Genomic DNA, 55,637 nt, shown 5'->3' with positions numbered 1-55,637 from the left:
GCAGATCGGTGGTTATGATGATGAGCTCTGGGGGGCGATCCAATCGGAGGAGGCCCGGCAGGAAGAGCACATTGAGCTGATCGCCTCGGAAAACTACACCAGCCCACGGGTGATGCAGGCTCAGGGTAGTGTACTGACCAATAAATACGCCGAAGGCTATCCCGGTAAACGCTACTACGGCGGTTGTGAATTCGTCGATATCGCCGAGCAGCTGGCCATTGATCGCGCCAAGGCGCTGTTTGGTGCCGACTACGCCAACGTACAGCCCCACTCCGGTTCCCAGGCCAATGCCGCCGTCTATATGGCACTGTGCCAGCCGGGCGACACCGTACTGGGCATGAGCCTGGCCCACGGCGGCCACTTGACCCACGGCGCCAAACCTAACTTCTCCGGCAAGATCTACAACGCCATCCAGTACGGCCTCGACCCGGCCACCGGTGAAATCGATTATGCCGAGGTGGAGCGTCTGGCGCGCGAACATAAACCGAAGATGATCGTGGCCGGTTTTTCCGCCTACTCCCGGGTGATCGACTGGCAGCGCTTCCGTGCCATTGCCGATGAGGTGGGCGCTTACTTTTTTGTCGATATGGCCCATGTGGCCGGACTGGTCGCGGCCGGTCTCTATCCGAGTCCGGTACAGATCGCCGACGTCACCACCACCACCACCCACAAAACCCTGCGCGGTCCCCGCGGTGGACTGATCCTGGCGAAAGCCAATCCGGAAGTCGAGAAGAAATTGAATTCATTAGTGTTCCCCGGTACCCAGGGTGGCCCGCTGATGCATATCATTGCCGCCAAGGCGGTCGCTTTCAAAGAGGCGATGGAGCCGGAGTTCAAGGCCTATCAGGCACAGGTCATCAAGAATGCTCAGGCCATGGCCAGTGTGTTCATCGAACGTGGTTACGATGTGGTTTCCGGTGGTACCGACGATCATCTGTTCCTGGTCAGCTTTATCGAGGCGGGCCTCACCGGCAAGGATGTGGATGCCTGGCTGGGTGCGGCGAATATCACCGTCAACATGAATGCGGTGCCGAACGATCCCCAATCCCCCTTTATCACCAGCGGCATCCGGGTCGGTACGCCGGCCCTGACTACCCGTGGTGTGGGTGAAGACGAGGCCAAGGAGCTGGCGGGCTGGATGTGCGACGTGATCGATGCCCGTGGTGATCAGGCCGCGATCGATCGGGTCAAGGCGCTGGCGCTGGATCTCTGCAAGCGCCACCCCGTGTACAAGTAATCCTCCTGTCGGGGCCGGTTTTTATACCGGCCCCCACTATCCGGGTTAAAAATCATGCGTTGCCCTTTCTGCGGTGCACAGGATACCAAGGTGGTGGATTCCCGGTTGTTCGGGGACGGCGACCAGGTGCGCCGGCGGCGCGAGTGTGCCATCTGTAAGGAGCGTTTCACCACTTACGAGTCGGCGGAGCTGACCCTGCCGCTGTTGATCAAGCAGGACGGCAGCCGGGTGCCGTTCGACGGCCGTAAGTTGGCCTCCGGCATGTCCCGTGCGCTGGAAAAGCGTCCGGTCAGTGCCGAGCAGGTGGATGAGGCGATCAGCCATATCCGCCGCAAACTGCTCGCCTACGGCGAGCGTGAAGTGCCCTCAAGACAGATCGGCGAATGGGTCATGGAAGAGTTGCGCGCCCTGGATCAGGTGGCCTATGTGCGTTTCGCCTCGGTCTATCGCAGCTTCGAGGACGTGAACGCTTTCCGCGAAGAGATCGAACGCCTGGAAAAACAGTTGCCTCCGGATGTGCGCCGCCATCAGCTGGATCTGCTTAATGGCGACAAAGACGATGAAGGCTGACGACTACGCATTCATGAGCCGGGCCATTCAACTGGCCGAACAGGGGCTCTACACCACCCACCCCAATCCCCGCGTCGGCTGCGTGCTGGTACGTGACGGAGAGATCGTCGGCGAGGGTTTTCACCGCCGTGCCGGCGAACCCCATGCCGAACGCAACGCCTTGGCCGAGGCCGGGGAGCGGGCGCGGGGCGCCACCGCCTATGTGACGCTGGAGCCCTGCTGTCATCACGGTAAAACCCCGCCTTGCAGCGATGGCTTGATCGAGGCCGGCGTGGCGCGGGTGGTGGTGGCGATGACCGATCCCAATCCGCTGGTCGCCGGTCAGGGGATCGCCCAACTGGAGGCGGCCGGTATCCGGGTCGACCAGGGTGTGATGGCGGCCCAGGCGATGGCCCTTAACCCCGGTTTTATCGCCCGCATGACCCGGGGCCGACCCTTTGTGCGCTGCAAGTTGGCGATGAGCCTGGACGGGCGTACCGCCATGGCCAGTGGCGAGAGCAAATGGATTACCAGTGATGCCGCACGGCGCGATGTGCAACGCCTGCGTGCCCGTAGCGACGCCATTGTCACCGGTATCGGCACTGTGCAGGCGGATGACCCCTCGATGAATGTGCGACTCGAGGCGGCCGATCTGCCGGGCGTGGCGTCGGATGCGTATCGGCTGCAGCCGCTACGGGTGGTGCTGGATCCTGAACTGGCGATCTCGCCCGATGCCAGACTGATCGGTCTGCCGGGCAAGACCTTGCTGGTCTGTGCGGTCGATGACGACGGCCGTCGCCGAGCGCTGGAAGCGGCGGGTGCCGAGGTGCTCCAACTGCCGCGCCAGGGGCAGGGTATCGATCTGGATCGGTTGCTGGAGACGCTGGCCGCACGCGGAATCAATGAGGTGCTGATCGAATCCGGACCCACGCTGGCCGGGGCGGCGGTGTCGGCGGGCGTGGTGGATGAGCTGGTGATCTATGCGGCGCCGATCCTGATGGGTAGCGATGCCCGCGGTTTGCTCAACCTGCCGGCCCTGACCGAGATGAAAGACCGCATTGCGCTGGAGATCCTGGACCTGCGCCAGATCGGTCCCGATCTGCGCATCCGGGTCAAACCGACACGACCCGTCGAGGCGGATAGCTGATATGTTCACAGGTATTATTCAAGCCGTCGGCCGCATTGCCGGACGCGAACTGCGCGGTGGTGATCTGCGCCTGGCGATTCGCAGTGAAACGCTCCCGTTAGCCAATGTGCAGTTAGGTGACAGCATCGCCACCAACGGCGTCTGCCTGACCGTGATTGAATTGACCGGCGACGGCTATGTGGCCGATGTCTCGCGTGAGACGTTGGCGTTGAGCACCCTGTCCGACCTGGCGGTAGGCAGCCGCGTTAATCTGGAGAAGGCGCTCACCTTGAGCACCCCCCTGGGCGGCCACCTGGTCAGCGGTCACGTGGATGGCGTAGGAACTATCCTGGAACGGCGTGAAGAGGCGCGTTCGATCCGTTTTCTGGTGGAGGCGCCAAAGGCGTTGGCGCGTTATATCGCCCACAAGGGCTCGATCTGTGTGGACGGCGCCAGCCTCACGGTCAATGCGGTGGACGGTCACCGCTTCGATCTGAACATCGTCCCCCACACCCAGCAGGAGACCATCACCGCCGATTACCGCCCCGGCAGCCGGGTCAATCTGGAAGTGGATTTGCTGGCGCGCTACCTGGAGCGGCTGTTGCTCGGTGAACAGGCGGCGGAGCCGGCCAAACCGGCCGCCGGGGTGACGCTGGCACTGCTGGCGGAGCGAGGGTTTCTACGCTGACCTGTTTGGGGCGCTCGACGTTGAACCCGGGCAGGCACAGGGGCCTGCCCCTACAGTTCCCTCGTTCCCACCGTTTGACGGTTATCCCTCGTTCCCACGCTCCGCGTGGGAATGCATACCCACCGTTTACCGGTCGTGGATGGATTGGGTTACAGGAGGCCGATCGCCGCGCGTACACGGACCCGGGGTGGCATAAACGCGGCCCATCCGCCCATCAACATTTAATGTCTTGGGTGTTTCCCCCGGCTTTGTTACACTTTTCTGCTATTTTTCGGTGCTTCGAGGCACGGTAGTTGTTATGGCTTTCAATACGACAGAAGAAATTATTGACGATCTCCGCCAGGGCAAGATGGTCATCATTATGGATGACGAGGATCGCGAGAACGAAGGCGATCTGCTGATGGCGGCCGAGGCGGTGACGCCCGAGGCGATCAACTTCATGGCCCGCTACGGGCGCGGACTGATCTGCCTGACCCTCACCAAAGAGCGTTGCCAGCAGTTGCGGCTGCCACTGATGGTCGGGGTTAACGAATCCCAGCATGCTACTAATTTTACCGTCTCCATTGAGGCGGCAGACGGGGTAACCACCGGCATTTCCGCCGCCGATCGTGCCACCACGGTGCTGGCGGCGGTGAAAGAGGATGCGATGCCGCAGGATCTGGTGCAGCCAGGACACATCTTCCCGCTGATGGCCCAGCCGGGCGGTGTATTGGTCCGCGCCGGTCATACCGAGGCCGGTTGCGATCTGGCCCGGTTGGCCGGTTTCAGTCCGGCGGCGGCGATTGTGGAGATCCTCAATGAAGATGGCAGCATGGCCCGCCGGCCCGATCTGGAGAAGTTTGCCGCAGAACATAACCTGAAGATCGGCACCATTGCCGACCTGATCCACTACCGGGTCAGTAATGAAAAGACCATCGAGCGGGTCAGCGAATGTACGCTACCGACCGAGTATGGTGATTTCCGCCTGGTGGCCTATCAGGATTGCGTCGATCCCGAGTTGCACCTGGCCCTGGTGATCGGTGAGGTGGATGCCAAGAAGCCGGTATTGGTGCGGGTGCATATGCAAAACACCCTGTGTGACCTGTTCTCGACCAACCACGCCAGTTGCAGTTGGCCGCTGAAAAATGCCATGCGCCAGATCGCCAAAGAGGGTGCCGGAATCATTGTGGTGCTGCGCAACCACGACACCACCCGGGACATGATCCAGCGTATGCGGGATTTCCAGTACCATGACAAGGACCAGAATGTGCCGCCCCGGGACGCCCAGCGTCACTTGCGGACCTACGGTATCGGTGCACAGATCTTGTGCGATCTGGGCGTACAAAAGATGCGCGTGTTGAGTGCGCCGAAGAGCCTGCACGCCATCTCCGGTTTCGATCTGGAGATTGTCGAGTACGTGGCCTGTGAATAGGGGCAGGCGTCCCGCCGCCCTGCTAAATAATCCAATCGGGAATTTTCCCGCAATATAAGGTTGTATGAAGAGATGGCTATAAAAACCATAGAGGGTTCACTAACGGTACAAAGCGCGCGTTTCTGCCTGGTGGTGGCACGCTTCAACAGCTTTGTCGTGGAGAGTTTGCTGGATGGGGCGATCGATGCCCTGAAACGACACGGTGCCAATGAGGCCGATATCACCATCGTGCGGGTGCCCGGCGCTTTCGAGATGCCACTGGTGCTGGAGAAGCTGGCCGCCAAGGGCGGCTACGATGCCATCGTTGCCCTGGGTGCGGTGATCCGGGGCGGAACCCCCCATTTTGATTTCGTCGCCGGCGAGTGCGTCAAGGGCATGGCCCAGGTCACCCTTAAGCACCAAGTACCGATTGCTTTCGGCGTGTTGACCGTGGACACTATCGAACAGGCGATCGAACGGGCCGGTACCAAGGCCGGCAACAAAGGGGCGGAAGCAGCCATGTCCGCTATCGAGATGGTCAATGTTCTGCGCCAGATCGACTGAACGAGCATCGACTGAATGAGCAAAAAACGAAGCCAAGCCAGGCACCATGCGGTACAGGCCATCTACCAGTGGCAGGTCGCCGGGCAGGATATCAAGGATATCCGTAACCAATTTGTGGCGGATCAGAAGGCGGACAGCTTTGAGCTGGCCTACTTTGAAGCCCTGCTGCACGGGGTGCCGGCCCATCTGGATGAACTGGATGAACTGCTGGGCCCCTTTCTAGACCGGTCCATCGAGAGCGTCGATCCGGTCGAGCGGGCGATCCTGCGCCTCGGTGCTTTTGAACTGCGCTACCAGTTGGATGTACCCTACAAGGTAATCATCAACGAATCGATTGAACTGTCCAAGGTATTTGGTGCCGAGCAGGGACACAAATACGTCAACGGTGTATTGGATAAGCTGGCCCGCCAGCTGCGTGCGGGCGAGCTGAAGAAGTAGCGGTGGGCACGGTCCGCCTGATGAGGTGCTCTGTTTTTAACCACGAAAATCGCGAAAAACACAAAAGTTCCTGAGCACCTGGTAGGGTGGGCACAAACAACGTGTGCACCCTACACGCTATAGATGAGCGACATGCGGGGGATTTTTGCGTTTTTCGTGTTTTTCGCGGTTCGATAGTGTTTTTCATTCCCTTGATAGCTGGGCGCCGGCTATTACCAGGAAATCATGCCGACCTCCGAATTCCAATTGATCGACCTCTACTTTTCCCGCCTCGGTGCGGTACGTGCCGATGTGCTGTTGGGGGTGGGGGACGACTGCGCCTTGTTGCAGGTGCCGGTGGGTAAGCAGTTGGCAGTCAGTATCGATACCCTGGTGGAGGGCACCCATTTTTTTCCGGGAGTCGATGCGGAATCGCTGGGGCATAAGTCGCTGGCGGTCAATCTTAGCGATCTGGCGGCGATGGGGGCCGAGCCGGCCTGGGTGACGCTGGCGTTGACACTTCCTCGCGTGGACGAGGTGTGGATCGAGGCCTTTTGCCGCGGTTTTGCCGGATTGGCCACCCGCTACCAGATCCAGTTGGTAGGCGGGGACACAACGCGTGGTCCGCTGAGTATTTCGGTCCAGGTGCACGGCTTCGTTGATCCAGACAAGGCGTTACGGCGGGATCGGGCGAAAGCGGGCGACCTGGTCTATGTGACCGGTACCCTGGGTGACGCCGGGTTGGCCCTGCTGACCGCCCAAAGCGGTTATAACCCGGGGAATCAATCGGTGTTCCTGCAGCAGCGCCTGGACCGGCCGGAGCCTCGCGTGGCGGTTGCACAGGCGCTGTGCGGTTTGGCTACCGGCGCTATCGATATCTCTGATGGCCTGCTCTCCGACCTGGGGCATATCTGCGATAAAAGCCGGGTGGGCACCGTGCTCCAACAGGCCGCCATTCCCCTCTCCGATCCGGTGACAGACTATCTTCGGGCGACTGGGGATTGGTCGATTCCGCTCGCCGCCGGGGATGACTACGAACTCTGTCTGATCGTACCGGCCGATCGACGACAACAGCTGGAAGCGGTGGCGCAAACGTTGGATGTCCCGTTGAGTCTGATCGGGGAGATCGAGGCCGGTAACGGCATCCGTTGTCTGGATGACGCGGGTCACCCCGTTGCCGTCGCCCGGGAGGGATATGACCATTTCCGCAAACCCTAAACCCCGGCCTAACTGGCGCAACCCGATCCATCTGCTGGCCTTCGGCCTCGGTTCCGGTGCGGCCCCCAAGGCGCCCGGCACCTTTGGCACCCTGGCGGCCGTACCCCTCTATCTGCTGCTTCAGCCCCTGGCCAATCTGCCTTATCTGGCACTGCTGGTGCTGCTGTTCCTGCTGGGCATCTGGCTGTGTGGCCGTACTTCCCGGGATCTGGGGGTGCATGATCACGGCGGCATCGTCTGGGATGAGTGGGTCGGTTTCCTGATCACCATGTGGATGGCGCCTCAGGGATGGCAGTGGCTGCTGGCCGGTTTTTGCGTGTTTCGCTTTTTCGATATCCTGAAACCCTGGCCGATCGGATTATTGGATCGGAAAGTCTCCGGCGGATTGGGCATTATGCTGGATGACGTATTGGCAGGAGTCTATGGTTTCGTTCTCATCCAGCTGGCGGTTCATCTGCTAATCTAATCCTCAACACCGGGTGTCGGGCCGACAAGGAGCACTATGAACCATTTTCAATCTTCCAGCCGACTTCCGCTGCACGTTTTTCTGTTGGTGTGTCTCGTTTCAACATCGGCAACGGCGGTGGAAAAGATCCAGGTCATGGCCCTGTTTGCCAACAAGGCGATGTTGCAAATCGATGGCAAACAGCGGTTGTTGCGGGCCGGACAGAGGAGCCCGGAAGGGGTGCTGCTGGTCTCGGCCGACGCCAACGGCGCCGTGATCGAGGTGGATGGCAAGCGCGATCGCTACGGATTGGGGTCACAGGTTGGCGGTACATTTACCCAGCGGCGCATGGCCGAGGTACAGATTTGGGCCGATGCCAAGGGTTCCTACAATACCGTCGGCAGCATCAACGGCCGCATGGTCGATATGCTGGTGGATACTGGCGCGACCAGCGTCGCCATGAGTGAGGTGGAGGCGAGGCGCCTGGGCATCCCCTATCGGGTGAGGGGAGAGAAGACCGGTGTACGCACTGCCTCGGGGTTCGCCCGTGCCTACTCTGTCACGCTGGATGAGGTGCAGGTGGGTGAGCTGGCGCTGCAGAATGTGGAGGCGGTCGTGGTCGAGGGAAACAGCCCGCACCGGGTACTGCTCGGCATGAGTTTCCTCAGCCGGGTAAAAATGGAGCACAAAGGTGCCCTGATGGTTTTGCAGAGTAAATTCTGACAATAAAAACCAGCGCACGTGGGACTATGTGGTGTTTGATTGAATCCATGTCTGTTAAAAAGGCGGACTTTTTTCAAATTGATGATTTGGTCGGATCTGTCTGTTGCGTGCCTTCAGTGCTCTGTTATTACCAATGCTTTCTGCTGAGTCGCCGCTGATATGAAACGCCTGTTCCTGGCTTTGACATTCACCGATCCGGTCAAAGAGGCTTTGGTATCTATCCAGCCGAAAGCGGGTGCGGGCCTGCGTCCGATCAGTTGGCAGGGATTGCACTTGACGCTCTGTTTTATCGGCAAGGCGGAGATGGAGTCGGTGCATCAGGCGCTGTCACCTTTACAGGCTCAGCCGTTTTCGCTCCTCTTTAAAGGGGTCGGCCAGCATCGGTTCTCCGGGAGAAGTGTATTGTGGGCGGGTGTGGCACCTTGTGACGGGTTGATGGTGTTACGACAACGGCTGGTGGCCGTATTGGAGCAGGCGGGGCTCCCGCACGATACCAAGCGCTTTCGTCCCCACGTTACCTTGGCACGTTGTAAACAGGGCGTTCCCCAATCGCGGATTGCCCGATTTCTAAAACAGCATGAAGCGTTTCTGTTGGGGCCAATCCGTTTTGATGCCTTTGTGCTCTATTCCAGTGATACCCGGCCGGAAGGTGCTGTGTACCAATGTGAGCAAATCTATCCTCTGACCGATACTGATAGCCCTATTTTGCCTGATTCCCGGACATAGCGTCCCGCCCTATGTGGCGTGACAGGGGTATCGCGCTCACCGTTTCTGCGTGTTTTTATGTAATGGTCATCAGTGTGACGCCATCTCAGTCCTAACGACTATTCGAGATTGGCTATGTAAGAGGCGACAGCCTGCATCTGCTGTTCACTCAGTTTGAAGGCGACGGCCGTCATCCAGGGATTGCTGCGTCGGCCGGTGCGGTCGCGAAACTCTTTCAGCATCTTTACGACATAATCGGTGCGCTGACCGGCCAGGCGCGCATAGCCCTTCTGTCCATGCCCGTCCTTGCCGTGGCATTCGCTACAGATGGTGGTGAAGAGTTTCTCCCCCTCGGGGATGAGTGCGGGATCCCCGTCGTGCGATGCCTGCGGCTTCAACGTGGAATAGAACAGCGCTATTTTGATTTTGTCTTCATCACTAAAGCTTTTGGCCAGTCCGCTCATCAGGTAGTCATAGCGGCGACCGTCGCCAAACCGCTGGAATTGATCCACGATATAAACCGGGTTTTGGCCGGCGAGATTGGGTACCATCTCCTTGACCGCAATACCCTCTTTTCCGTGGCAGGTGCGGCAGAGTATAGTTCTGCTTCTTCCCTCATCAATCATCTGAGCGAGCTGTTTGGGGTCGCTTTTCAGTGCGTCGATGCGTGGTTCCAGTTCGTGAATGATGCTCTGCTGTGTAGCGAGGTCCGGTGCAGGCGATTGCGCATAGGCCATTCCAACAGTGAAACCCAACAACAGGAGTGCCGGTATCCGGCGAAGCGTTTCTATCGATAAAGTCATAATCATGATTGAGTCATCTGCGGAGCGACGGGATTGTTAGCGGTTTATCGCGCGTTACCATCAATAGGGAAATATGGCATCGCCTTTCAAAGGCGATGATTTCACCATCCATACTAACTTTACACAATTGATATATATCAAGGAAATCCGAATAATAGAAATAGTCACTTCTTTCGGATTCGAAAACAGGCTGTCTGGGCCACCCTTTTACACACGGCATAACTCCAGCCGGAACCGGTTTGTCGCTATCCCTGTCCAGCCAGGCGTGCTTAGGTTGAGGTTTCGATAGCGTTTGTAATCGATCCTCTCCGAAAGGGCCTGGCCGACGCATACCAAGTCAAATACCCGCTGCCTGGTGTCTCTTCAGGTAACCAAGTCATAGCGATGGCGCGACCGGAAAATGGCAGGTGTCACGGTGCCCGGCAACCAGATGGAGCGGTCCGTGGTCGGTGTGCCGATTCAATCCGCCATCCCTTGCCAGAGCATTTTATAACCCAGTTCGTAGGTGTCAGAACAGTACTCGGTCAGTTGCCTGAATTTTTCTTTAAATGCATGGTCGGCGTGGGAACGTTCATGTTGTTCGAAAGAATGCCAATAGGTGATGATCACAAGATGCTCCTCCGACTTCCGGTCAGGATCGAATGATCCCTCTGCGGAGACAAAGCCGGTGTATTCGAATACTTGGCCGCCGATGAAGCCGCCTGTTTTATTGCCATAGGTATTCTTGACGGTGTTGCACATTTCACCGAGTGCCAGTTCCACATCATCGTTTTGAATGCCCTCTTTAAGCTTGACTACATTGAATAACATGACGACGCCATAGGGGATGGTGATCGGATCAAACATCGTTAATCCCCCTGTTCAAACGGGTAGTGCATTCGCATGAAGGCGGGGCCCACAACGAGAGCGATAGGTGCTGCGAATGATGTATAAATTATAGATTGGAAATAGCGGCGGATTGGTACGATCGGTTACGCGGTTGTGAGCACTCGCTGTCGGCGCACTAACTGTATCGACAGGATGTATTCGTCATGTCTTATCAAATCTTTTAATGATATGACGCCCCGACACCTAAAAAATTGGCTCACCTTATCTGCGAACAATCCATACCTCGTTAAGGCTTCCCTGCCAAATAGCTAAGGTAATAGGGACGCGTGTATCAGCGGGTAAATCCACCTAGCCAGCCGAGGTAAGCGGCTCCGAGGCCATCCAGTGCCGATCGTGCCTCATCGCTAGGTTGGCCATAGACTGATAGTGAGGTTGGGGCAAAGCATGCCAGAAAACGCTCCGCAAAATTTGCTCCAAAATTACCGAGATGTACCATGACCGCATCGGAGTCAGTGTAGCGTTCGTTGATATGGCAGGTGGTGCCGTCCGCACTCAAAAACCATTCATAGCCTTCAGCACCCGATTCCTCCCGGGTAGCCGCGACCATTTCACTCATCAGTTGACGGGCCTCTTCTAAACGTCCTTCCCGAACCGATAGTTGTAGATTCCAAGAAATTGTGTTGGACATAATGGTTGCCTCCATTGGTGATATTCTTGCGGTGAAATGGATAATCTAGACGCCCGTAACCAGGGTCCCTGGGAGACGTCTCCAGCGCAGTTCGACTTTTTGATGGCGACGACTGCCTTACCGGAACCGTTGCAGTCCGTAGCGAATTCAGTGAGTAATCCTGTATTAAAAAGGTTGAGTAAAGTCCCTTTGCCTACTTCTTAACACGCTTCGATCCCGGGTATGTTTAAAGAGTATAGGTAGGATATTAAGGACTGCCTGAAAAAATTCGGATAGCCGATTGCCGCCATTTTTTGCGACATGTAGAGGCTAAGTGAAGCGGCTACTTGTTTGCATTTGTCAGCGGACTGCTTCCGGATCCCCTGTCTCTACATATTGGCTTTTTCTCAAATCTTGGTGTCGGGGACAGATAAACGGGTCGATACCTTTTCGTGTCTTTGGTGCATGTTACAATCTGGTACGGTGAAAACGCGGGCAATTTGCCCATATCCTGGCAGTCATCAGTCCTACGGCAGGCAAGTCTCCGGACTGGCACCATGTCAAATGTGGCAATAATCGTCTGGAGCCAAGATCATGCCTCTCTCATACCGAACCATTATCGGCTTCAAGGCCGTTCAAGAGCGCTTCGGTCGTGTCTTTTCCTAGCCATTTCACTGCACCGGATGGAATATGACGGCAATGACGGAACAATCGCGCGTTGCCACTCCCGGCTTTGATCTCAAGCGTCATCTGATTGTGCGGGTAACGCTTTTCGCCTGTCTGATCTGCGTATTGGCCAGTGCCATGACCTTTTACCAGGCGGCCCAGCGCATTCACCAACATGTCACGCGCAGTGGTGCCATCATTGAACAGCTCATATCACAGCAACTGGATGATGAGCGCCGCGGTTTCGAACGCCATATCGAAAGCCTGCAACTGGATATGCTCAAGGAGCTGGGTCTGCTGCTCAAGCTGTGTATCAGCGTGCAGGACATCTACGGCAGCAAGACAATACAGCAATGCTTCGGGACCGGCTCCGCCCACTCGCCCGACTGGGTACGTGCGCTGCTATCCCGGTGGATCGCACCCGAAGCACGCTTTAGCGGACAGGTTCGGCTCTATCCCGGCATTAAGCTGGGTGACTTTATGCTTACCCCCGATGTGGACAGCGAAGCCGCGGAGTTGTGGTCGCAGCTTAGGCTGGTACTGGCGATTACCGTCGGCGTACTGCTGTTGAACCTGCTTGTCTACCTGCCGGTGCGACGCGCCCTAAGCCCAGCCGACCGTATCCTCGATACCATCACTCGGCTCGAGGCCGGCGACCTATCGGTACGTATGCCGCAACCACGGTTGATTGAGTTACGACGTATCGCCACCGGCTTCGACCATCTGGCCGAGCGTCTGCAGCGCACGGACCGGCGCCAGCGCCAGCTCGCCCAGCACTTGCTTTCCGTGCGCGAGGAAGAGCGGCGGCGCCTCGCCCGTGAGCTGCACGATGAATTCGGCCAATGCCTGACCTCCATCCGGGCTGAAGCCAACGTGGCGGCAGAGGATGCCGGTGACCGGTTTCCTGAACTGCAAACCTCGCTCTCCGCCATCGGCCGGATTGCCGCCGAAATGATGGAGAATCTGCAGCGCATACTGCATCAGCTCAGACCGGTAGCGCTGGATGAATTCGGTCTGCTTGCGAGTATCGAACAGCTTATGGAGAGCGCCCGGCGTACCCGGCCGGGCTGTCTGTTCGAATTGTCGGTGGTGGGCGAGGTGGACGCGTTACCTGATGACCTGACCGTGAGTCTGTATCGCATCATCCAGGAGGGGCTGAACAACGCGCTACGCCATGCCCGGCCGGCACATATCGATGTCAAGCTTGAACAGAATGAAAGCGGCGTTCACCTGACGGTTGTCGACGACGGAAACAGTGGTCACCGGGACAATAGCGGAACTGGTCTGGGCGTGCTGGGCATGACCGAACGGGTAGAAGCGCTGGGCGGTCGTTTTTCTTTAACCCCGCAATCACCCGGTGGAATGGCGCTAGAGGCCTATTTCCCCAAGCCAGCCAGCGAACCGGAGGAGGGTTGAAAATGATCCGACTGTTATTGGTTGATGACCACGCTGTGGTTCGTGAAGGTTACCGCCGTCTTCTCGAACGCCGCGGCGACCTCACCATCGTAGCCGAAGCCGGTGCCGCCAATGAGGCGCTCGAAGCCTTTCGGCGTGAAAAACCGGATGTGGTGGTTCTCGATCTTGCACTGCCGGATATGGGTGGTGTGGAACTTATCGGCCGGATCAAGGCGCGTGATGCGGATGCCCGCATCCTCGCCTTCTCCATGCACCGTGAACCGCTGTTTGCCGCTCAAGCGCTGAAGGCCGGTGCCCTGGGGTACGTGACCAAAAGCAGTGAGCCGAGCGTACTGGTACAGGCGGTATACAAGGTGGCGGCCGGCAGTCGGGTGCTCAGCCCCGATATCGCACCGGAGCTGGCCATGGCTCTACTTGACGAAACCCCGGATCCGCTACGCGAACTCTCCCCGCGTGAATTTGAAGTGCTGCGTATGCTGCTCGATGGTGAGAGTCATGACGCGATCGGCCAGCGGCTGTCGATCAGCCCCAAGACCGTGCAGAATTACCATTACCAGATCAAGACCAAGGTGGGCGCCCAGAACGATATGGATTTAGCCCGGATCGCCGCGCGCCACGGTTTGATCGACTGACCCCGGTAGCGGCTGGGGATTCCACCCGAGATGACCCGGGCAATCTGCCCGACCCCGCGGCAGGCGCTTTTTTCGTGCCACCCGGCCGACTAGGATGATGCGCAGTAACCACTACCGAGGAGTCATCCATGTCCGCTTTTGTCACCCGGGTACGCGTTGCCACGCTCATCGCTGCCTCGCTGCTGGCCACATCGGCCAAAGCCGTAATCCCGCCCACCTCTTGCGGCGGTCCAGTCGATGAAAATGGCGAGATCAGTGACTTGTCAGTGGCGTACTGGGCTCGCCAGCCGGCCAGCAATACCATGTGCGCCTATAGCTACTGGGCGGAAAAATGTGGCGATCATGCCACCGCCCACGTCATCATGGATAAATGCATCGAGGCCGGTTTCGTGGGCGCCATGATCTGGAAAGCACTGTTGCTTGAAGCGGGCGCCGGTACCGAAAAGGACGAAGCCGCTGCTGCCGAGCTGTTGCGCCGCGCGGCGCATAGTGACGACAAAGATTACGCTACCTTGGGTAAATTGCATTGGGCCACCAGTCTCTACCTGGGCCGGGGCGTGGAGCGTAACGAAGCTGAAGCCATGAGGTGGTTTCGTGAAGCGGCGGCCGAAGGCGACGTGGATGCACAGACCTTTCTGGAGACCGGTAACCACTACGCCGATCGCGACCTGCAGGGACGCTCAGTGGCCGATCAACTTGCCGCACGGGGAGTGCCCGGCCAAAAGCTGAAGCCCGTTCAGCCAGCGACAGCTGAGCCGGCATTCGCCGTGTCTTTGACGCCACTGGTCTGGTTGGTTGTGGCATTGGTCATAGCCGGCGCTATGCATCGTGCGCGGCGGCCCCGTCCGGAGGTGCATGTATGATTACCTCGCTCGACACAACGATGTATCAGATGGGCCAGATCTTCCTGGCTCCGGTTCTGTTAACCATACTGCTATTGTTCGCTTACGCGTTTTACGCCCTGGGTGCGTTGCTTTGGCAAGGCTGGCAACGCCGCACCGGCAGCATGGCCGGCTTCGAGCTCATCGAACTGTGGGAAAGCCAGCCGCAACTCAGCCGGGGCGAACTCGAACTCATCGCCATTCAGCGCCTGGATATCGCACGCATCGTTACCCGGGTTGCCCCCATGCTGGGACTGGTCGCCACCATGATCCCGCTGGGACCGGCATTGCGTGCGCTGGGCAACGGTCAACTGGCCGATGTGTCCCAGGCGCTGGCCATCGCCTTCTCCGCTGTGATCCTGGCACTGGTGGCGGCGTCCATCACCTACACCGTTCTCAACCTGCGTCGACGCTGGTATGCCCGCGACCTGGCCGAGTTGAGCAAACGATGCCTGGAGGCGTTCTGATGCAGCCAAACCGCTTGCTGGATGACGGCCACGATGAAGATCCCATCCTGTCGGTCGTCAATCTGATTGATGTCTTCCTGGTGTTGATCGCCGCCCTGCTGTTGACGGTCGCCAACAGTCCGCTCTCACCCTATGGCGCCGACAAGGTGACGGTGATTCGCAACCCGGGCGGTGAGAATATGGAACTGATAGTCAAGGATGGCGCCAAGATCGAACGCTTCCGGGCTGACGGGGCCGGTGGCTCGGGTGGCGGGGTCAGAGCCGGTATCGCCTATCGTCTGAAAGATGGCTCGATGGTGTATGTGCCCGAGAACAACGCCGCAAAATAGATTATCGTGTCCGCCGAAGGGAGCCCTTCAAGCATAGTTAAAGCATCGGCAGGGCGTAAGGTCCTTTAGCCTAAATGCTATATAAAGGTAAGGAGAGTTGTATGATCGGTATATGGAGTCAGCATGCCCAAACCTACCTGCTGATTTTCACCTTTTTAACTTCGCTATTTTTTGCATTACCGATTTTATAAAGCCCCTGGTATGGGCCAGATCGATGCAATGGAAAATTCCACAAGAAACAGATTTGATGGTCTATTTTGGACGCTGTTTGAGGGCGTTTATCTGTATCGTTGAATGGCTGGCGCTAAGGGCGGCGCTAACGGGTGAAGCTTTGGTATTTGTTTTCGAACTGCTGGTGGCGGTTTTTTCCTTCATGCTTATCGTGCATATATACGGCGCCATAAAAAAAGATTCAGTCTATTACCGAAACGCTGGAAAACATATTGTGGGTGGTGTTGCTATTGTTAACGCTGGGCTTTTTCCCAACTCTCACCCTTGAGAGTAGATGAAAGATCGCGGATTCTTATCGGTGGCCGTTCCCAAGAATAGTGTAGGTTGAGGTGAATGACGAACCCCGGTACGAGGGTGTCCGCTCGAATAATTTATGGGGATTTAAATGCCTTCATGACTCGTCTGTGTATCGCGAATCCGGAATGCAACACCTTGCAAAGTCAGTTGGTACTGAAGGGACTGGCTCGGGTATTATTGGTTTCCAAATGGAAGCGGCTTTTTTAGCATCATCATGCGGTCAACCAAAACAAAACGGCGTACCCAGTCAAAATGGAGATACCGTCTTCTACGGTGGATGTTTTTCCTTCTGCTGAGCATCACGTTACTCGGTGTGCTGGTGGTACTGCCTTGGCGCTGGTTTGCACTACCTACCAGTGCTTTTATGATGACCGAGCGTTGGACGACAGGCAATGAGGTTGACTATCGTTGGACGCCGCTTGAACGAATCTCCCCGCAACTGGCAATCGCTGTTGTCGCCTCCGAGGACCAGAAATTTCCCAGACACTACGGTTTTGATCTGGATTCGATCATGGATGCGCTATCATCCCGGCGTAAACAGATCCGCGGGGCCAGCACTATAAGCCAGCAGGTTGCGAAGAACCTTTATCTGTGGGGAGAACGGAGTTATCTGCGTAAGGGAATCGAAGCTTACCTGACCGTACTGATTGAGAGTCTCTGGCCGAAACGGCGGATTCTGGAGATCTATTTAAACGTGGCCGAATTTGCTCCCGGTGTTTATGGTGCAGAAGCTGCGAGCCAGCGCCTGTTTGGCAAACCCGCCAGTCGACTCACCTTGCTTGATAGCTCATTGCTGGCGGCGGTGTTGCCAAACCCGAAACAGATGCGGGCTGCCCCCCCCTCCGATTATGTGAGAAAAAGAGCGCAGGATATCCGCTATGAAGTGCGTCGTTTGGGTGGCGCGCACTATCTGGACTTTCTGGAATAATTTATAGAGTGGGAAAAACATGGGGACCTTTCCATAATCGGATAGGCCCCCATGACGGAGGAGCTATTTCCTCAATGCAGCGGCATGATAGGACAGGTGTTCCCCGATGAAGGTGGCGATGAAGTGGTAGCTATGGTCGTAGCCTTCCTGCATGCGCAGGGTGAGGGGGATGCCCCGCTCTTCACAGGCGGCTTGCAGGTCGGATGGATTGAGCTGGTCGGCCAGGAATTCGTCGCCGGTCCCCTGGTCGATCAGCATTGGTAGCCATGCCGTACCGGCCTTGATCAGTTCAGTTGCGTCATACTGCCTCCACGTCTCAATATCATCACCCAGGTAGGCGCTGAAACAGCCTTCACCCCAACCGCACGCTGTTGGATGGCAGATGGGTGCAAAGGCGGAGACGGAACGGTAAAAGCCCGGCTCCTTGAGTGCGCAAATCAACGCCCCGTGTCCACCCATGGAGTGGCCGGTGATCGATCGATAGTCGGGGATCAGCGGCAACTCGCCCTCGATCAGTGCGGGAAGTTCCCGGGTCACATAATCGTACATCCGGTAATGGCGTGACCAAGGGAGTTGGGTGGCGTTGACATAGAAGCCGGCACCTTGGCCCAGGTCGTAACGCTCCGGTTCATCGGCTACCTCGATACCGCGCGGGCTGGTGTCGGGTATCACCAGGGCAATGCCCAGCTCTGAGGCGTAACGTTGTGCGCCCGCCTTGGTGCGCACGTTGTCATCGGTACAGGTGAGTCCGGAGAGCCAATAGACGGTCGGTACCTTTTCTGTCTCCGCCCGGGGCGGCAGGTAGACCGAGAAGGTCATGTCGCAGTGACAGCTTTGCGAATAATGTTGATAGCGGTTTAGCCAACCGCCGAACTCCTTGATGCTTTCGATCTGTTTCATGCCACGGCCTCAAAAGATGATGACGGAGCGGATGCTTTCGCCGTTGTGCATCAGCTCAAAGGCACGGTTGATCTCCTCCAGCGGCATGGTATGAGTCACCATGCTGTCGAGTTCGATTTCACCGTTCATATAGCGATCCACATAGCCGGGCAGTTCACTGCGCCCCTTGACGCCGCCGAAGGCGGTCCCTTTCCAGGTGCGTCCCGTCACCAGTTGGAAGGGGCGGGTACTGATCTCTTGTCCGGCTCCGGCGACACCGATGATGGTGGAGACGCCCCAGCCCATGTGGCAGCACTCCAGCGCCTCGCGCATGACATGCACGTTACCGATGCACTCGAAGGAGTAGTCGACACCGCCCCGGGTCATCTCGACAATCGCTTCGGTGACACTGCCGCTCAGGGTTTTGGGGTTGACGAAATCGGTAGCCCCCAGCGCTTTGGCGATCTCCCATTTGTCCGGGTTGATATCGACGGCGATGATGCGCCCCGCCTTGGCCATGACTGCCCCCTGAATGCAGGAGAGGCCGATGCCGCCCAGCCCAAATACGGCGACGGTTGAACCGGCTTCCACCTTGGCGGTGTTGAGCACCGCGCCGATGCCGGTGGTAACACCGCAGCCGAGCAGGCATATCTTGTCCAGCGGTGCCTCTTTATTAACTTTGGCCAGCGCGATTTCGGGCACCACGGTATATTCCGAGAAGGTGGAGCAGCCCATGTAGTGGTAGATTGGTTTGCCGTTCATGGAGAAGCGGCGGGTGCGGTCCGGCATGTAGCCGGTCCAGACGGTTTCGGCGATCGATTGGCAGAGATTGGTCTTGGGGGAGTGGCAGTATTCGCACTCGCCACACTCCGGTATGTAGAGCGGGATTACGTGATCGCCCGGCTTTAGCTCCTTCACCCCGGGTCCGCACTCCACCACTTCGCAACCGCCTTCATGTCCCAACACGCAGGGGAAGGCACCCTCCGGGTCGTCACCCGAGAGGGTGAAGGCGTCGGTATGGCAGACGCCGGAGGCGATCACCTTCAGCAACACTTCCCCCTCTTTGGGGCCTTCCACATTGATCATCTCGATCGATAACGGCTTTTTTGCTTCCCAGGCCACGGCGGCTTTGGCTTTCATACGGCATACTCCTTTTTTCGATGATGTTGTGCTGATAAAAAATAGCGGTTGTCCCCCTGTTCCCGCTTTTCTGGGAAGTGGGTTGGGGGAATTTAAAAGATGTGCCTATCTTACGTGTCTGTTTATCCCTATCTTTGTCCTATCAGTGTGAGACGGCGTGTTCCTGACTGGCTTGCCCATGCCGTTTATTGCGTTGAGCCATCAAGCAGTGATCGCACCACCTGTAACACATGTGCGGCTGGCAGGCCGTAGGGCACCATGCCGAATAGCTGTCCGTTACGATCGATGAGGTACAGGTTGGCGGAGTGATCCAGGCTGTAATCGCCATCCGGTTGCGCCTGTTTCTGGAACGCCACGTGATAAGCGGTTGCGACTTGGCTAATGGCTGCGTCCGATCCGGTCAAGCCGATCAGGGATGGATTGAAGTAATTCAGGTAAGCCTGCAATACCGGTGGGGTATCACGTCCTGGGTCGAGCGTGATGAATAGGCCCTGCACCTGATCGGCGTCGCCTCCCAAACCGTTCAGTACGCTGGATATACGTGCCAGCTCGGTGGGGCAGATGTCAGGACAGTAGGTGTAGCCGAAAGAGAGCAGCACCACCTTGCCGCGCAACTGTTGTAGTTGAAACGGTTTGCCCTGCTGATCGGTTAGGGTGAAATCACCTCCCATCGCCGCCAGTCCGGTGTGATAGATCGAAAACAGGCCGATAACCCACAGCCAACGCATCAGTTTACCCATTCAGCGTACCTCTACCCTAGTGCCATGAACCGGGTTTGGATCGCCAATAGGCGCTGCAAAGGCATCGGCTACGATCCGGTCCACATTACTACCGGTCAGTGATTGCAGGAAGGCGACTAAAGCCTGCTTCTCCGGCTCCGTCAGTTGCAGCGGTTTGATCAGGGGGTCGAGCCGTTCATTCTTCACGCCGCCGTTATTGTAGAACTCCACCACGTCGCGCAGGGTACTGAGTGAACCGTTGTGCATATAGGGCGCGGTCAGGGCAATATTGCGTAGACTCGGCGTCTTGTATTTCCAGCGGTCGTGGGGATTCTGTGTCACTTCATAACGGCCCACGTCAGCGGGCGTTTGTTCACCGACGCGTTCAATCAGCGCTCGATCAATATTGATGCGCACGCCTGGGGCGATCTGTACCGATTCCTTGGCCGGCCGGATACCCATCGATTGACGATAGCCGACACCGGTGTTGTGCAGGCTGTGATCGGTGAACAGGGCGTACCGTTCACCGATTCGGTGGCAGGCGACACAGCCCGCTTTGCCGGTAAACAGTGCATACCCCTGCTGTGCCTGTGGTAAGAGTGCATTCGAGTCGCGGCCGTAATGCCAGCGATCAAACGCCGAATCGGCGGATACCAGGGTCCGCTGGTAACTGGCCAGCGCCTGACCCAGTGTCTCCATGGAGATGCCCTTGCCGTTGAAGGCTGTCTCAAACAGAGCCTGGTAATCCCCGATGTGGCGTATTTTATTCAGCAGGTAACCGACCGAGGGATTGGCCATTTCATTTTTCGCCAACAGCGGTCCCCATACTTGCTGTTCCAGGCTATCCTCTCGACCGTCATGAAACAGCAGTTTGGCGTAGGCGGTGTTATAGATTGTCGGTGAGTTGCGCCGCACGCTACGCCCCTCGACGCCGACCGCCATGGCCAGTTCATTGCTGGTGAACCCCTGCTCCGGAATGTGGCACATGGCGCAGGAAAAGGTGTCGTTGAGTGAGAGGCGTCGATCGAAGAAGAGTTTTCGACCCAGTGCGACTTTATCCCGGGTGATCGGATTGTCAGCCGGCTCCGGTATGGGGGGCAGTCCCAATGGCGCTTGTGTTAACGGCTGTAGCAAGTCGGCCTGTTTGCCTCGCCGCATTTCCAGCGCGCGGGAACGGGTGGTATAGCTGGCTTTTTCGTAACCGGTTTTGTCATCACCCGGTTGCGACAGGTGTAACGCCTGTTGGGTTTTGGATGCGACAAGGGCGGACGCAGGGTCAGCTTTGAGTAGCGTCTTGATATCGTTCAGAACCAGCGCCTGGTGGAGAAATCCCACGCTGTAAATGTTGCGTATGCGCTTTTCGGGATCGATCAGGTAAACACGTAGCAGGTGGGAATAGCTGATGCGACGATTGCCGTCACTGGTCAAGTCCGGCTGAACCGGTTGATGGTAGGCATCAAGAATAGGATCCAGATTTTTTTCCGAGACGGTGGTGATGAATTGCCAGTCGCCGCGACTGCCGGCATAACGGAAGTTGTTGGCGTACCGTTGCATGGCTTCCGGTGTGTCTGACTCCGGATCAAAGCTGAGGCTGATCAGTTTCAGCCGGTCGGCCAGTTGCGTATCCTCCTGCATGGCACTTTTGATCTGGTAAAAGACGTGGGCGGTGAGCGGACAGCCGTTCACGTCACTGCAGCGGCTATAGATAAAACCCAGCAGTACATACTTGTCCGCAAACAGGTCATGCAGTTGTTGCGGGCGACCTTCGGCATCCAGCACGGTTCCATCGGCTGCTGTGCCGAGACTGGGTAGGCTGTAACTGCCCACTGCAGGTAATGGGTAACCCAGTCCGCCATAGCCGACCGCCAACGGCGTGGTGCGGTGAGTGGTATCCGCCATCGCGCTGGGGTTAAACCACAGCCAAACCGTGAAAAGCATTAAGCATCGGAGCAGCATCTGATCTCCCGGATTGCTTACAGGCCGGATGCGGTGGCGCATCCGGCCTGTTGGGTTAGGGATATCAGTCACCGGTTTGCAGTTTTGCTACGGCCGTCTTTACGTCGGGTTTGGCGGCACTGTAGAGCGAATAGGCACCGAAGCGCATCTGATGGGCGCGCCCCAGTTTTTGCGCATTGAAGTCAATAGAGAACTTCTCCACCAGCTTATTGCCATCCCAGACAAAGCTCTTGAAGTACTGCTCGTTGTCTTCACCCTTCTTGTCCCAGTTGGCTAACAGCGATGAGGTGTAATAGATACGCTTGCCATCCCAACTGGAGGAGGCCATGTTGACCTGACGACCGATTACCTTTTCATAGACTTGCTTGGGATGGTGCGGGTCGGTCATATCAAACAGCCGGGTTTTGCCGTCCATGAAGGTGTTGACCCAGAGGTGGCTGTCATCCGAACTGATGGAGATATCCACCGGCAACGGCACCTTCGACGGATCATCGATATCGGCCACCGCCTTGCTCTGCCATTCCCCCTTGTCATCTTCATAGATCAGGTGAATTTTCGAGGTGAGCGCTGTGGTGGTGACGCACCAGTTGTGATTGGGTTGCCAGGCACAGCGGATCTCCAGCGGGGCGCCCGGGACGTCGAGCACTTTTTTCGGCTGCTTGCTGTGCAGATCCCAAACTACCATGGTATTGCCGAAGCGTTTCATCGCCTCCTTGTCCTGCAGCATCTTGCCGAAATCCATCATGTAGTTGGACCAGCCGGTGAAGGAAGAGGTGAGCATGATGTTACGACGCGGCAGAACACGCACATCGTAGTTGTAGCCGTCGGCAAATTGCCCGCTCTTTTCCGCCCCCTGCAGGTTCTGATCGGTAGGCATCCAGTGGGTGGCGACATATTCACCTTCATTGGTGTACTCCACCAGTGCGGTGCGGCCGCCATGGTCCTTGTTATTGGAGAGACCGGTGATCATGATGCGGCCGGGCAGGGCATAGGTGGTGTGGGGTCCGACCACGCCGCCGCTCTTGTCGACAAAATCGGTCACCACTTTGTGCAGGGTCGGCTTGGCCGGGTTGGTCGCTACATCAAAGATAAACAGCTTGTTGGTATCCAGGCCGCCGGCCCAGAGGTAGCGGCGGTCGTCTGTGAAGCCCGAGTGGTGGGCCTCATTGCGTCCGCCTACCGATAGGGTGGCCACCACCTGGCCATAGTGGGCTGACTGGGGGTTGACGTCGACCGTGACCAGTTTGTCCTGCCCGTCACCGAGCCCTTCCACGCCGAGGGTCCAGACGTAAACAAAATCTTCCTGTCCGGTGATCTTGGCCATGTAGGGTGACTGGCAGGTTTCATCCGCTTGGGTCGGGGTGCCGGCCAATGACAGGGTTAAAGCGATGGCGGCGGCTAGTGCAACGGGCCGGGAACGGCTCGCCTCTCTTCTCTTGTTCATTGTATATCCTCCGTTGGGTCTTTTTTTATACTCAGTAAAAAAGTAGAACGAATGTTCATTCTTGTCAAATTTTTTACTATGCTATGTATAATCAGCCGATAAAGACCCATCGTTGCGGAGCTTGCATGCCCTACCTGAATAAGACCGTTCCCACTCCTGAACCGCTGGATTGCCGTATCCTCACGGCGGCGCTGGACCTGTTTGTCGAAAAGGGATTTCACAATGTCTCGGTGCACGATGTGCAGCGGGAATCCCAGGTCAGCATCGGTTCTATCTACAAACATTTCGGTGGCAAGGAGGGGGTCGCCAAGGCGCTTTACTACCACTTGCTGAATGAGTTTGAAGAGATGATTACGCAGGTGATTGAAGAAGACCTGACCAATCGGGAACGCTGTAATCGGATCATTGCCCTGTTGTTCGAATACACCGAAAGTCGACGCAATATCATTGAGTACATGTTGCATGCCAAGCATCGGGAGTTCTTGCCGGATGAACCGCCAATCTGCAGCTCCACCCCGTTCGAGGCGATGCGCAACATCGTTAAACAGGGCATGGAGGCTGGGGAGATCCGTCAGGGGGATCCCTGGGTGGTGGCCGCCACGGTTTTCGGTGGAGCGATTCGCATGATCCATTTACGCCTTGACGGGGTGATTAAGACACCGCTTCCCCATTACTATGACGAAGTGATCGCATGCATGTGGGGCGGGTTGGCGATCGAGAAGAAGGCTAAAACGAAAAGAAGAGCGACCGCCGTGGCCGCCGGTTAATCCGCGGTCCCTTTGCCCCATTCGTTAAGTGGGCACCGGGGCGGTGCCACACTCGGCGCTGATCGTGTTGTCCCCTGTGGCCGTTGCGTGTTTTTTAATTCCGTCAGCCGGTGAGTCGCCGTTGGCGGTGTAGCGCGGATTATTCTGAATAATAGCAATATCAGTCAGGATGTGGTGTCGGCGTGTCGGCACAATACCCGCCTGATTGAAGAGGTGCGGCGGTGAACGGGGAAGCGAAGAAATCTTATGCGGAAAAGATCAATAGGGTGTGGGATTACATCAGTGAACACCTTAATGATGATTTATCTGTCGAGCGATTGAGTCAGGTGGCCAATTTTTCCAAGTTTCACTTTCACCGTCAGTTTACGGAATACACGGGTATCAGTGTTTCGCGGTTTATCTTGATGGCGCGTCTGAAAAGAGCGTCTTATCAGTTGGCGTTCCATAAAGATTCGCGGATTATCGATATCGCTCTGGATGCCAGTTTTGAAAATCCGGAGTCCTTTTCTCGTGCATTCAAGAATGTGTTCGGACAGACACCCTCTCAATTCAGACGTAAACCCGAATGGATCGACTGGAAACGTAAATATCAATTTCCGGTTATTGAGAGGAATGAACCCATGCATGTAGAGATAGTTCAGTTTGACGAGACAAAAATCGCGGTGTTGGAACACCGTGGTTCACCGGAGTTATTGAATGATTCGGTGGCGCGGTTTATCGAGTGGCGCAAGCAGAGTCAGTTGTCGCCTGTCGACACGAGTAATACCTATGGCTTGATTTATGATGATCCGAAAACGACAGAGCCGGACCAATTCCGGTTCGATCTGTGTGGATCGGTCAGGGCGGCGGTGCCGGCAAATCCGCAGGGTGTCATCAACAAGACGATTCCGGCCGGTCGTTGTGCGCGCCTGCGTCATCGCGGCCCCTATGAAGAGATGGATGATAAGGTGCGCTACCTATACGGTAAATGGTTACCGGAAAGCGGTGAATCGTTGCGCGATTTTAACTGCTTCTTCCACTATATCAATCTGTTCCCGGAGGTGGCCGAGCACGAGTTGATGACGGATATCTATCTGCCCGTCGAATAGCGTAACGGTATTTTGAATAGGCCGGTCATTCCAGGTTCTGGCTAACGTATTTCAATGCGTTAGCCAGAACCGTCCGGATGGTGGGGTGGTGCTCTCCGCCTGTCTGTTCAGGTCGTTTCGGCCAGACACTCGGCGAGTATCTCCATTCCCCTATCGATCAGCGCATCAGAGATGGTCAGGGGAGCCAGTAGGCGTATGACATTGCTGCGCACACCGCAAGAGAGTAGCAGCAGGCCTTTCTCTGCCGCTTTGCCTACCAGGGCGCGGGTCAATTCCGCATTCGGTTTATCGGCGTCGCCATCCTGTACCAACTCCATCGCCACCATGGCGCCGGTGTGGCGAACCTGTCCAATCTGCTTGTGGTAACGCTGTTTCAACTCATTCAGGTGGTTGACCATGCGCTCACCCATGGCACCGGCGCGTACCACCAACCCTTCCTCTTCGATCACATCCAGCACTGCCAGTGCGGCGGCACAGCCCAGGGGAGAGCCGCCGTAGGTGCCGCCCAGTCCGCCAGGATTGGGAGAATCCATGATCTCGGCCTTGCCGACCACGGCGGCAATGGGGAATCCTCCCGCCATACCTTTGGCGAGTGTCATCAAGTCAGGTTCAATACGGTGATATTCGGTGGCAAACATCTTACCGGTACGGGCAAAGCCGGTCTGTATTTCATCACAGATCAACAGTATGCCGTGCTGGTCACAGACTTGGCGCAGGTAGGCGAGAAAGCCTTCCGGGACCGGATAGAACCCCCCTTCACCCTGCACGGGTTCAATGATGATGGCGGCGACACGTTGCGGTTCGATATCGGTCTTGAAAAGGGTTTCCAGTGCCTGCAGTGAATCCGCCACGCTTACGCCGTGGTACTCAATGGGGAAAGGCGCATGAAAGATGTCAGCCGGGAAGGGGCCGAAGCCGGCTTTGTACGGCACGATCTTTCCGGTCAGGCCCATGCACAAGTTGGTGCGACCGTGAAAGCCGCCGTTGAAGGCGATGATGCCGGGACGGCGGGTATGGGCACGGGCGATCTTGACGGCGTTTTCTACCGCTTCGGCGCCGGTGGTGACAAAAATCGACTTGGCATGATTGATCGGTACCAGCTTGTTTAACCGTTCGGCCAGCTGAACCGCTGAATCGTACGGGGTTACCATGACACAGGTGTGGCTGAATTTTTCCAGCTGTGCCAGCACGGCGGCGGTAACTTTGGGGTGGCAATGGCCGGTGTTGACCACCGCGATACCGGCGGCAAAATCGATATAGGATTTGCCTTCTACATCCCAGATTTCAGCGTTTTTTGCCCGCTCGACATAGAATTGGGACTGGTTGCCCTGACCCCGGGCAATCGCTTTCTCTTTGCGTTGTTGCCATTCAGTATTGGTTGTCATCTTAAGTGTCCTGAAACGTGTGAAATGATTACCGGGGGGGCTATTTGTCCAGCCCGCCCATGCACAGATATTTAATTTCGACAAAGTCATCGATGCCGTATTTGGAACCCTCGCGTCCCAGTCCGGACTCCTTGACGCCGCCGAAGGGCGCCACTTCGTTGGAGATGATCCCCTCGTTGATACCGACCATGCCGTACTCCAGCGCTTCGCTGACGCGCCAGATGCGGCCGATGTCGCGGCTGTAGAAATAGGCCGCAAGACCCACTTCAGTGTCATTGGCCAGACGGATCGCTTCCGCTTCCGTCTGGAAACGAAATATCGGCGCCAATGGGCCGAAGGTCTCCTCGCGTGCCACGGTCATATCAGGGGTGGCATCGGCGATGACCGTGGGTTCGAAAAAAGTGCCGCCCTGAGCGTGCCGTTTACCGCCGCAGATCAAGCGTGCGCCTTTGCCGAGGGCGTCCTGGATGTGAGCATTCACCTTGGTGACGGCCGCCTCATTGATCAGTGGCCCTTGGGTGATCCCCTCGGTCATGCCGTCACCCACCTGTAGTTGCGAGACGGCCGTAGCGAGTTTGTCGGTGAACGCGTCGTAGATTTCATCCTGGACCAGGAAGCGGTTGACACAGACACAGGTTTGGCCGGCATTGCGATACTTTGAGGCCATGGCGCCACTGACGGCGGCATCCAGGTCGGCGTCACTGAAGACGATAAATGGGGCGTTGCCGCCCAGTTCCATGGAGACCTTTTTCATGGTGTCGGCGCAGGCGCGCGTCAATATCTTTCCCACCGCCGTGGAGCCGGTGAATGAGAGCTTGCGCACTGTTGGATTGGCGGTCATTTCCTTACCCACGCGCACGCCGGATTCCGACGTCACTACATTAAATACGCCCTTGGGGATACCGGCGCGTTCCGCCAGTTCCGCCAGTGCCAGCGCGCTGAGCGGCGTGAGTGCTGCGGGCTTCACCACCACCGGGCAACCGGCGGCCAGTGCCGGGGCACATTTGCGGGTAATCATGGCGATTGGAAAGTTCCAGGGTGTGATGGCGGCTACCACCCCAATGGGTTGTTTGATGACGACAATACGGCGATCGTTGAACGGTGAAGGAATGACATCGCCGTAGACGCGCTTCGCTTCTTCGCTGAACCATTCGATAAAGGAGGCACCATAGGCTACTTCGCCCTTGGCCTCGGCCAGCGGCTTACCCTGCTCGGCTGTCATCAGGCGTCCCAGGTCATCCTGATTGGCCATGATCAACTCGAACCATTTGCGCAGAACCGCTGCCCGTTGTTTAGCCGCCTGTTCGCGCCACGCCGGCCAGGCCGCCTCGGCGGCATCGATGGCGCGGCGCGTCTCTTGTTCCGCCATGTCAGGCACGGTCGTGATAGCTTCGCCGGTCGCGGGATTGGTGACGACAAACACCTCCCCACTATCCGCCGAGCACCAAGCCCCGTTGATATAAGCTGCATTCTTCAGCAAGGTTGGATCTTGCAACATGTTGTACTCCTGTTTTCTTGGTGCCGTTCGCCAGCCAGACGGGTCAAAGCGGCCGGGGTCTGCTCGGTGAAGAGCGCAGACTGGATTGGCATGGTGTTAAAAAAGGTTGATGCGTGTACGGAGAAATCAGCCGGGCGATAGGCCACGCAATCGTTCACCGCGGCGGCGTAATAGTTCGATGGTGGTGAGCATGAGAATGGACAGGGCCACCAGCAGAGTGGCCACGGCCAAAATGGTCGGGCTGATCTGTTCCCGAATGCCTGACCACATCTGCCTGGGGATTGTTGTCTGCTCGGCGCCGGATAGAAAAAGCACCACCACAACCTCATCAAAGGAGGTGCCGAAGGCGAACAGTGAGCCGGAGATAACGCCCGGCAGTATCAACGGCATAATGACGGTAAAAAAGATGCGGCTATGGGATGCGCCGAGACTTAATGCGGCGCGTATCAGGCTGATGTCGAAACCCGACAGGGTGGCGGTAACGGTGATGACCACAAAGGGCGTGCCCAGTACGGTGTGGGCGAGGATCAGTCCCCAGAGATTGCCGGCCAATCCGAGGCGCGCGTAAAAGAAGTAGACACCGGCCGCCGTGATAATCAACGGCACGATCATGGGGGAGATCAGCACGCCCATGATGACTCCGCGGTAGGGCATGTGGGGGCGCGAAAGACCCAGTGCTGCCAGGGTTCCCAGAGCGGTTGCCAAGAATGTAGATGCCACGCCGATGTAAAGGCTGTTCTTGACCGCCAGGATCCACATGTCGTTGGACAGGAAATCCTCATACCACCTGAGCGAAAAGGCGTCCGGATCCAGCGACAGCATCCCCTGCGTAAAGCTGAAGTACGGCTCCACGTTGAAAGACAAGGGAACGATCACCAGGATAGGTGCCATCAGAAAAAGAAACACCAATGCGCAAATGAACCAGAAGGTATAGTGCCAAGCGCGTTGCAGGGGGCTGGCGTAGGTAGGAAGTGCCATGATAGTGATCCCGTTAGCCCAGTTTCAGTTTGTCGATGCCGATGATGCGGTTAAACAGCCAGTAAAGCATCAGGACGATGACCAGCAGTATGCCGGCCAACGCGGCGGCCAGTCCCCAGTTGAGACTCTGCTGCATGTGGTAGGCAATGAAGTTACTGATCATCTGGCCGGTGCGTCCGCCAACCAATGCCGGGGTGATGTAGTAGCCGATGGCCAGGATGAAGACCAGCAGGGATCCCGCGGCGATACCCGGCTTGGTTTGCGGCAAATAGACGCGGACAAAAGCGGTGAAGGGCGATGCACCCAGCGAGGTGGCGGCGCGCATAAAACTGGCGTCAATGGATTTCATGACGCTAAACAGCGGCAGTATCATAAAGGGCAACAGTATGTGGGTCATGGCGACAACGGTGCCGAACATGTTGTACATCATGTCCAGCCGGTTCCCCTCATCCAGCACTCCCAACCAAACCAGTAAATCATTGACGATGCCGTGAGTTTGCAACAACGCTATCCAACTGGTGGTACGGACCAGGAGCGAGGTCCAAAATGGCAGTAATACACAAATCATCAGCAGGTTGGCTTTCGCCGTCGGCAAGGTCGAGAGCAGGTAGGCAACGGGGAAACCGAGAATAAAACAGCTGATGGTGACGCCAAGGCTGATAGCGAAGGTCTTGACGAAGTTATCGACGTAGATGGAACGATCGGCCGGTTTATGAGTGATGTTACCTTTCGCATCATAGGCCAGGTCCAGTGCGCTGAGGTAAAAGGCGGCGGTGGTGCCTGGCAGTACACGCTTGATCGCGCCCCACGTCTCTATGTCACCCCAACGTTTGTCGACGTGGATCAGTGTTTCTTTCCAGGTGCCTTCTACGGCTTCCACCCGTGTCAGTCTGCGTGCGGATTTGGTCAGCAGGCTGCGTATACCGCTTAGTTCAAAATTGAGGCGTGTTGCGATCTTGCCCAGCGTGCGGTTTTTGTGGGCGATCTGGATATCTTTTGCCAGCGCGGCAAAAGCCGGCTCGTCGGGGAGCGTCGATTGATCCCAGTCGAACAATTGCGCCGCCAAGTCGGGCATGAGTTCCGCCACGGGACCGTTATTGACACTGCGTAGCATCATATCGGCGAGCGGAAATACAAACATTGAACCGATAAAAACCAATAGGGGTAAAACCAGGAGAAACGCTTTGGTTTTTTCCCGTCGCGTAGACCGTGCCAACTGTGCCTTCAGCGCTTTTCCTTCAAATACCTTGGCGCTGGGAAGCACTGAGGTCAAGTCCTCAGACTGAACCGCAATTTCGTTCACCGTTTATCTCCTCGGGTTGGTTCGGTACCCGGTGGTGTACAACGGCACCACCGGGTGCACGGACTCATGCCGCTTAGTTGGCTAGCCAGGCGGTAAACCGTTCGTTCAATTCGTCTTCGTAATCGGCCCAGAACTCGGCATTGGCCGCCAGGGCATTGGACAGGTTGACCGGTGCAGTCGGGATGTCATTTTTCATCGACACGTCAACCATGGCCGCCGCGGTCTTGCGTGGTGGTCCATAGGAGATGTATTTGGATTGTCTGGCTAGCTGTTCCGGAGCGGTGGCGAATATCAGAAACGCTTTCGCCTTATCCTTGTTTGGCGCGCCGGTGGGGATCGCCCAATAATCAATGTCCATCACTTGTCCGTCCCAGACAATCACAAAAGGCTTGCTTTCGTTTTTCACGGCATTGTAGATGCGGCCGTTGTACGCTGTGGTCATCACCACTTCGCCATCGGCCAGAAGCTGAGGAGCCTGTGCACCAGACTTCCACCAAACCAGTTGGTTCTTGATCTGATCAAGTTTTTTAAATGCCCGATCCTGTCCCGCTGGTGTGGATAGCACCTTATAAACATCGTCGGCTTTCACGCCGTCAGCCATCAGTGCCATTTCCAGGTTCACCTTGGGTGTGCGTTTCATACCGCGTTTGCCGGGATAGGCCTGCAGATTAAAAAAGTCGGCGATGGAATGGGGCGCCGTTTTTATCTTGGATTTGTCATAGGCAAAAACGGTCGACCAGACGATTGCCCCTACACCGCATTTCTTTAGTGCTGTTGGCATGAAATCCTGCGCGGCGGCGGAGCCATCCGTTCCCGGCTCCAGGTCACCGACGTTAATGGGGTCTATCAAGCCTTCGTCGCAAGCGCGGATGACGTCGGAGGTCTCAAGGTCTACCACATCCCAGGTGACTTTCCCCGACTCTACCTGAGCGCGTAGCTTGCCCAGGCCGCCGTTGTAATCTTCAGAGAGAATCTCTACGCCGGTTTTTTTCATAAAGGGCTCGTGCGATCCCTTTTTCTGCGCATTGGTGTAAGCACCGCCGAAGGATACGACGGTGATTCTTTCTGCCGCCGAGGCGACCGATATGACACAAGTGAGGCCAAGGGCCACCACTGAAGTGAAGCTGATCAGTTTTTGCATTTCCCACTCCTCTCTTTTTTTGGCTATTTATTACTGATAAAGGCATGCCTGCAGATCAGGCATTAGCATTGCCGTTCGGCATCTGTTTATTGATTCATGCGTTAAACGCTCGGCAATCCCGTCCGGCCCACCCGATCCGTAAATCTCTTCCCGTCTCGATGGTCGGGTGCTGCTCCGAATTTGGAATCTTGATGATGAAGCCATCACGCTGGCCAAAACTGACGTTGCAGCGAATGTGGTCACCCAGGTAAGTCACTCCTTCCGCCCGGACTTTAAAGATATTCGGTAACGACCCCTCGGCGGGATCGATGACTACCCGCTCCGGGCGGAGGGATAAGATGGCACGCGACCCGACTCCCGCGATGTTGATAGGCAGCGCCCTGATCTCGCAGTCGCCTTGGTCCAGCGCCACGATGCAGCGGTCGTTTTCCAATGATTTCACCGTTCCAGAAAAACGGTTGTTTTCGCCAATGAAGCTGGCGACAAAGGCATTTTCCGGCTCTTCATAGAGTGCGGAAGGCGAAGCCAACTGCTGCACAATGCCGTCATTGAATACGGCGATGCGGTCGGACATGGTCAGCGCTTCGGATTGGTCATGGGTGACATAGACCATGGTGACGCCAAGGCGCTCATGGATCTGTTTGATTTCGTATTGCATCTGCTCTCGCAGGTTTTTGTCGAGTGCACCGAGCGGTTCGTCCATCAGCACCAGTTCCGGTTCGAATACCAGGGCGCGGGCGAGTGCGACACGCTGTTTTTGTCCCCCTGAAAGCTGTGCCGGCCGGCGGTCCGCCAGCTCACCGAGTTCCACCATGTCCAGCGCGTTGCGCACTTTCTGCTTGATGGTGTTTTTCTCCAGCTTGCGTACCTCCAGCGGGAAGGCGAGATTTTCAGCAACCGTCATATGAGGGAAGAGGGCGTAATTTTGGAATACCATTCCAATGCCCCGCTTTTGTGGCGGCACTTTGTTGATCGGGTGCCCATCCAGAAGGATGTCGCCGTAGGTGGCGGTTTCAAAACCGGCCAGCATCATCAGGCAGGTCGTCTTGCCGGAACCTGAAGGCCCCAGCATGGTGACGAATTCTCCCCGGGCGATGGAGAGATTGAAGTCCTTTACGACGAGCGCTTTGCCGTCATAGCTTTTCTGGACATTACGAAACTCAACGAAAGATGCATTCTGGTTCATGGCTTTGCTGGTCTGGTAGATAGGGTGGGGTATGCGCTTGAACATTTACTGTTGCCTTGCGCTTTATCCCTCATCTCTATCGCTTGAAATTTGCACTCAGGTGAAGCGTTGTTTTAGGTATAGGGCTTGAATTCACCTTGAGCGACCCGTTAAGTATTTCACTACGTCTCTGTCGATAATTACACTACAGCTGTTTAAAATACAAATCAAGCGATTAATAAATCGGTACGATATCGGCAGTAATTATCAATATTTAACGAATAATTAACATTCTTACCCGGTAGGCTTGATATTCCGATCACCCTATAGTCAAATATTCTAAACACTCGGCAGATAATCAAGATGGGCAAATAATGAGTATCGATATAGGTAAGCGATTGAAAGAGATCCGCAAATCGAAAGGGCTTTCGCAACGCCAACTGGCCAGTCGAAGCGGGGTGACCAACGGTTCTATCTCGATGATTGAGATGAACCGGACCAGTCCCTCGGTCGCATCACTGAAAAAGGTGCTGGAGGGCATTCCGATGTCGCTATCGGAATTTTTCAGTGTCGAAGAGCAGGAAGCCGAGCAGTACTTTTTTACAAAAGGCGAACTGAAGGAGCTGAGTCCGGCAATCCTCAGTGCAATCGGCATCAATGGAAATATCGATCAGGTCTCCATCAAGCAGGTGGGGGATGCCTCAAGGCACTCGTTGCAGATCCTTTATGAGTGCTATCCGCCGGGGGCCGATACGGGAAAGGACATGATTACCCACGAAGCCGAAGAGGGGGGGATCATCGTTTCCGGTGAAATTGAGGTGACCGTAGACAACCAAGTCCAGATTTTGAAGGCGGGCGATTCCTATCTATTTGATAGTCGTCTTAAGCACCGCTTCCGAAATATCAGTACCGGGGATTGCATCATAATCAGCGCTTGTACGCCTCCCTCTTTCTGATGAGATGTTGCGCGCTCAGTAATTCAAAACGGCTGAATTTATAATCGAAAACAGATGGGCGTTGTGCGGTAAACGTGTCCGTACACCGATTTGTCTGCCCCTTTTTCTCAAGCGACTTGAACCCGAAGGGGGTTTTCTCTACCATACAGCACCCGTTTCGGGCCTCGGTGTTATCCGGGGCGCTGTCCGCCCCGCCGCCTGTTGGCGACTTATCGGATGTTCCTGATGACAGGGTTATGGCATCACCCACCCCTTTTGTCCCATGGCTGTTGAGCCTATCCAAATGATCGGAATTTGATGTGATTACCACTGCTAATATCACCATGCAATTCGGCGCCAAGCCGCTGTTTGAAAATATCTCGGTTAAGTTCGGTAACGGCAACCGCTATGGTTTGATCGGGGCCAACGGCTGCGGTAAGTCGACCCTGATGAAGATACTCGGTGGCGAACTGGAGCCGTCGGCCGGTAACGTCAAGGTGGATGTGAATGAGCGGGTGGGCAAGCTGCGTCAGGATCAATTCGCCTTCGAGGACTATAGTGTGATCGATACCGTGATCATGGGCTATGCCGAGTTATGGACGGTGAAACAGGAGCGGGATCGTATCTACGCCCTGCCGGAGATGAGCGAAGCGGACGGCATGAAGGTGGCCGAACTGGAGGTGGAGTTTGCCGAGCTGGACGGTTACAGCGCCGAGGCGCGTGCCGGAGAGTTGTTGCTGGGTCTGGAGATTCCGGAATCCCAGCACTTTGGCCTGATGCGCGAAGTGGCGCCGGGCTGGAAGCTGCGCGTGTTGCTGGCGCAGGCGCTGTTTGCCGACCCCGATATCCTGCTGCTGGACGAACCGACCAATAACCTGGATATCAATACCATCCGCTGGCTGGAAGGGGTGCTGAATGAGCGCAACAGCACCATGGTTATCATCTCACATGACCGGCACTTCCTGAACAGCGTCTGTACCCACATGGCCGATCTCGACTACGGTGAACTGCGTATCTATCCGGGCAACTACGACGATTACATGACCGCGTCTACCCAAGTCAGGGAGCGGTTGCTGGCCGACAACGCCAAGAAGAAGGCGCAGATTGCCGAACTGCAGACCTTTGTCAGTCGGTTTAGCGCCAACGCCTCGAAGGCCAAGCAGGCCACCTCCCGGGCACGCCAGATTGACAAGATAAAACTTGACGAGGTGAAACCCTCCAGCCGGGTCAACCCCTATATCCGTTTTGACCAGACCAAGAAGCTCTACCGGCTGGCGCTGGAGGTAGAAGGGTTGAGTAAGGGGTATGGTGAAGCCCCCCTGTTCGACAAACTCGATCTGCAGGTCGAAGTCGGCGAGCGGGTGGCCATTATCGGTGCCAGCGGCATCGGCAAGACCACGCTGCTGCGCACACTGGTCGGCGATTTGCCTTCTGATCGCGGTGAGGTGCGTTGGTCGGAGAATGCCAATATCGGTTATTTCGCCCAGGATCACTCTGCCGATTTTACCCAAGATTCGAACCTGTTCGACTGGATGTCTCAGTGGGGACAGAATGGCGATGATGAACAAGTGATTCGCGGTACCTTGGGGCGCATGCTGTTTTCCCAGCATGACATCAACAAGTCAGTGAAAGTGATTTCCGGTGGCGAACAGGGACGCATGCTGTTCGGTAAGTTGATGCTGCAGCGGCCCAATATCCTGTTGATGGATGAACCGACCAATCACCTGGATATGGAGTCTATCGAGTCGCTCAATCTGGCGTTGGAAAACTATCCCGGCACGCTGTTCTTTGTCAGTCATGATCGTGAATTTATCTCTTCCCTGGCTACCCGCATTGTCGAGATCACCCCGCAGGGCGTGAATGACTTTAAGGGCAGTTATGACGAATACCTGCGTAGCCAGGGAATTGAAGAGGGTAGCAGGCAGCGGGCGGCTAGTTAGTCCTCAAGGCATGGGTGGCGATAACGCCTGTTTATACTACAGGCGGATTGTTTTGTTTTAGCCCGTCCTCTACCCCATGTTACAATACTTGATCAATCAGGGATCAGATATCCCATGCGGACCAGGAACGGCGGTGTTTTTTTTTCCGCCGGGATCCGCGCGCTGTAGCGGCATTATTCCCGTTCTCCTGGCGCATTGACGGCGCGGTCTTTTGTCCGGAACCCGTAAGGAAGGGCCATCAGTTGTTGCCACACGGATTGCCGCATGAGGTGGTCGCTCAATGACCCAATTCATTTAATCTGGAGAGATCAATATGTCATTCAGATGGCTTGCATGGTTACCGGTGTTGCTGAGCGCGAACGCTTTTGCGACAGGCTACCCGGTCGAAATCTTTGAGTATGTCGATAGCACACGGGTTGTCGCCTTTATCAATCCAAGCGATGTGGATGAGACACACTATTGGCACCCCTTTAAGGAGGTGCCGCCGCTGACCATCGAAAAAGTGGCGGCTTCCATCCACCAGTACGTGTCCTCGGATGCCGAGCTGAAAGATGCGACACTGGAAGAGATTGAGCTGAGGAAGCTGCCCCATTTTGAGAAGCAATGGCACTATATGGTGAAGATGAGAACCGAGCACGACCACCAGATCAAGAATCGCTATTTTGTGGTGCTGATGAACGGCAATGTTATTCCGGCGATTCAGGAACCGCAGTCGATTAAGTAGCATGAGTGGTGGCAGTTCTGAAATAGAACGATCCAATTAAAAAGGGCGCCTGTGGCGCCCTTTTGGCTTAATTCACCTTGGCTCAGGTTACTCGGCTTCCTTGTCCCGTTCGATCAGCGCATAAGCGGAATGGTTGTGGATCGATTCGAAGTTCTCCGATTCCACCACGTAGGCGCAGAAGCGTTCATCCTGATCCAGCTTGCCGGCCACATCGCGCACCATATCCTCGACAAACTTGGGATTGTCATAGGCGCGCTCGGTGACATATTTTTCATCCGGCCGTTTCAACAAGCCGTAGAGTTCGCAGGAGGCCTGACTCTCCACCAGGTCGATAATCTCCTCAACCCAGACGAAACCGCAGGTTCTCACCTGTACCGTGACGTGGGAGCGCTGATTGTGCGCGCCCCGCTCGGAAATCTTCTTGGAGCAGGGGCAGAGGCTGGTGACTGGGACCTGCACCTTGATATAAGTGGTTGGCTTGCCGTTATGCACCTCGCCGATGAAGGTGACGTCGTAGTCCAGCAGGCTCTGCACGCCGGAGACCGGCGCGGTTTTGTTGATGAAGTAGGGGAAGTTCATCTCGATGTGGCCGGATTCCGCTTCCAGTTTTTCCGCCATCTCCTGCAGCATCACCTTAAAGTTGTCGATGCTGATCTCCTTTTCGTGTGAGTTGAGAATCTCCACGAAACGGGACATGTGGGTGCCCTTGAAGTTGTGCGGCAGGTTCACATACATGTTGAAGTTGGCAATAGTGTGCTGCTCGCCGTCGCTACGGTCTTTGACCCGCACCGGATGGCGGATGTCTTTGATCCCCACCTTGTTGATGGCGATCTGCCGGGTATCGACGCTGCTCTGTACGTCAGCAATCTCAGTGGTGGTCGTCACTGTCTCTATTCCTCGCTACAACGGTGCGCACACGATCCGGCCTACGCATCCAACAATAATGCCCTTGCTTGCAATCTACCCTGTTTGACGGCGGGCGAACACCGGCGGTTTGCCGGGTTTTCCTTACTTCAGGGCGCGATGGCCGCCAGGGGACCGGGAATTATGATGGCTGTCCTGCCTCTGTGCAACATCAGTATTGATTGATGTATCGTTCCGGTTAAATAAAGGCAAGTTAAAACAACTGTTTAGCGTTGATTAGTAGTGGAGGGGTAGTCGCTGGGGGGATAAAGATAGTCGCTGGTGGGGTTTCGTACCCCGTTGCATCGATCCAGCCCGGTTTCCCAGTTAATACCTTGGTAATTACGTGGAATCACTCCTGCCAATTTTTCGATCAAACCTAAAACGTTACTAACCACTTGTCGTCATTGAAAAAATGTACGGTGCCTCGCAAGAAACTGATAAATATCAAAAAAAATGGATTGGCACAGCCGTTGCACTCCCGGCCTCCAGGATGTGGCAGGAAATCCCATAAAGCCGCACCACCCCACCAACGCACTGGAGGAGTCGGGTAATGAGCGAGACCTTTTACGAAGTGATGCGGCGACAGGGGATCACCCGCCGCAGTTTTCTGAAATATTGCAGTTTGACGGCTTCGGCCCTGGGACTGGGACCGGCCTTTGCGCCGACCATCGCCGAGGCGATGGAGACCAAACCGCGCATTCCGGTACTCTGGCTGCACGGCCTGGAGTGTACCTGCTGTTCCGAATCGTTCATCCGTTCGGCCCATCCGCTGGCCAAGGATGTGGTGTTATCGATGATCTCACTGGATTACGACGACACCATCATGGCCGCCGCTGGACACGAGGCGGAGGCGATCATCGAGGAGATCATCGACAAGTACGACGGCAATTACATTCTGGCGGTAGAGGGTAACCCCCCGCTGGATGAGGACGGCATGTACTGCATTATTGGCGGCAAGCCGTTCGTCGAGCAGCTGCGCAAGGCCGCCGAGCACTGTAAGGCGATCATCTCCTGGGGCTCTTGCGCCTCCTGGGGCTGCGTGCAGGCGGCGCGTCCCAATCCCACCCGGGCCACGCCGGTACACAAGGTGCCGGGGCTGGCCGCCAAGCCGATCATCAAGGTACCGGGCTGCCCGCCCATCGCCGAGGTGATGACCGCGGTGATCACTTACATCCTCACCTTCGATCGCTTCCCGCAGTTGGATCGCCAGGGGCGTCCGCTGATGTTCTACAGCCAGCGCATCCACGATAAGTGCTACCGGCGTCCCCATTTCGATGCCGGTCAGTTTGTCGAGCATTGGGATGACGAAGCGGCGCGCAAGGGTTACTGCCTCTACAAGATGGGTTGCAAGGGCCCCACCACCTACAACGCCTGTTCCACGGTGCGTTGGAACGGCGGTCTGTCGTTCCCGATCCAGGCTGGCCACGGCTGTATCGGCTGTTCCGAAGATGGCTTCTGGGACAAGGGCAGTTTCTATGACCGGGTCACCGATACCCACCAGTTCGGTATCGAGGCCAATGCCGACAAGGTCGGTATCGCCGCCGCCGGCACCGTGGGCGCCGCGGCCGCGGCCCATCTGGCGGTCACCGCTATCAAACAGGCTCAGCATAAAGGGGATCAGGATCAATGAGCACGAAACAGACACCCAATGGTTTTTCCCTGGACGACTCCGGCAAGCGCGTGGTGGTGGATCCGGTCACCCGGATTGAGGGGCATATGCGTTGCGAAGTCAACGTGGATGAGAACAACGTGATCCGTAATGCCGTCTCCACCGGCACGATGTGGCGCGGCCTGGAAGTGATTCTGAAGGGGCGCGACCCGCGCGACGCCTGGGCCTTCACCCAGCGTATCTGCGGCGTCTGCACCGGCACCCATGCGCTTACCTCTGTGCGGGCGGTGGAGGATGCGCTGGCGATCCAGATCCCGGAGAACGCCAACTCGATCCGCAATATCATGCAGTTGGCCCTGCAGGCGCACGATCACCTGGTGCACTTTTATCATCTGCACGCCCTGGACTGGGTCAACCCGGTGAACGCTCTGAAGGCCGATCCCAAGGCGACCTCCGAGCTGCAGCAGAAGATCTCGCCGCACCACGCACTCTCCTCGCCGGGCTATTTCCGGGATATCCAAAACCGGCTGAAGAAGTTTGTCGAGTCGGGCCAGCTGGGACCGTTCAAAAACGGTTACTGGACCAACCCCGCCTACCTGCTGCCGCCGGAGGTGGATCTGATTGCCGTGACCCACTACCTGGAGGCGCTCGATTTCCAGAAAGAGATCGTCAAGATCCGCACCATCCTGGGCGGCAAGGATCCGCACCCCAACTGGCTGGTGGGCGGCGTGCCCTGTGCCATCAATCTGGACGGTGTGGGGGCGGTGGGCGCCCTCAATATGTCCAGCCTGAATCAGATCTCCTCGATCATCGATCAGGTACGGACGTTCGTGAATAACGTCTACGTACCGGACCTGTTGGCGATTGCCAGTTTCTATAAGGGCTGGACTTACGGTGGCGGTCTCTCCGGCATGAATGTGCTGGCCTATGGCGATATCCCGGATCGTGCCAACGATTACACGGCGGATAACTTGATGATGCCACACGGCGCCATCATCAACGGCAACCTAAAAGAGGTGCACGAGGTGGATCTGCGCAATCCGGACGAAATCCAGGAGTTCGTGCCCCACTCCTGGTACAAGTACCCGGAAGGCGTCAAGGGGCTGCACCCCTGGGACGGGGTGACTGAGGCTAATTTCCAGCTGGGCGCCAACACCCAGGGTAGCAAGACCGATATCCGCCAGATCGATGAAACGGCCAAGTACTCTTGGATCAAAGCGCCGCGCTGGCGCGGACACGCCATGGAGGTGGGCCCCCTGGCACGCTACATCGTCGGTTATGCCAAGGGCGACAAGGAGATCACCGAACAGATCAACTTTACCCTGAAGACCCTGGACCTGCCGGTGTCGGCGCTCTTCTCCACCCTCGGCCGCACCGCGGCACGCGGTCTGGAGGCGCAGTGGGCGGCGGACAAGATGCGCTACTTCATGGACAAGATGCTGGCGAATATCAAGGCGGGTGACAGCAGCACCGCCAACGTGGAACGTTGGGATCCGGAGACCTGGCCGGCGGAAGTGAAAGGAGTGGGATTCTCCGAGGCACCGCGCGGCGCCCTGGGCCACTGGATCCGTATCAAGGATACCCGTATTGCCAACTATCAGTGCGTGGTGCCCACCACCTGGAACGGTTCGCCGCGCGACAGCCAAGGCAACATCGGCGCCTTCGAAGCCTCGCTGATGAACACCAAGGTGGAGCGACCGGAGGAGCCGGTGGAGATTCTGCGCACCCTGCACAGTTTTGATCCCTGTCTCGCCTGTTCCACCCACGTGATGAGCGAGGACGGCCAGGATCTGGCCGAGGTCAAGGTGCGTTAACCCCACATGTTCTCAAAGGAGAATGTTATGCAGACAGAAATCAACTCGGGGGCGGTCTACGTGTACGAGGCCCCGGTCCGGATCTGGCACTGGGTCAACGCCCTCTCCATCACCCTGCTGGCGGTCACCGGTTACCTGGTGGCGAATCCCCTGCCGAGTATGTCGGGGGAGGCGAGTGATCATTTCCTGATGGGCTATATCCGTTTTGTCCACTTCGCCTCCGCCTACATTTTCGCGGTCGGATTCCTGGGCCGGATCTACTGGTCGCTGGTGGGGAACCGGCACGCCCGTCAACTGTTCACCTTGCCGATCCACCGGCTGCAATTCTGGAAGGAGCTGCTGCATGAGGTGCGCTGGTACGCCTTTCTGGAGAAGGAGCCGAAGAAGTACGTCGGACACAATCCGCTGGCCCACCTGTTCATGGTGGCGATTATCACAGTAGGGGGACTGCTCATGTTGTTGACCGGTTTTGCCCTGTATGCGGAGCAGACCGGAAAAGGGAGTTGGCAGGACAGCCTGTTCGGCTGGCTCATCCCGCTGGTGGGACAGAGTCAGGATGTACGGTTGTGGCACCACTGGGGCATGTGGGTGATCGTGGTGTTCGTCATGCTGCACGTCTACGTGGCGATCCGGGAGGATATCGTCTCCCGCCAGAGCCTGATCAGCACCATGATCAGCGGCTGGCGCACCTTCAAGGATGACCGGCCATGAGTGGGGCGATGGTAAATCGGCCGCCACGGGTCCTGGTGTTGGGCATCGGCAACCTGCTGTGGGCCGATGAAGGGTTTGGTGTACGCGCGGCGGAGGCCTTCCAGCAGCGCTATCACACGCCCGACTACGTACGGGTCATGGATGGCGGCACTCAGGGGGTCTATCTGGTGCAGGAGGTGCGCGAGGCCGATCTGTTGCTGGTGTTCGATGCCATCGACTACGGTCTGCCGCCCGGCACCCTGAAGCTGATCGAGGGCGACGCCGTGCCCAAGTACCTCGGCGTGAAAAAGGTGAGCCTGCATCAGACCGGTTTTCAGGAGGTGCTGGCCCTGGCGGAGATGCTCGGCGATTACCCGCAGCAATTGCTGCTGATCGGTGTGCAGCCGGAAGAGATCGAGGACTTCGGCGGCAGCCTGCGACCGGTGGTGAAGGCGCAGCTCGAACCCGCCTTGCAGCAGGCGGTGACCTATTTGCGCGGTCAGGGCATACCGGTGCAAGCGCGTTCCCGGCCCCTGGATATCGATCCGTACGCCGCCGCCATCGGCGATATGCGGCGCTACGAAAATGAGCGGCCGGGACCCGAGCAGGCGTGCCGGTTGGGGGATGGACGGGTGGTCTGGTCCGGTGACTACCGGGTGGCTTATCGGCCGGCCGACCTGGAGGGGCGCTCACTGCGGGTCGGGCTGGATCAGCATCTGGACAGCTATCGTCAAAGTGCGGGAAAGCAACAGGAGTAAGTCATGCCGTCACCATTAATCAGACAGATGATACAGCAGCAAGGTTATCCGGAACTGGATGAAGCTACGCTGGTCCCGTTTCTGGCGGAACAGAAGCATTCGGTGCTGTTCTTTACCGGCGATCCCAAACAGTACCCGGAGAGTAATGATGTGGCGGTGATCCTGCCGGAGCTGGCGGCCCGGTTTACCGATCGCTTCCGGGTCGCGGTGGTGACCCGGGAGGCGGAACTGGCGCTGCAAAAACGCTTCCCTTTCAGCAGCTGGCCGGCACTCGTGTTTGTGCGCGGTGAGCAGTATCTGGGGGCGATTACCCGGGTGCAGAATTGGAGCGATTACCTCGTTGAGATCGACCGGATGTTGGGTGCCGAGGCGTTGCATCGGCGTGATCTGGGTATTCCGGTCATCACCGCCGCGGCCAGCCAAGCTTAGGTTCATTTTAGGAGAGTGGTCATGGGTTATTACGAATTACCGGTCGGCGCGGTTGGTGTGGGGACTCAACCGCCGGAAGCGGACGGTGCCGAACTGAACTACCAGGCGATGCCGGAGGGGATGTCGACCTTCGCCATGCCGGAGATACCGGAGCCGGATGTGGTGGCGGAGTTGTTGGAGGCGAGACGCCTGCTGGACGAGGTGCAGAGTGCGCTGAGTGATTATCGGGCCGGTGATCCCCCGTCGCTATTCGAGCTGGGCCAACTGGACCGGGACAATCTGGCGCTGGTGGATCAGTTGTTGGGAGAGGGGGAAGTGAGCATTGTGATCACCGGCCAATCCCAGACGCGGATCCAGGAGTCGGTGCTGGCCGGATTGTGGCGGGTCCGTTATCTGGATCGGGAAGGGGCCCTGTTGCGTGACACCTTGGAGGTGGCGGATATCCCTGGGTTGGTGCGGCAAGCCACCTTTGCCGCGGCGGTCGAGCATCTGCTCCTGCCGGATGCCCCCCTGCCGGAGGGGGTGCTGAATGCCCCGCCCCTGGTAGCGGAGCTGGATGAGAAATCGCTTGCCTACCGCCCCGGCGTCGAGCCCCATGTGATCAATCTGACCCTGCTGCCCCAGACTGAACAGGACCTGGCCTTTCTCGATCGATTGTTGGGTGCCGGTTCGGTCACCATCCTCTCCCGCGGTTACGGAAACTGCCGTATCACCAGTACCCAGACGCGCTACGTCTGGTGGGTGCAATACTTCAACTCCCAGGATGCCAACATCCTCAACACCCTGGAGGTGACCGATGTGCCGGCCGTGGCCTGCGCCGCGCCGGAAGATATCGTCGATAGCGCTCAAAGACTACATGAGATTATGGAGATCTATCGATGAGTGAAGCCTTTTTTGCCGGCTCCTACGGTGGCTGCGCGGAGAAGCTCAACGACACGTCGCGGCTGGAGTGCAAGATCTGCTGGTATCTGTATGACCCGGCAGAGGGTGACCCCTACTGGCAAATTCCGCCGGGAACGCCTTTCTCCAGGCTGCCGGATGACTGGAGCTGTCCCAACTGTGACGGCCGCAAGGATGATTTTATGGTGATGCCATGAGCCGCACAAAGCGACCGGTCGAGGTGCTCCGCCTGGAGGGACTGTATCGCCATATTGAGCAGACCCGAATGGACGGGGTACCGATCCTCAACCCCGCCCTGCGGGTCCAGGCGGTCGGCTTCCAGCCCTGGAACAGCTACCAATTGGGCGTGCTGATCACCCCCTGGTTCATGAACCTGGTGCTGTTGGGCGAGGGCGAAGCCGACGGCCTGGCCGAACGGCGCCCGGGGGAGAAGATTCATCACGTCCTTCCCTCCGGGGTGTACGAATTCATCGTCGCCCAGGAGCCCGCGCTGGGTCTTCATCAGGGTCGCTACCAAGCCTGTTCTCTGTTCTCACCCATGCAGTCGTTCGACTCCCAGGAGCTGGCGGTGGCGACGGCCGGGGAGATCATGCGCGGTCTTATGCTGGCGGAGAACCGTTCCGAAGTCTCCACCCGCAGTCGGGAGATCGCCGAGGCGTGGGCGGGTAGTGAAGAACCGGTGGCGGATGTGGCGGCAGAGGCATCTGCGAATGGAGGGGGACCGACCCTGTCCGAGCGTCTGGAGACGCCTCTGACCCGGCGTGAACTGCTCACCGGGTTGTCGTAGGGACGATCCCGCATGACTGTTCGGCAGGCTGTTTCTCGTTCCCACGCTCCGCGTGGGAATGCATACGATATAGGCCGGCTCAGGCGTCGCGGTTGACGATGTAATCCGCCAACCAGCGCAGCGGGTCGGCGCGCTCATCCAGTTCCACCAAGCTGTCGAGGGCGTCCTGGCGCAGGCTCTGGGCCAGCTCCTTGGCGCCCTTGAGGCCGATCAGCGATGGGTAGGTGGGTTTGCCGTTGGCCTGGTCCTTGCCTTGGGTCTTGCCGAGGGTTTCGGTGTCGCCTTCCACATCGAGAATATCGTCCTGTACCTGGAAGGCGAGGCCGATGCAGTTGGCGTAGTGTTCCAGTTGCCGTACCTGATCCGTATCGGCTGTGGTGGCGGCCAGACAACCCAATTTGACACTGGCGTGGATCAGCGCACCGGTCTTGTGGATATGCATATTCTCCAGTTGGGCCAGGTCAAGTTGTTGACCTACCGCCGCCAGGTCGAGCGCTTGTCCACCGGCCATGCCGCGGGAGCCACTGGCATTGGCCAGGGTTTCGATCATCTCCAGGCGTATCGGTGCGGCAAACGGGTAGGGCTCATTCTTGCAGAGTACCTTGAAAGCGAGGGTCTGAAGGGCGTCGCCGGCCAGGATCGCGGTTGCTTCGTCGAACGCCTTGTGACAGGTGGGGCGTCCACGTCGCAGGTCGTCATCGTCCATTGCCGGCAAGTCGTCGTGGATCAGGGAGTAGGCGTGGATAAGCTCTACCGCGCAGGCGGGCCCGTCCAGTTGTTCCGGCTCCACGCCCAATGCGGCGCCGGCGGCGTAGACCAGCATGGGGCGGATGCGTTTCCCGCCGTTCAAGGTGGCGTAACGCATCGCTTGATGTAGTCGGTGCGGTTGTATGCTGTCAGCAGGGAGTTGTTGGTCCAGGGCAGTATCGACCCGTTGCTGGCACTGTGCCAGGTACTGTTTCAGGGCGGATTCAGTTGTCACGATCAAAAGGTTCCGGCTCGGCGTCGAGACGCTGGTCAGTGAGAATCTGGATCTTCTGTTCCGCCTCTTTCAGCGCCTGTTGGCAGGTGCGGGTAAGGGCGACGCCTCGCTCAAAGGATTTCAGCGACTCTTCCAGCGAGAGGTCACCCTGTTCCAGGGTCTCCACCAGGGATTCCAGTTCACTCAATGCCTGTTCGAACGAAGGCTCTGCGGATGCGTTGGCGGGGGGGGCTTTTTTAGGCACGTTGCAGCTCGTTGTTGGTTTCAATAGCGTAAACCATAACCAGAGGAGGGGAGGCGGTCAATCGGTGTCGGCGCGCAAGACGGCCGATGGAAGGGTGATCGACTCATCTCCGTTAACGGCTGTGTCCAGCTTGCTGTCTACCTCTTGCTCACCCCTCGCATAGCGTCGTGGGGGCGTGTAAACTCTGGGCCCATCGTGTGTCAATCAGTCAGGTTTTGTTATTCATGAGCAGCAGTTCTTACGATGCTTCCGCCATTGAGGTGCTGAGCGGTCTGGAGCCGGTGCGTAAGCGCCCCGGCATGTATACCGATACCAGTCGTCCCAACCACCTGGCCCAGGAGGTGATCGACAACAGTGTGGACGAGGCGGTCGCCGGTCATGCCACTACCATTGAGGTCACCCTGTTCAAGGACGGCTCGTTGGAAGTGAAGGACGATGGCCGTGGCATGCCGGTGGATATCCATCCGCAGCAAGGGTTGCCCGGGGTGGAGGTGATCCTGACCAAGCTGCATGCCGGCGGTAAGTTCTCCAATAAAAATTATCAGTTTTCCGGTGGTCTGCACGGAGTCGGTGTCTCGGTGGTGAATGCCCTCTCCAAGCATCTGGAGATCTGGGTCAAACGCGATGGGGTCGAGTACAACATGGCCTTCGCCGGTGGCAACAAGGCATCCGAGCTGGAAGAGGTGGGGCGGGTCGGCAAGAACAATACCGGGACCCGGTTGCGTTTCTGGCCGGATACCAAGTATTTCGATTCGGGTAAGTTTTCAGTACGTCAGTTGCTGCATGTGCTGCGCGCCAAGGCGGTGCTCTGTCCCGGGCTAAAGGTGCTGTTCCTGGATGAGAACAGTGGCGATAACTACGAATGGTATTACGAGGATGGCCTGCAGGATTATCTGCTGGATGCGCTGCAGGGGTTGGAGTTACTGCCCGAGCCGCCTTTTGTCGGGACCATGTCGGGCAATACCGAGACGGCTGACTGGGCGGTGGTCTGGTTGCCGGAAGGCGGCGAGGCGGTCACCGAGAGTTACGTCAATCTGATCCCCACCGCCCAGGGCGGCACCCACGTAAATGGACTGCGTTCAGGGCTTACCGATGCGGTGCGGGAGTTTTGCGAATTTCGCAATCTGTTGCCGCGCGGCGTCAAGCTGGCGCCGGAAGATGTCTGGAATCGCTGCTGCTACATCCTCTCAGTGAAGCTGGCCGATCCCCAGTTCTCCGGCCAGACCAAGGAACGCCTCTCCTCCCGGGAGTGTGCCGCCTTCGTGTCGGGCGTGGTGAAGGACGCTTTCAGCCTATGGCTGAATCAACATACCGATGCCGGTGAGCGTATCGCCGACATGGCGATCAATGCCGCCCAATCGCGACTGCGGGCGGGACGCAAGGTGTTGCGCAAAAAGGTGACCCAGGGACCGGCATTGCCGGGTAAACTGGCCGATTGCAGCAGCGTGGATACTACCCGTAGCGAGCTGTTCCTGGTGGAGGGTGACTCTGCCGGCGGCTCCGCCAAGCAGGCCCGGGACAGGGAATTCCAGGCGATCATGCCGTTGCGCGGCAAGATCCTCAATACCTGGGAAGTGGACTCTGCCGAGGTGTTGGCTTCCCAGGAGGTGCATGATATCTCGGTGGCCATCGGAGTGGAGCCGGGATCGGATGATCTCAGCAAGCTGCGATTCGGCAAGGTCTGTATCCTGGCCGATGCCGACTCGGATGGCGCCCATATCGCCACCCTGCTCTGTGCCCTGTTCCTGCGCCACTTCCGCAAGCTGGTGCAGGAGGGCCATGTGTATATAGCGATGCCGCCGCTCTATCGCATCGATGTGGGTAAGCATATTTTCTACGCCTTGGACGATTCTGAACGCCAGGGGGTACTGGATCGGATCGCCGCCGAGAAACTGACCGGCAAAGTGAGTGTCCAACGCTTCAAGGGTTTGGGTGAGATGAACCCGTTGCAGTTGCGTGAGACCACGATCGATCCGGATACCCGGCGTCTCGTGCAACTGACCATTGATGCGGGGGACGATACCAATGGCATGATGGATATGTTGCTAGCTAAGAAACGGGCCTCGGACCGGAAGCAGTGGTTACAGGAGAAAGGTGATCTGGCAGAGGTGTGAGCGCGGCCGGATTACTTGAATAGGACAGGGTTATGGCGATGAATCGATGGGTGGTACTGTTGGTAATGGTGTCATGGGGTGTGCTAACGCTCGCTCAGGCGGGGGATGGCGGCAATCCCTATACAGCCGGCAGCATTTATGACCCGCATGAGTCGGTCAATCCCAATGTGGAAGAGTATGAATGGCAGGAGCAGAATGTTGAGATTCCGGCCTTTCCGGAGGATGAAAACCTGATCGAATTCCAGGTGACCCGTCCCAATGCCGCCTTTAGCTATTTTATTGATGCCAACTCCGTCAGTTATACCGAAGCGGATGGGGTCGTACGTTATACCGTGGTGATCAAATCCCGTACCGGCGCCAAAAATGTCGCCTTTGAGGGGATGCGCTGTACTGCCCGGGAGTTCAAAACCTATGCGTTTGGTAATGGCAAGGGCAAATTTGTCAGACCGCGCAAGGCCGGGTGGAAATCTATTGCCGACAACGGTTACACTCGTTACCGTAAGGATCTGCACGAATTTTATTTCTGCAATAGCCGCATCCTGGATCCCAGTTCTGAAAAGATCATCAGCGAGCTCAAGTACGGTAGACCCAGCGCGCGCGAACCCGGATTCCGTTAACGCCGTCAGCTCCTTGTGTAGAGCAACATCGCCAGGCTGGCGACACCCAGCATCACCAGGGAAAAAACGGCATTCATGCGTAACAGAGTGAACGCATTGACTTGATAGCGCCCCTGGATAGCGAGGTGCAGGCCGGAAAAGGGAGTGGTGCTGACACCGATTGCCCAACTCATCAGAAAGGTAATACCGAGTAGATTGGGATCGACACCGAGCGGTGACAGGATGCCACCGGCGGTGGCAATGCTGATCACCGGATGGATACCGATTACCGATGCCAACACCATGATCAGGAGCAGCAGGCTCGCCTCGCCCGCTCCGAAACGGGGTACATCCAGTGCCAGTTGGCTCGTTTCAATGGCGCTGGCGATCCCGGTGGATAGTACCCCGGCGGCTACAAACAGCAGCAACTCCCCCGACATGCGCGGCAGTCCTACACGGATGTGCTGACGATAGGCGCTTAATCCTTCGCGACCGTGTCGAAGCAGCAGTATCAGCAGTGATATCGTTAGCGACAGGGTGCTGATTAGGGTGAGCATCGGGATTGCCGGCCAAGCGTAATGCAGCCCCATCAACATCAGCGCCAACAGGCCTGGAATCCATAGCGCGCTGAACTGCATGGGATACCCGTAAAACCGCTCGGCGCGGCCGTTCCGGGTCAATTCCCAGCCTGTTAGCAACAGTCCGAACAGGGCCACCGGAAAGCCCACCGCCGAGAGGGTGGTCAATTGTGCTCCCGGCGCATTGGAGAGGGCGATACCCATGGCGGCAAAAAACGGCGACCAGCAGGCCGCCAAGGCAAATCCGCGCGAGAGGAGACAGGCTTGTTGCTGGCTCAAGGGACGGTTGGCCGACAAACGATCGCCAATAATGACAATCGAGGACATATTGATCACCGAGCCGAGAAAGTGGACCCCAAACAGGCTACGCCAGAGTGGTTTGCTACCCTGGGGCAGGGCTTCGTTGCAGATAGCCGGTTGGGTAATCAATCGCAGGAAACTGACCGACGCCAGCATCGCCAGCATCGCCTGATTGGTACTGAGGGCCTTTTCGATTGGGACAGGCAATCCGGATGCAATGTTCCAGGCCAGTCCCCCACCGCCTATCGTGAGCATGGCGATGACTTGAATGCGCTGCAGGGTGTTGATGGTCGGGGCCAACAGCAGTGCCGCCAGCCAACCTAATCCCCCCGCCAGATAGGCGGGAAACCCGCCATCCATCCCATGTGCAATGGACAACAGGGCCATCAAGAGCAAGATGCCGCCCGCGGCCTGGTCCGCGGCCCATGCATAGACTCTGTTCAAACGGTCGGGCTCCTGCCTGTGAGGGTGATTGCGTAGTATGGATTGAAACTATTATTTCGCCTGCGTCTCTAAACAACAACCTTGTGATCGGGGTGTCTTTATATGGGGTTGGGGTCTAGCGTAAAAAGGCCGCTGATGACGACGAGCCGGTAGCGCCAACCTTGACAGCCAGAATCGCTCGGACCATTCTAAGTTAAACGTTTGTTTGAGGAGGGTGTGATGAGCACGGAATCGTTGGTGTCGGAATATAGCCTGGGCGAAGAGATCGCCCATGCCGTGACTCATGGCATCGGTGCCGCGCTGAGTATTGCCGGGCTGGCGGTACTGGTCGCCTTCTCCACCCTCTATGGGAATGTTTGGCACATCACCAGTGTCAGTATTTATGGCGCCACGCTCATCCTCTGCTATACGGCGTCGACGCTGTATCACAGTATTCCCCATCCCAAGGCGAAGCGGATTCTGCGCCAGATCGATCATGCAACCATCTTTTTGCTCATTGCCGGTACCTACACACCGTTCGCCCTGGTCAGTATGCGGGAGAGTTGGGGTTGGTGGCTGTTCGGTACCGTATGGGGAATCGCGGTCGTCGGCATGATCTTCGAGCTGTTTACCGAGCAGCGCTATAAAAAAGTGTCGCTGATGCTGTATCTCGGTATGGGCTGGCTGGCACTGGCGGCGATCAAGCCGATGCTGGATACGGTGGGTGTCGGTGGCCTGATCCTGCTGGTGATCGGCGGTCTTTTCTATTCGCTGGGCGTAATTTTCTACGCCTGGGAACGGTTGGCCTACAATCACGCGGTTTGGCATCTGTTTGTCCTGGCCGGCAGCGCTTTCCACTTTTTTGCCGTACTGCTTTATGTGATCCCGGACGCCAGTTGGCCCGGCATTTCCCACTGACCGTTTCCTGGCCGTTTCAGGAAAAAGCCAAGTCAGGTCGGGTGGGCACGTTTTTTGTGCCCACGCGAATTTGGTCAAATGGGATGCCAGCGTGGGCACATACGACGTGCTCACTCTACGGTTGCTCCTGACTCGCCAGCGGGTTATGCACTCTTCCTGTGACAAGTGCCGGCGCTTTTCGTATGATCCCCCCTCCACGTGTGATCTCCAGAAAACCATTTGACAGGGTGATATGAGTAGCGGAATCGACCAGAGTATCGAAGGCATCGAGCGCATGCCGTTGAAGGTGTTTACCGAGAAGGCGTACCTGGATTACTCCATGTACGTGATTCTCGACCGGGCGCTGCCGTTTATCGGCGATGGCCTGAAGCCGGTGCAGCGGCGTATCGTCTACGCCATGTCGGAGCTCGGGCTGTCGGCCGGCTCCAAACACAAGAAGTCGGCACGTACCGTGGGCGATGTACTGGGTAAGTTTCATCCGCACGGCGATTCCGCCTGTTACGAGGCGATGGTATTGATGGCCCAGCCCTTCTCCTACCGCTACACCCTGGTAGACGGGCAAGGAAACTGGGGTTCCGCCGATGATCCGAAATCCTTCGCCGCCATGCGCTATACCGAGGCGCGCCTCACGCCTTATGCCCAGGTGCTGCTCTCCGAGCTGGGCAAGGGTACAGTCGACTGGGTACCTAACTTCGACGGTACCCTGAAAGAGCCCTCCATGTTGCCGGCACGTCTGCCCAATCTGCTGCTCAACGGTACCACCGGTATTGCCGTGGGTATGGCCACCGACGTACCGCCGCACAACCTGCGTGAAGTGGCCAGTGCCTGTATCCGACTGCTGGAGAGTCCAAGAAGCACCCTGGAAGAGCTGTGCGAACATATCCAGGGGCCGGATTATCCCACCGAAGCGGAGATCATCACCCCGCAAGATGAATTGCTGAAGGTGTATGAGACCGGCGGCGGCAGTATCCGCATGCGCGCCCGCTATATCCGTGAGCAGGGCGATGTGGTGATCACGGCACTACCGCACCAGGTGTCCGGAGCCAAGGTGCTGGAGCAGATCGCGCAACAGATGCAGGCCAAGAAGTTGCCCATGGTGGAAGATCTGAGGGATGAGTCGGATCACGAGAATCCCACCCGCCTGGTGATCGTACCGCGCTCCAATCGGGTCGATGTGGAGCGGCTGATGTCGCATCTGTTTGCCACCACCGACCTGGAACGCACCTACCGGGTCAACATGAATGTCATTGGCCTCGATGGCAAACCGCAGGTGAAAAACCTGTTGGATCTGCTCAAAGAGTGGTTGGAATTTCGCTACGAAACGGTACGGCGTCGCCTGGAATACCGTCTGGGCAAGGTGCGCGATCGGTTGCACCTGCTGGATGGCTTGCTGATTGCGTTCCTGAACCTGGATGAGGTGATCCGCATCATCCGTAGTGAGGATGAACCCAAGCCGGTATTGATGCAGCGCTTCGACCTGACCGAACTGCAGGCCGACTACATCCTGGATACCAAGTTGCGCCAGCTGGCGCGGCTGGAAGAGATGAAGATCCGCGCCGAGCAGGATGAACTGGCCAAGGAGCAGGAGTGGCTGGAAAAGACCCTCGGCTCCCGTCAGCGCATGACCACCCTGATCCGTAAGGAGATTCAGGAAGATGCCGAGAAATATGGCGACGAGCGGCGTTCCCCCATCGTTGCACGCCAAGCCGCCGAAGCCCTGGCCGAGACCGACCTGACCCCCAGTGAGCCGGTGACGGTGGTCCTTTCCGAGAAGGGCTGGGCGCGGGCCGCCAAGGGTCATGACATCGATCCGGCGACGCTCAGTTATAAGGCCGGTGACAGCTATCTTGATTCGGCCCATCTGCGCAGTAACCAGGCGGCGGTGTTTATCGATTCCACCGGACGCAGCTATTCGGTGCCGGCTCATACCCTACCGTCGGCACGCAGCCAGGGGGAGCCGCTGACCGGACGCTTGTCACCGGTCAGTGGTGCCATGTTCAGGGTGGTCTTGGGGGGCGATCCGGAACAGTGGTATCTGGTCGCTTCCGATGCCGGTTATGGCTTCCTGGTGCAACTCAAGGAGCTGTATGCCAAGAACAAGGCGGGCAAGGCGCTACTGACTCTGCCAAAAGGAGCCAAGGTACTGCATCCGGTTCAAGTGATCGATCGTGACGCCGACCAGGTGGTGGCGATTACCAACGAAGGGCGCATGCTCTGTTTCCCGGTTTCCGAACTGCCGGCCCTGAGCCGGGGCAAAGGCAACAAGATCATCGGCATACCCGCCAAGCGGGTGGAAGATCGCATCGAATTCGTGGTGGCCGTGGCTTGCGTACCCGAGGGGGGGCGTCTGACCGCCCACTCCGGTAAACGGTTTATTACTTTGAAGCTGAGCGATCTGGAACACTATCAGGGCGAGCGGGGACGCCGGGGCAGCAAGTTGCCGCGTGGTTTTCAGAAGGTGGACCGGGTTGAGGTGGAACAGTAGGGGGCGTCGTCTGTTCCCGTTCCAAGTGGCACATGGGGCGCCCTGCGGACGCCGTCAGCGGGTACGCCCTGGTATGGTCAGGCTTAAAAGGGGTCCAGTAGGGGCAACCCCCTGTGGTTGCCCTGATGGTGGCGACACTGCCTGAGAAGGGCAGGCACGGGGGCCTGCCCCTACTTGGGGTAGCTGTCGTGTTCCTTATGGATCGACTGAAGCAGACGCTCATCCAGCGCCCGTGTCAGCTCTTCCCTCAGAGACTGCTGCAGATCCTCCCGAAACCGTTCGGCCAGGGTCGCGGCTGTTTGCTCAATGACTCCCAGCAGCTCGTTACGAAGCGCTTCGCGCACTGCCTCCATATTCACCGCGTCGGGGTCAATGGACTGCCCGGAGGCGCTAGCGAGCAAAGGCAGGTCGGCCTGGTCCGGGTTGCCGTCGTCAGACGCTGACAGTTCATCCGGTTCCACCACCTCATTGAGGATCGGAATGCCCTGGAGATCAACGGCGAGCGTCGCTTCCGACTCGGCGGTCGGTTGCTGTTCAGGAGGGTTGTTCCAGTCGTTTTGCATCGTCACAGGTTGTGGGTGTTAAGGGTGTAACCGCGGTCACGGTAGGTGCGGTAGCGCTGGCGTCCCGCTTCGCGGACCAGCGGATCTTGGTCGATCAGCTCGGCCACCCGGGAGAAGCGGCTGAAGAAGGGCGGCACTTCGGACGCCAGGTTGATTAGTACGTCATGCTCGTCACCGGCCTGTTGGTTATGCCCGATCAACACCGGTGTGAGCTGGTTGTCGCTGTCACTCACCAGGCCGTGGGGAATGAAGCTGTCTTCCCGGTGGGTCCAGAGCAGTTTGTCCAGGTGCCGCGATTCCGCATCCGAGTTGGTATGCAGATAGATCCGATGTCCCTGCTGCCACGCCTTGTCGACAATCCGGCAGGCGAGCTGGAAGCGGTCGCCGGCCGTCTTGTCTCCCAGGATATAGAAATCGACCTGGGTCATTTTGCCCGGCCCGCCCGTTTCAACAGGAATTGTGAGAGCAGTGATACCGGACGGCCGGTCGCCCCTTTCTGCTCGCCGCTCTTCCAGGCCGTGCCGGCAATATCCAGGTGTGCCCATTTGTACTTTTTCGCATAGCGGGAGAGGAAGCAGGCGGCGGTGATAGTGCCCGCTCCCTTACCGCCGATGTTGGCCATGTCAGCAAAATTACTCTTCAGCTGTTCCTGATACTCGTCCCATAGCGGCAGTTGCCAGGCGCGGTCCGTCGCCCGGTTGCCCGCCTCCAGCAGCTCGGCGGCCAACTGGTCGTCGTTGCTCAGCAAGCCGGACGCCTGGGAGCCCAGGGCGACGATGCAGGCGCCGGTAAGGGTGGCGACATCTACCACCGCAGCCGGGTTGAAGCGTTCTGCGTAGGTGAGGGCGTCACACAGAATGAGTCGGCCTTCGGCATCGGTGTTGAGGATCTCGATGGTCTGGCCCGACATACTGGTAACGATATCCCCCGGTTTGTTGGCCGCACCGTCCGGCAGGTTTTCCGATGAAGGGACGATGACCACCAGATTGATCGGCAGTTCCATCCGCACACAAGCGGCCATGGCGCCGATAACGCTGGCGCCGCCGCACATGTCGTATTTCATCTCGTCCATGGCGGCAGCCGGTTTCAGCGAGATACCGCCGGCATCGAAGGTGAGTCCCTTGCCGACCAGTACCACCGGTTTGGTTTTCGGCTTGCCGCCTTTGTACTCCATGACGATCAGCTTGGCCGGCTCGCGGCTGCCACGGGAAACGGAGAGCAGCGATCCCATGCCGAGGGTTTCCATCTGCTTCTCTTCCAGTACGGAAACCTTCAGTTTGGTTGACTGCCTGCCGAGTTGCCGGGCCTGATCCGCCAGATAACTGGGGGTGCAGCGGTTGCCCGGGAGATTGGCCATGTTTTTGGCTAGGGCGATGCCACCGGCAATCGCTTCGCCTTCGTCGACGGCACGCTGAACGGCCTGGCTCTTTTTCAGCTCACCGATAAACAGGTTGAGTTTTTTCAGCGGGCGTTTGGGTGGCTTTGCTTCGCTCTTGCACTGATCAAACCGATACACTTGATCTTCGGCGGTGATGACCGATTCCCGTAATCGCTGTGCCAGGTCAGTGTCGCGGATTTCCAATGTACAGAGGGTGTTGGTCGCTTCGATGACACTGCTCTCATTGAGAAGTTTGACGGCGCCGGACCAGGCGGTTAGGAGCGACTTGAGGGTCAGCTCCTTTTCCGCACCAAGGCCTACCAGAAGGATGCGATCGGCCTGGACGCCGGGTACGTTGTACAACATCAGGGATTGACCGGTTTCGCCGTCCATATCACCTTTTTTCAGGATGGCGCTGAGATGGCCGGCGCTGGCCTTATCGATCTGCACTGCCGATCCCGCCAGTTGGCGCCGGGTAAAGACGCCCAGCACCAGACACGCGGTGCGTTGTGTGGATGGATCGCCTGATTTCACGTGGTATTCCATAGCGTTTCCCTGAATGGTTATGGTTTATCTGTCGAAAAGCCCGTTATGGCGTATCGGTAACCGGTTCGGTGCCGGTTTGCCCGCAGCCCGGTCAGGATGTACTATCCCTCGCGGTTTCTACTGATTTGCTGGCGATGATTTTGTGTGGATCATCGCCTACTTCTGTCCGGTTTGGCCATTGGGGTAGTAGTCTACAAGAATTGTGGCCGTTTACCACCGATGCAGGTTTGGGGCTATTTCCTCGCTCCGGTATTTTCAACAGAACGCTTTATATGCTGCCGATAATCGATCGCTACATTTTGTGGGAAGTGACCAAGTCATTTTTCGCCATCATGACCGTGTTGATGC

The 55,637-nt window shown here is 57.4% G+C and carries 57 protein-coding genes (2 of these 57 running past the window's edge); 36 read left to right on the top strand and 21 right to left on the bottom strand.

What is annotated here, in order from left to right:
- From glyA to thpR, 11 genes are all read left to right on the top strand, one after another.
- Positions 1-1,237 carry the 3' portion of a serine hydroxymethyltransferase gene (gene glyA, locus ACQY5R_RS06245; protein ID WP_428605901.1) on the top strand. The gene continues 17 nt to the left of window position 1, outside the view, so the window shows 1,237 of its 1,254 coding nt (coding positions 18-1,254); its start codon lies off the left edge, out of view; its stop codon occupies positions 1,235-1,237.
- 54 nt (positions 1,238-1,291) lie between these two features.
- Positions 1,292-1,807 carry a transcriptional regulator NrdR gene (gene nrdR, locus ACQY5R_RS06240; protein WP_428605899.1) on the top strand — a complete coding sequence of 172 codons (516 nt, stop codon included), beginning with the start codon at positions 1,292-1,294 and terminating at the stop codon, positions 1,805-1,807.
- Positions 1,782-2,933: a bifunctional diaminohydroxyphosphoribosylaminopyrimidine deaminase/5-amino-6-(5-phosphoribosylamino)uracil reductase RibD gene (gene ribD, locus ACQY5R_RS06235; protein WP_428605897.1), complete on the top strand. Its 1,152-nt coding sequence runs from the start codon at positions 1,782-1,784 to the stop codon at positions 2,931-2,933. The genes nrdR and ribD overlap by 26 nt, the downstream gene beginning before the upstream one ends.
- Before the next feature lies 1 nt (position 2,934).
- Positions 2,935-3,600: a riboflavin synthase gene (locus tag ACQY5R_RS06230; RefSeq protein ID WP_428605895.1), complete on the top strand. Its 666-nt coding sequence runs from the start codon at positions 2,935-2,937 to the stop codon at positions 3,598-3,600.
- Positions 3,601-3,898: 298 nt separating this feature from the next.
- On the top strand, positions 3,899-5,011 hold the full coding sequence (ribBA, locus tag ACQY5R_RS06225) for a bifunctional 3,4-dihydroxy-2-butanone-4-phosphate synthase/GTP cyclohydrolase II (RefSeq protein WP_428605893.1): 1,113 nt from the start codon (positions 3,899-3,901) through the stop codon (positions 5,009-5,011).
- A gap of 72 nt (positions 5,012-5,083) precedes the next feature.
- Positions 5,084-5,554, top strand: coding sequence for a 6,7-dimethyl-8-ribityllumazine synthase (gene ribH, locus ACQY5R_RS06220; protein WP_428605892.1), 471 nt, complete (start codon positions 5,084-5,086; stop codon positions 5,552-5,554).
- A 15-nt stretch (positions 5,555-5,569) separates the two neighbouring features.
- Entirely contained in the window at positions 5,570-5,992 is a 423-nt protein-coding gene (nusB, locus tag ACQY5R_RS06215) for a transcription antitermination factor NusB (protein WP_428605890.1), read from the top strand.
- A gap of 225 nt (positions 5,993-6,217) precedes the next feature.
- Complete coding sequence (gene thiL / locus ACQY5R_RS06210; protein ID WP_428605888.1) at positions 6,218-7,189, top strand: thiamine-phosphate kinase; 972 nt, start codon at positions 6,218-6,220, stop codon at positions 7,187-7,189.
- Entirely contained in the window at positions 7,167-7,655 is a 489-nt protein-coding gene (locus tag ACQY5R_RS06205) for a phosphatidylglycerophosphatase A family protein (RefSeq protein ID WP_428605885.1), read from the top strand. The genes thiL and ACQY5R_RS06205 overlap by 23 nt, the downstream gene beginning before the upstream one ends.
- A 36-nt stretch (positions 7,656-7,691) precedes the next feature.
- Positions 7,692-8,357, top strand: a complete 666-nt coding sequence (locus ACQY5R_RS06200) for a retropepsin-like aspartic protease family protein (RefSeq protein ID WP_428605882.1) — start codon at positions 7,692-7,694, stop codon at positions 8,355-8,357.
- A gap of 159 nt (positions 8,358-8,516) precedes the next feature.
- On the top strand, positions 8,517-9,083 hold the full coding sequence (gene thpR / locus ACQY5R_RS06195) for an RNA 2',3'-cyclic phosphodiesterase (protein ID WP_428605880.1): 567 nt from the start codon (positions 8,517-8,519) through the stop codon (positions 9,081-9,083).
- 98 nt (positions 9,084-9,181) lie between these two features.
- On the opposite strand, the gene ACQY5R_RS06190 is transcribed toward thpR, so the two are convergent.
- From ACQY5R_RS06190 to ACQY5R_RS06180, 3 genes are all read right to left on the bottom strand, one after another.
- Positions 9,182-9,871 carry a c-type cytochrome gene (locus tag ACQY5R_RS06190; protein ID WP_428605878.1) on the bottom strand — a complete coding sequence of 230 codons (690 nt, stop codon included), beginning with the start codon at positions 9,869-9,871 and terminating at the stop codon, positions 9,182-9,184.
- Between the two features lie 453 nt (positions 9,872-10,324).
- Positions 10,325-10,711 carry a ligand-binding protein SH3 gene (locus ACQY5R_RS06185; protein ID WP_428605876.1) on the bottom strand — a complete coding sequence of 129 codons (387 nt, stop codon included), beginning with the start codon at positions 10,709-10,711 and terminating at the stop codon, positions 10,325-10,327.
- Positions 10,712-11,024: 313 nt separating this feature from the next.
- Positions 11,025-11,381, bottom strand: coding sequence for a putative quinol monooxygenase (locus ACQY5R_RS06180; protein ID WP_428605873.1), 357 nt, complete (start codon positions 11,379-11,381; stop codon positions 11,025-11,027).
- A 678-nt stretch (positions 11,382-12,059) separates the two neighbouring features.
- Here ACQY5R_RS06180 and ACQY5R_RS06175 point away from each other — a divergent pair.
- The 7 genes from ACQY5R_RS06175 (at position 12,060) to mtgA (ending at position 17,207) form a co-directional block, all read left to right on the top strand.
- Positions 12,060-13,442: a histidine kinase gene (locus ACQY5R_RS06175; protein WP_428605870.1), complete on the top strand. Its 1,383-nt coding sequence runs from the start codon at positions 12,060-12,062 to the stop codon at positions 13,440-13,442.
- Positions 13,443-13,444: 2 nt separating this feature from the next.
- On the top strand, positions 13,445-14,074 hold the full coding sequence (locus ACQY5R_RS06170) for a response regulator (protein WP_428605867.1): 630 nt from the start codon (positions 13,445-13,447) through the stop codon (positions 14,072-14,074).
- Positions 14,075-14,202: 128 nt separating this feature from the next.
- On the top strand, positions 14,203-14,937 hold the full coding sequence (locus ACQY5R_RS06165; RefSeq protein ID WP_428605864.1) for a hypothetical protein: 735 nt from the start codon (positions 14,203-14,205) through the stop codon (positions 14,935-14,937).
- Positions 14,934-15,422 carry a MotA/TolQ/ExbB proton channel family protein gene (locus ACQY5R_RS06160; RefSeq protein ID WP_428605862.1) on the top strand — a complete coding sequence of 163 codons (489 nt, stop codon included), beginning with the start codon at positions 14,934-14,936 and terminating at the stop codon, positions 15,420-15,422. The genes ACQY5R_RS06165 and ACQY5R_RS06160 overlap by 4 nt, the downstream gene beginning before the upstream one ends.
- The gene (locus tag ACQY5R_RS06155; RefSeq protein WP_428605859.1) at positions 15,422-15,751 is read left to right on the top strand and encodes a DUF2149 domain-containing protein; all 330 of its coding nucleotides are present in this window, start codon (positions 15,422-15,424) and stop codon (positions 15,749-15,751) included. The genes ACQY5R_RS06160 and ACQY5R_RS06155 overlap by 1 nt, the downstream gene beginning before the upstream one ends.
- A 214-nt stretch (positions 15,752-15,965) precedes the next feature.
- Positions 15,966-16,250 (top strand): hypothetical protein, encoded by a 285-nt coding sequence (locus ACQY5R_RS06150; protein ID WP_428605858.1) that lies wholly within the window; start codon positions 15,966-15,968, stop codon positions 16,248-16,250.
- Between the two features lie 306 nt (positions 16,251-16,556).
- A complete protein-coding gene (gene mtgA / locus ACQY5R_RS06145; protein ID WP_428605855.1) occupies positions 16,557-17,207 on the top strand; it encodes a monofunctional biosynthetic peptidoglycan transglycosylase in 651 nt (216 codons plus the stop codon).
- Between the two features lie 63 nt (positions 17,208-17,270).
- Here the strand turns inward: mtgA and fghA are convergent, their stop codons facing one another.
- From fghA to ACQY5R_RS06120, 5 genes are all read right to left on the bottom strand, one after another.
- Positions 17,271-18,107, bottom strand: coding sequence for an S-formylglutathione hydrolase (gene fghA / locus ACQY5R_RS06140; RefSeq protein ID WP_428605853.1), 837 nt, complete (start codon positions 18,105-18,107; stop codon positions 17,271-17,273).
- Positions 18,108-18,116: 9 nt separating this feature from the next.
- Complete coding sequence (locus tag ACQY5R_RS06135; protein ID WP_428605851.1) at positions 18,117-19,226, bottom strand: S-(hydroxymethyl)glutathione dehydrogenase/class III alcohol dehydrogenase; 1,110 nt, start codon at positions 19,224-19,226, stop codon at positions 18,117-18,119.
- 185 nt (positions 19,227-19,411) lie between these two features.
- Positions 19,412-19,966, bottom strand: coding sequence for an SCO family protein (locus ACQY5R_RS06130; protein WP_428605849.1), 555 nt, complete (start codon positions 19,964-19,966; stop codon positions 19,412-19,414).
- Positions 19,967-21,901, bottom strand: a complete 1,935-nt coding sequence (locus ACQY5R_RS06125) for a cytochrome c peroxidase (protein ID WP_428605846.1) — start codon at positions 21,899-21,901, stop codon at positions 19,967-19,969.
- A 64-nt stretch (positions 21,902-21,965) separates the two neighbouring features.
- A complete protein-coding gene (locus tag ACQY5R_RS06120; protein ID WP_428605843.1) occupies positions 21,966-23,345 on the bottom strand; it encodes a selenium-binding protein SBP56-related protein in 1,380 nt (459 codons plus the stop codon).
- A gap of 125 nt (positions 23,346-23,470) precedes the next feature.
- Here ACQY5R_RS06120 and ACQY5R_RS06115 point away from each other — a divergent pair, with 125 nt between their 5' ends.
- Positions 23,471-24,112, top strand: coding sequence for a TetR/AcrR family transcriptional regulator (locus ACQY5R_RS06115; protein ID WP_428605840.1), 642 nt, complete (start codon positions 23,471-23,473; stop codon positions 24,110-24,112).
- A gap of 221 nt (positions 24,113-24,333) precedes the next feature.
- Positions 24,334-25,200: an AraC family transcriptional regulator gene (locus tag ACQY5R_RS06110; RefSeq protein ID WP_428605837.1), complete on the top strand. Its 867-nt coding sequence runs from the start codon at positions 24,334-24,336 to the stop codon at positions 25,198-25,200.
- Between the two features lie 107 nt (positions 25,201-25,307).
- On the opposite strand, the gene gabT is transcribed toward ACQY5R_RS06110, so the two are convergent.
- The 6 genes from gabT to ACQY5R_RS06080 form a co-directional block, all read right to left on the bottom strand.
- The gene (gene gabT / locus ACQY5R_RS06105) at positions 25,308-26,585 is read right to left on the bottom strand and encodes a 4-aminobutyrate--2-oxoglutarate transaminase (RefSeq protein WP_428605834.1); all 1,278 of its coding nucleotides are present in this window, start codon (positions 26,583-26,585) and stop codon (positions 25,308-25,310) included.
- Positions 26,586-26,625: 40 nt separating this feature from the next.
- Positions 26,626-28,083, bottom strand: coding sequence for an NAD-dependent succinate-semialdehyde dehydrogenase (locus tag ACQY5R_RS06100; protein ID WP_428605831.1), 1,458 nt, complete (start codon positions 28,081-28,083; stop codon positions 26,626-26,628).
- Between the two features lie 126 nt (positions 28,084-28,209).
- Positions 28,210-29,061 carry an ABC transporter permease gene (locus tag ACQY5R_RS06095; RefSeq protein ID WP_428605828.1) on the bottom strand — a complete coding sequence of 284 codons (852 nt, stop codon included), beginning with the start codon at positions 29,059-29,061 and terminating at the stop codon, positions 28,210-28,212.
- A 13-nt stretch (positions 29,062-29,074) separates the two neighbouring features.
- Positions 29,075-30,364 (bottom strand): ABC transporter permease, encoded by a 1,290-nt coding sequence (locus ACQY5R_RS06090; RefSeq protein WP_428605826.1) that lies wholly within the window; start codon positions 30,362-30,364, stop codon positions 29,075-29,077.
- 73 nt (positions 30,365-30,437) lie between these two features.
- Positions 30,438-31,505, bottom strand: a complete 1,068-nt coding sequence (locus tag ACQY5R_RS06085) for an ABC transporter substrate-binding protein (RefSeq protein WP_428605823.1) — start codon at positions 31,503-31,505, stop codon at positions 30,438-30,440.
- Between the two features lie 94 nt (positions 31,506-31,599).
- Positions 31,600-32,736 (bottom strand): ABC transporter ATP-binding protein, encoded by a 1,137-nt coding sequence (locus ACQY5R_RS06080; protein ID WP_428605821.1) that lies wholly within the window; start codon positions 32,734-32,736, stop codon positions 31,600-31,602.
- A 308-nt stretch (positions 32,737-33,044) separates the two neighbouring features.
- On the opposite strand from ACQY5R_RS06080, the gene ACQY5R_RS06075 reads away from it, so the two are divergent.
- The 3 genes from ACQY5R_RS06075 (at position 33,045) to ACQY5R_RS06065 (ending at position 36,269) form a co-directional block, all read left to right on the top strand.
- Positions 33,045-33,626, top strand: coding sequence for a cupin domain-containing protein (locus ACQY5R_RS06075; protein WP_428605819.1), 582 nt, complete (start codon positions 33,045-33,047; stop codon positions 33,624-33,626).
- A gap of 299 nt (positions 33,627-33,925) precedes the next feature.
- Positions 33,926-35,545, top strand: a complete 1,620-nt coding sequence (locus tag ACQY5R_RS06070) for an ABC-F family ATPase (protein WP_428605816.1) — start codon at positions 33,926-33,928, stop codon at positions 35,543-35,545.
- 313 nt (positions 35,546-35,858) lie between these two features.
- On the top strand, positions 35,859-36,269 hold the full coding sequence (locus ACQY5R_RS06065; protein ID WP_428605813.1) for a hypothetical protein: 411 nt from the start codon (positions 35,859-35,861) through the stop codon (positions 36,267-36,269).
- Between the two features lie 87 nt (positions 36,270-36,356).
- Here the strand turns inward: ACQY5R_RS06065 and folE2 are convergent, their stop codons facing one another.
- Positions 36,357-37,154, bottom strand: coding sequence for a GTP cyclohydrolase FolE2 (folE2, locus tag ACQY5R_RS06060; protein WP_428605811.1), 798 nt, complete (start codon positions 37,152-37,154; stop codon positions 36,357-36,359).
- A 571-nt stretch (positions 37,155-37,725) separates the two neighbouring features.
- Between folE2 and ACQY5R_RS06055 the strand changes: the two genes are divergently transcribed.
- Genes ACQY5R_RS06055 through hybE form a run of 8 tightly spaced genes read left to right on the top strand, consistent with a single transcriptional unit; the run spans position 37,726 to position 44,162 of the window.
- Positions 37,726-38,805, top strand: a complete 1,080-nt coding sequence (locus tag ACQY5R_RS06055) for a hydrogenase small subunit (RefSeq protein WP_428605808.1) — start codon at positions 37,726-37,728, stop codon at positions 38,803-38,805.
- The gene (locus ACQY5R_RS06050) at positions 38,802-40,598 is read left to right on the top strand and encodes a nickel-dependent hydrogenase large subunit (protein ID WP_428605805.1); all 1,797 of its coding nucleotides are present in this window, start codon (positions 38,802-38,804) and stop codon (positions 40,596-40,598) included. Before ACQY5R_RS06055 ends, ACQY5R_RS06050 begins: the two co-directional genes overlap by 4 nt.
- Positions 40,599-40,625: 27 nt before the next feature.
- Positions 40,626-41,309 (top strand): Ni/Fe-hydrogenase, b-type cytochrome subunit, encoded by a 684-nt coding sequence (cybH, locus tag ACQY5R_RS06045; protein WP_428605803.1) that lies wholly within the window; start codon positions 40,626-40,628, stop codon positions 41,307-41,309.
- On the top strand, positions 41,306-42,046 hold the full coding sequence (locus tag ACQY5R_RS06040) for a HyaD/HybD family hydrogenase maturation endopeptidase (protein WP_428605800.1): 741 nt from the start codon (positions 41,306-41,308) through the stop codon (positions 42,044-42,046). Before cybH ends, ACQY5R_RS06040 begins: the two co-directional genes overlap by 4 nt.
- Positions 42,047-42,049: 3 nt before the next feature.
- A complete protein-coding gene (locus ACQY5R_RS06035; protein WP_428605797.1) occupies positions 42,050-42,475 on the top strand; it encodes a hypothetical protein in 426 nt (141 codons plus the stop codon).
- A 21-nt stretch (positions 42,476-42,496) separates the two neighbouring features.
- Entirely contained in the window at positions 42,497-43,357 is an 861-nt protein-coding gene (locus ACQY5R_RS06030; RefSeq protein ID WP_428605794.1) for a hydrogenase expression/formation C-terminal domain-containing protein, read from the top strand.
- Positions 43,354-43,572, top strand: coding sequence for a rubredoxin (locus ACQY5R_RS06025; RefSeq protein ID WP_428605791.1), 219 nt, complete (start codon positions 43,354-43,356; stop codon positions 43,570-43,572). The genes ACQY5R_RS06030 and ACQY5R_RS06025 overlap by 4 nt, the downstream gene beginning before the upstream one ends.
- On the top strand, positions 43,569-44,162 hold the full coding sequence (gene hybE, locus ACQY5R_RS06020) for a [NiFe]-hydrogenase assembly chaperone HybE (protein WP_428605788.1): 594 nt from the start codon (positions 43,569-43,571) through the stop codon (positions 44,160-44,162). The genes ACQY5R_RS06025 and hybE overlap by 4 nt, the downstream gene beginning before the upstream one ends.
- A 79-nt stretch (positions 44,163-44,241) precedes the next feature.
- Here the strand turns inward: hybE and ispA are convergent, their stop codons facing one another.
- Together ispA and ACQY5R_RS06010 are read right to left on the bottom strand one after the other, a co-directional pair.
- A complete protein-coding gene (gene ispA / locus ACQY5R_RS06015) occupies positions 44,242-45,144 on the bottom strand; it encodes a (2E,6E)-farnesyl diphosphate synthase (RefSeq protein ID WP_428605786.1) in 903 nt (300 codons plus the stop codon).
- The gene (locus ACQY5R_RS06010) at positions 45,134-45,388 is read right to left on the bottom strand and encodes an exodeoxyribonuclease VII small subunit (protein ID WP_428605784.1); all 255 of its coding nucleotides are present in this window, start codon (positions 45,386-45,388) and stop codon (positions 45,134-45,136) included. Before ACQY5R_RS06010 ends, ispA begins: the two co-directional genes overlap by 11 nt.
- Before the next feature lie 224 nt (positions 45,389-45,612).
- Between ACQY5R_RS06010 and parE the strand changes: the two genes are divergently transcribed.
- A complete protein-coding gene (gene parE, locus ACQY5R_RS06005; protein WP_428605782.1) occupies positions 45,613-47,502 on the top strand; it encodes a DNA topoisomerase IV subunit B in 1,890 nt (629 codons plus the stop codon).
- Positions 47,503-47,534: 32 nt separating this feature from the next.
- A complete protein-coding gene (locus ACQY5R_RS06000; protein ID WP_428605780.1) occupies positions 47,535-48,119 on the top strand; it encodes a CNP1-like family protein in 585 nt (194 codons plus the stop codon).
- A gap of 5 nt (positions 48,120-48,124) precedes the next feature.
- Here ACQY5R_RS06000 and ACQY5R_RS05995 read toward each other — a convergent pair whose 3' ends face one another.
- On the bottom strand, positions 48,125-49,420 hold the full coding sequence (locus ACQY5R_RS05995) for a hypothetical protein (RefSeq protein WP_428605778.1): 1,296 nt from the start codon (positions 49,418-49,420) through the stop codon (positions 48,125-48,127).
- Positions 49,421-49,639: 219 nt separating this feature from the next.
- Here ACQY5R_RS05995 and trhA point away from each other — a divergent pair, with 219 nt between their 5' ends.
- On the top strand, positions 49,640-50,317 hold the full coding sequence (gene trhA, locus ACQY5R_RS05990; RefSeq protein ID WP_428605777.1) for a PAQR family membrane homeostasis protein TrhA: 678 nt from the start codon (positions 49,640-49,642) through the stop codon (positions 50,315-50,317).
- A 232-nt stretch (positions 50,318-50,549) separates the two neighbouring features.
- The gene (gene parC / locus ACQY5R_RS05985; RefSeq protein WP_428605775.1) at positions 50,550-52,802 is read left to right on the top strand and encodes a DNA topoisomerase IV subunit A; all 2,253 of its coding nucleotides are present in this window, start codon (positions 50,550-50,552) and stop codon (positions 52,800-52,802) included.
- A 170-nt stretch (positions 52,803-52,972) separates the two neighbouring features.
- Here the strand turns inward: parC and ACQY5R_RS05980 are convergent, their stop codons facing one another.
- From ACQY5R_RS05980 to ACQY5R_RS05970, 3 genes are read right to left on the bottom strand one after another with little or no spacing between them, the layout of a single operon-like run.
- Positions 52,973-53,365, bottom strand: coding sequence for a hypothetical protein (locus ACQY5R_RS05980; protein WP_428605773.1), 393 nt, complete (start codon positions 53,363-53,365; stop codon positions 52,973-52,975).
- A gap of 2 nt (positions 53,366-53,367) precedes the next feature.
- Positions 53,368-53,793 carry a DNA polymerase III subunit chi gene (locus ACQY5R_RS05975; protein ID WP_428605771.1) on the bottom strand — a complete coding sequence of 142 codons (426 nt, stop codon included), beginning with the start codon at positions 53,791-53,793 and terminating at the stop codon, positions 53,368-53,370.
- Positions 53,790-55,289, bottom strand: coding sequence for a leucyl aminopeptidase (locus ACQY5R_RS05970; RefSeq protein ID WP_428605769.1), 1,500 nt, complete (start codon positions 55,287-55,289; stop codon positions 53,790-53,792). The genes ACQY5R_RS05975 and ACQY5R_RS05970 overlap by 4 nt, the downstream gene beginning before the upstream one ends.
- Positions 55,290-55,561: 272 nt before the next feature.
- On the opposite strand from ACQY5R_RS05970, the gene lptF reads away from it, so the two are divergent.
- A protein-coding gene (gene lptF / locus ACQY5R_RS05965) for an LPS export ABC transporter permease LptF (protein ID WP_428605767.1) crosses the window boundary here: on the top strand, positions 55,562-55,637 show its start. Its footprint extends 1,037 nt past the window's final position; the window shows 76 of its 1,113 coding nt (coding positions 1-76); its start codon is at positions 55,562-55,564; the stop codon falls past the right edge of the window.

Origin of the sequence: Sedimenticola sp., from assembly GCF_050289425.1 — a bacterium.
Classification (GTDB): domain Bacteria; phylum Pseudomonadota; class Gammaproteobacteria; order Chromatiales; family Chromatiaceae; genus Sedimenticola.
Note: the sequence above shows the minus strand (reverse complement) of the source record. Positions and strands in the feature narration are given on the sequence as shown.

Excerpts from the sequence above, each read along its gene's own strand:
- nrdR (WP_428605899.1), top strand. The coding sequence starts at position 1,292 with ATGCGTTGCCCTTTCTGCGGTGCACAGGATACCAAGGTGGTGGATTCC.
- ribD (WP_428605897.1), top strand. The coding sequence starts at position 1,782 with ATGGCGACAAAGACGATGAAGGCTGACGACTACGCATTCATGAGCCGG.
- ACQY5R_RS06230 (WP_428605895.1), top strand. The coding sequence starts at position 2,935 with ATGTTCACAGGTATTATTCAAGCCGTCGGCCGCATTGCCGGACGCGAA.
- ribBA (WP_428605893.1), top strand. The coding sequence starts at position 3,899 with ATGGCTTTCAATACGACAGAAGAAATTATTGACGATCTCCGCCAGGGC.
- ribH (WP_428605892.1), top strand. The coding sequence starts at position 5,084 with ATGGCTATAAAAACCATAGAGGGTTCACTAACGGTACAAAGCGCGCGT.
- nusB (WP_428605890.1), top strand. The coding sequence starts at position 5,570 with ATGAGCAAAAAACGAAGCCAAGCCAGGCACCATGCGGTACAGGCCATC.
- thiL (WP_428605888.1), top strand. The coding sequence starts at position 6,218 with ATGCCGACCTCCGAATTCCAATTGATCGACCTCTACTTTTCCCGCCTC.
- ACQY5R_RS06205 (WP_428605885.1), top strand. The coding sequence starts at position 7,167 with ATGACCATTTCCGCAAACCCTAAACCCCGGCCTAACTGGCGCAACCCG.
- ACQY5R_RS06200 (WP_428605882.1), top strand. The coding sequence starts at position 7,692 with ATGAACCATTTTCAATCTTCCAGCCGACTTCCGCTGCACGTTTTTCTG.
- thpR (WP_428605880.1), top strand. The coding sequence starts at position 8,517 with ATGAAACGCCTGTTCCTGGCTTTGACATTCACCGATCCGGTCAAAGAG.
- ACQY5R_RS06190 (WP_428605878.1), bottom strand. The coding sequence starts at position 9,871 with ATGATTATGACTTTATCGATAGAAACGCTTCGCCGGATACCGGCACTC.
- ACQY5R_RS06185 (WP_428605876.1), bottom strand. The coding sequence starts at position 10,711 with ATGTTTGATCCGATCACCATCCCCTATGGCGTCGTCATGTTATTCAAT.
- ACQY5R_RS06180 (WP_428605873.1), bottom strand. The coding sequence starts at position 11,381 with ATGTCCAACACAATTTCTTGGAATCTACAACTATCGGTTCGGGAAGGA.
- ACQY5R_RS06175 (WP_428605870.1), top strand. The coding sequence starts at position 12,060 with ATGACGGAACAATCGCGCGTTGCCACTCCCGGCTTTGATCTCAAGCGT.
- ACQY5R_RS06170 (WP_428605867.1), top strand. The coding sequence starts at position 13,445 with ATGATCCGACTGTTATTGGTTGATGACCACGCTGTGGTTCGTGAAGGT.
- ACQY5R_RS06165 (WP_428605864.1), top strand. The coding sequence starts at position 14,203 with ATGTCCGCTTTTGTCACCCGGGTACGCGTTGCCACGCTCATCGCTGCC.
- ACQY5R_RS06160 (WP_428605862.1), top strand. The coding sequence starts at position 14,934 with ATGATTACCTCGCTCGACACAACGATGTATCAGATGGGCCAGATCTTC.
- ACQY5R_RS06155 (WP_428605859.1), top strand. The coding sequence starts at position 15,422 with ATGCAGCCAAACCGCTTGCTGGATGACGGCCACGATGAAGATCCCATC.
- ACQY5R_RS06150 (WP_428605858.1), top strand. The coding sequence starts at position 15,966 with ATGCAATGGAAAATTCCACAAGAAACAGATTTGATGGTCTATTTTGGA.
- mtgA (WP_428605855.1), top strand. The coding sequence starts at position 16,557 with ATGTTTTTCCTTCTGCTGAGCATCACGTTACTCGGTGTGCTGGTGGTA.
- fghA (WP_428605853.1), bottom strand. The coding sequence starts at position 18,107 with ATGAAACAGATCGAAAGCATCAAGGAGTTCGGCGGTTGGCTAAACCGC.
- ACQY5R_RS06135 (WP_428605851.1), bottom strand. The coding sequence starts at position 19,226 with ATGAAAGCCAAAGCCGCCGTGGCCTGGGAAGCAAAAAAGCCGTTATCG.
- ACQY5R_RS06130 (WP_428605849.1), bottom strand. The coding sequence starts at position 19,966 with ATGGGTAAACTGATGCGTTGGCTGTGGGTTATCGGCCTGTTTTCGATC.
- ACQY5R_RS06125 (WP_428605846.1), bottom strand. The coding sequence starts at position 21,901 with ATGCTGCTCCGATGCTTAATGCTTTTCACGGTTTGGCTGTGGTTTAAC.
- ACQY5R_RS06120 (WP_428605843.1), bottom strand. The coding sequence starts at position 23,345 with ATGAACAAGAGAAGAGAGGCGAGCCGTTCCCGGCCCGTTGCACTAGCC.
- ACQY5R_RS06115 (WP_428605840.1), top strand. The coding sequence starts at position 23,471 with ATGCCCTACCTGAATAAGACCGTTCCCACTCCTGAACCGCTGGATTGC.
- gabT (WP_428605834.1), bottom strand. The coding sequence starts at position 26,585 with ATGACAACCAATACTGAATGGCAACAACGCAAAGAGAAAGCGATTGCC.
- ACQY5R_RS06100 (WP_428605831.1), bottom strand. The coding sequence starts at position 28,083 with ATGTTGCAAGATCCAACCTTGCTGAAGAATGCAGCTTATATCAACGGG.
- ACQY5R_RS06095 (WP_428605828.1), bottom strand. The coding sequence starts at position 29,061 with ATGGCACTTCCTACCTACGCCAGCCCCCTGCAACGCGCTTGGCACTAT.
- ACQY5R_RS06085 (WP_428605823.1), bottom strand. The coding sequence starts at position 31,505 with ATGCAAAAACTGATCAGCTTCACTTCAGTGGTGGCCCTTGGCCTCACT.
- ACQY5R_RS06080 (WP_428605821.1), bottom strand. The coding sequence starts at position 32,736 with ATGTTCAAGCGCATACCCCACCCTATCTACCAGACCAGCAAAGCCATG.
- ACQY5R_RS06075 (WP_428605819.1), top strand. The coding sequence starts at position 33,045 with ATGAGTATCGATATAGGTAAGCGATTGAAAGAGATCCGCAAATCGAAA.
- ACQY5R_RS06065 (WP_428605813.1), top strand. The coding sequence starts at position 35,859 with ATGTCATTCAGATGGCTTGCATGGTTACCGGTGTTGCTGAGCGCGAAC.
- ACQY5R_RS06055 (WP_428605808.1), top strand. The coding sequence starts at position 37,726 with ATGAGCGAGACCTTTTACGAAGTGATGCGGCGACAGGGGATCACCCGC.
- ACQY5R_RS06050 (WP_428605805.1), top strand. The coding sequence starts at position 38,802 with ATGAGCACGAAACAGACACCCAATGGTTTTTCCCTGGACGACTCCGGC.
- cybH (WP_428605803.1), top strand. The coding sequence starts at position 40,626 with ATGCAGACAGAAATCAACTCGGGGGCGGTCTACGTGTACGAGGCCCCG.
- ACQY5R_RS06040 (WP_428605800.1), top strand. The coding sequence starts at position 41,306 with ATGAGTGGGGCGATGGTAAATCGGCCGCCACGGGTCCTGGTGTTGGGC.
- ACQY5R_RS06035 (WP_428605797.1), top strand. The coding sequence starts at position 42,050 with ATGCCGTCACCATTAATCAGACAGATGATACAGCAGCAAGGTTATCCG.
- ACQY5R_RS06030 (WP_428605794.1), top strand. The coding sequence starts at position 42,497 with ATGGGTTATTACGAATTACCGGTCGGCGCGGTTGGTGTGGGGACTCAA.
- ACQY5R_RS06025 (WP_428605791.1), top strand. The coding sequence starts at position 43,354 with ATGAGTGAAGCCTTTTTTGCCGGCTCCTACGGTGGCTGCGCGGAGAAG.
- hybE (WP_428605788.1), top strand. The coding sequence starts at position 43,569 with ATGAGCCGCACAAAGCGACCGGTCGAGGTGCTCCGCCTGGAGGGACTG.
- parE (WP_428605782.1), top strand. The coding sequence starts at position 45,613 with ATGAGCAGCAGTTCTTACGATGCTTCCGCCATTGAGGTGCTGAGCGGT.
- ACQY5R_RS06000 (WP_428605780.1), top strand. The coding sequence starts at position 47,535 with ATGGCGATGAATCGATGGGTGGTACTGTTGGTAATGGTGTCATGGGGT.
- trhA (WP_428605777.1), top strand. The coding sequence starts at position 49,640 with ATGAGCACGGAATCGTTGGTGTCGGAATATAGCCTGGGCGAAGAGATC.
- parC (WP_428605775.1), top strand. The coding sequence starts at position 50,550 with ATGAGTAGCGGAATCGACCAGAGTATCGAAGGCATCGAGCGCATGCCG.
- ACQY5R_RS05980 (WP_428605773.1), bottom strand. The coding sequence starts at position 53,365 with ATGCAAAACGACTGGAACAACCCTCCTGAACAGCAACCGACCGCCGAG.
- ACQY5R_RS05975 (WP_428605771.1), bottom strand. The coding sequence starts at position 53,793 with ATGACCCAGGTCGATTTCTATATCCTGGGAGACAAGACGGCCGGCGAC.
- ACQY5R_RS05970 (WP_428605769.1), bottom strand. The coding sequence starts at position 55,289 with ATGGAATACCACGTGAAATCAGGCGATCCATCCACACAACGCACCGCG.